This is a genomic window from Mesorhizobium sp. M1273, from assembly GCF_040318195.1.
In the GTDB taxonomy this organism is placed as follows: domain Bacteria; phylum Pseudomonadota; class Alphaproteobacteria; order Rhizobiales; family Rhizobiaceae; genus Mesorhizobium.
In genome coordinates this window covers 57,672-112,562 of record NZ_JAMYLV010000011.1, presented here as the reverse complement: position 1 = coordinate 112,562, position 54,891 = coordinate 57,672, and the positions used below count along the sequence as shown (strand labels likewise).

Annotated in this window: 56 protein-coding genes and 1 pseudogene (2 of these 57 running past the window's edge); 32 read left to right on the top strand and 25 right to left on the bottom strand. The window is 62.4% G+C overall.

All coding sequences use genetic code 11. The features are described from left to right. The 6 genes from hrcA to NKH30_RS14440 all read left to right on the top strand — a co-directional run. Window positions 1–957 carry the 3' portion of a heat-inducible transcriptional repressor HrcA gene (gene hrcA, locus NKH30_RS14465; RefSeq protein ID WP_502911469.1) on the top strand. 156 nt of this gene lie to the left of the window's left edge, so only the last 957 of its 1,113 coding nucleotides appear in the window; the start codon falls outside the window, past its left edge; its stop codon occupies window positions 955–957. 36 nt (window positions 958–993) lie between these two features. Next, a complete protein-coding gene (locus NKH30_RS14460; protein WP_023678983.1) occupies window positions 994–1,191 on the top strand; it encodes a hypothetical protein in 198 nt (65 codons plus the stop codon). Between the two features lie 100 nt (window positions 1,192–1,291). Beyond that, window positions 1,292–2,647: a PQQ-dependent sugar dehydrogenase gene (locus NKH30_RS14455; protein ID WP_352614744.1), complete on the top strand. Its 1,356-nt coding sequence runs from the start codon at window positions 1,292–1,294 to the stop codon at window positions 2,645–2,647. An 87-nt stretch (window positions 2,648–2,734) separates the two neighbouring features. Further along, the gene (locus NKH30_RS14450; protein ID WP_352614746.1) at window positions 2,735–3,352 is read left to right on the top strand and encodes a LysE family translocator; all 618 of its coding nucleotides are present in this window, start codon (window positions 2,735–2,737) and stop codon (window positions 3,350–3,352) included. A 165-nt stretch (window positions 3,353–3,517) separates the two neighbouring features. Further along, complete coding sequence (cysK, locus tag NKH30_RS14445; RefSeq protein WP_023718844.1) at window positions 3,518–4,498, top strand: cysteine synthase A; 981 nt, start codon at window positions 3,518–3,520, stop codon at window positions 4,496–4,498. Between the two features lie 174 nt (window positions 4,499–4,672). Further along, the gene (locus NKH30_RS14440; protein WP_352539792.1) at window positions 4,673–5,296 is read left to right on the top strand and encodes a glutathione S-transferase family protein; all 624 of its coding nucleotides are present in this window, start codon (window positions 4,673–4,675) and stop codon (window positions 5,294–5,296) included. Between the two features lie 15 nt (window positions 5,297–5,311). Here NKH30_RS14440 and NKH30_RS14435 read toward each other — a convergent pair whose 3' ends face one another. Further along, entirely contained in the window at window positions 5,312–6,568 is a 1,257-nt protein-coding gene (locus NKH30_RS14435) for an RNA polymerase sigma factor (RefSeq protein WP_352614792.1), read from the bottom strand. Continuing rightward, entirely contained in the window at window positions 6,568–6,921 is a 354-nt protein-coding gene (locus NKH30_RS14430; protein WP_352614750.1) for a YciI family protein, read from the bottom strand. The genes NKH30_RS14435 and NKH30_RS14430 overlap by 1 nt, the downstream gene beginning before the upstream one ends. Window positions 6,922–7,174: 253 nt before the next feature. On the opposite strand from NKH30_RS14430, the gene NKH30_RS14425 reads away from it, so the two are divergent. The 3 genes from NKH30_RS14425 (at window position 7,175) to NKH30_RS14415 (ending at window position 10,769) form a co-directional block, all read left to right on the top strand. Continuing rightward, on the top strand, window positions 7,175–8,134 hold the full coding sequence (locus NKH30_RS14425; protein WP_352539793.1) for a TAXI family TRAP transporter solute-binding subunit: 960 nt from the start codon (window positions 7,175–7,177) through the stop codon (window positions 8,132–8,134). A 158-nt stretch (window positions 8,135–8,292) separates the two neighbouring features. Continuing rightward, window positions 8,293–10,389: a TRAP transporter permease gene (locus NKH30_RS14420; RefSeq protein ID WP_352995931.1), complete on the top strand. Its 2,097-nt coding sequence runs from the start codon at window positions 8,293–8,295 to the stop codon at window positions 10,387–10,389. Beyond that, entirely contained in the window at window positions 10,386–10,769 is a 384-nt protein-coding gene (locus NKH30_RS14415; RefSeq protein ID WP_352451865.1) for a DUF1850 domain-containing protein, read from the top strand. Before NKH30_RS14420 ends, NKH30_RS14415 begins: the two co-directional genes overlap by 4 nt. Here the strand turns inward: NKH30_RS14415 and NKH30_RS14410 are convergent. From NKH30_RS14410 to NKH30_RS14395, 4 genes are all read right to left on the bottom strand, one after another. Further along, the gene (locus NKH30_RS14410; RefSeq protein WP_352995929.1) at window positions 10,658–12,409 is read right to left on the bottom strand and encodes a saccharopine dehydrogenase family protein; all 1,752 of its coding nucleotides are present in this window, start codon (window positions 12,407–12,409) and stop codon (window positions 10,658–10,660) included. The two genes, NKH30_RS14415 and NKH30_RS14410, sit on opposite strands and share 112 nt — an antisense overlap. A 61-nt stretch (window positions 12,410–12,470) precedes the next feature. Further along, window positions 12,471–12,914 carry a thiol-disulfide oxidoreductase DCC family protein gene (locus NKH30_RS14405; protein WP_352995927.1) on the bottom strand — a complete coding sequence of 148 codons (444 nt, stop codon included), beginning with the start codon at window positions 12,912–12,914 and terminating at the stop codon, window positions 12,471–12,473. A gap of 66 nt (window positions 12,915–12,980) precedes the next feature. Next, window positions 12,981–13,109 carry a hypothetical protein gene (locus NKH30_RS14400; protein WP_352836993.1) on the bottom strand — a complete coding sequence of 43 codons (129 nt, stop codon included), beginning with the start codon at window positions 13,107–13,109 and terminating at the stop codon, window positions 12,981–12,983. Further along, the gene (locus NKH30_RS14395; RefSeq protein WP_023718851.1) at window positions 13,109–13,255 is read right to left on the bottom strand and encodes a hypothetical protein; all 147 of its coding nucleotides are present in this window, start codon (window positions 13,253–13,255) and stop codon (window positions 13,109–13,111) included. Before NKH30_RS14395 ends, NKH30_RS14400 begins: the two co-directional genes overlap by 1 nt. 407 nt (window positions 13,256–13,662) lie before the next feature. On the opposite strand from NKH30_RS14395, the gene NKH30_RS14390 reads away from it, so the two are divergent. From NKH30_RS14390 to ligD, 3 genes are all read left to right on the top strand, one after another. Then, window positions 13,663–14,169: a YciE/YciF ferroxidase family protein gene (locus NKH30_RS14390; protein ID WP_352473615.1), complete on the top strand. Its 507-nt coding sequence runs from the start codon at window positions 13,663–13,665 to the stop codon at window positions 14,167–14,169. Window positions 14,170–14,288: 119 nt separating this feature from the next. Continuing rightward, window positions 14,289–15,140, top strand: a complete 852-nt coding sequence (ku, locus tag NKH30_RS14385; protein ID WP_352539795.1) for a non-homologous end joining protein Ku — start codon at window positions 14,289–14,291, stop codon at window positions 15,138–15,140. 9 nt (window positions 15,141–15,149) lie between these two features. Then, complete coding sequence (gene ligD / locus NKH30_RS14380; protein ID WP_352995925.1) at window positions 15,150–17,651, top strand: DNA ligase D; 2,502 nt, start codon at window positions 15,150–15,152, stop codon at window positions 17,649–17,651. A gap of 120 nt (window positions 17,652–17,771) precedes the next feature. Here the strand turns inward: ligD and NKH30_RS14375 are convergent, their stop codons facing one another. Next, a complete protein-coding gene (locus NKH30_RS14375; protein WP_352995923.1) occupies window positions 17,772–18,446 on the bottom strand; it encodes an ArsR/SmtB family transcription factor in 675 nt (224 codons plus the stop codon). Between the two features lie 68 nt (window positions 18,447–18,514). Here NKH30_RS14375 and NKH30_RS14370 point away from each other — a divergent pair, with 68 nt between their 5' ends. The 3 genes from NKH30_RS14370 (at window position 18,515) to NKH30_RS14360 (ending at window position 19,500) form a co-directional block, all read left to right on the top strand. Next, window positions 18,515–18,730 (top strand): DUF1127 domain-containing protein, encoded by a 216-nt coding sequence (locus tag NKH30_RS14370; protein ID WP_352683672.1) that lies wholly within the window; start codon window positions 18,515–18,517, stop codon window positions 18,728–18,730. A 96-nt stretch (window positions 18,731–18,826) separates the two neighbouring features. Beyond that, entirely contained in the window at window positions 18,827–19,159 is a 333-nt protein-coding gene (locus NKH30_RS14365) for an NIPSNAP family protein (protein ID WP_352684016.1), read from the top strand. After that, a complete protein-coding gene (locus NKH30_RS14360; protein ID WP_352539800.1) occupies window positions 19,156–19,500 on the top strand; it encodes an antibiotic biosynthesis monooxygenase family protein in 345 nt (114 codons plus the stop codon). Before NKH30_RS14365 ends, NKH30_RS14360 begins: the two co-directional genes overlap by 4 nt. Here NKH30_RS14360 and mbfA read toward each other — a convergent pair. Then, window positions 19,497–20,480: an iron exporter MbfA gene (mbfA, locus tag NKH30_RS14355; protein WP_352473594.1), complete on the bottom strand. Its 984-nt coding sequence runs from the start codon at window positions 20,478–20,480 to the stop codon at window positions 19,497–19,499. The genes NKH30_RS14360 and mbfA overlap by 4 nt on opposite strands. 179 nt (window positions 20,481–20,659) lie before the next feature. Here mbfA and NKH30_RS14350 point away from each other — a divergent pair, with 179 nt between their 5' ends. The 3 genes from NKH30_RS14350 to NKH30_RS14340 all read left to right on the top strand — a co-directional run bounded on the left by NKH30_RS14350 (window position 20,660) and on the right by NKH30_RS14340 (window position 22,891). Then, entirely contained in the window at window positions 20,660–20,977 is a 318-nt protein-coding gene (locus NKH30_RS14350) for a hypothetical protein (protein ID WP_352451855.1), read from the top strand. A 195-nt stretch (window positions 20,978–21,172) separates the two neighbouring features. Beyond that, on the top strand, window positions 21,173–22,150 hold the full coding sequence (locus tag NKH30_RS14345) for a threonine/serine dehydratase family protein (RefSeq protein WP_352817885.1): 978 nt from the start codon (window positions 21,173–21,175) through the stop codon (window positions 22,148–22,150). A gap of 87 nt (window positions 22,151–22,237) precedes the next feature. Beyond that, window positions 22,238–22,891: a glutathione S-transferase family protein gene (locus NKH30_RS14340; protein WP_352817888.1), complete on the top strand. Its 654-nt coding sequence runs from the start codon at window positions 22,238–22,240 to the stop codon at window positions 22,889–22,891. Window positions 22,892–22,927: 36 nt separating this feature from the next. Here the strand turns inward: NKH30_RS14340 and NKH30_RS14335 are convergent, their stop codons facing one another. From NKH30_RS14335 to NKH30_RS14320, 4 genes are read right to left on the bottom strand one after another with little or no spacing between them, the layout of a single operon-like run. Then, the gene (locus tag NKH30_RS14335) at window positions 22,928–24,064 is read right to left on the bottom strand and encodes an ABC transporter permease (RefSeq protein ID WP_352473617.1); all 1,137 of its coding nucleotides are present in this window, start codon (window positions 24,062–24,064) and stop codon (window positions 22,928–22,930) included. Between the two features lie 8 nt (window positions 24,065–24,072). Continuing rightward, window positions 24,073–24,993, bottom strand: coding sequence for an ABC transporter ATP-binding protein (locus NKH30_RS14330; protein ID WP_023679007.1), 921 nt, complete (start codon window positions 24,991–24,993; stop codon window positions 24,073–24,075). Next, window positions 24,990–25,943, bottom strand: a complete 954-nt coding sequence (locus tag NKH30_RS14325; RefSeq protein ID WP_352817890.1) for an HlyD family secretion protein — start codon at window positions 25,941–25,943, stop codon at window positions 24,990–24,992. Before NKH30_RS14325 ends, NKH30_RS14330 begins: the two co-directional genes overlap by 4 nt. Next, complete coding sequence (locus NKH30_RS14320; RefSeq protein ID WP_352817952.1) at window positions 25,940–26,656, bottom strand: CerR family C-terminal domain-containing protein; 717 nt, start codon at window positions 26,654–26,656, stop codon at window positions 25,940–25,942. The genes NKH30_RS14325 and NKH30_RS14320 overlap by 4 nt, the downstream gene beginning before the upstream one ends. An 88-nt stretch (window positions 26,657–26,744) precedes the next feature. Here NKH30_RS14320 and NKH30_RS14315 point away from each other — a divergent pair, with 88 nt between their 5' ends. Genes NKH30_RS14315 through NKH30_RS14305 form a run of 3 tightly spaced genes read left to right on the top strand, consistent with a single transcriptional unit; the run spans window position 26,745 to window position 28,995 of the window. Next, complete coding sequence (locus NKH30_RS14315) at window positions 26,745–27,218, top strand: CYTH domain-containing protein (RefSeq protein WP_352995920.1); 474 nt, start codon at window positions 26,745–26,747, stop codon at window positions 27,216–27,218. Next, on the top strand, window positions 27,215–28,156 hold the full coding sequence (locus NKH30_RS14310; protein ID WP_352995919.1) for a CHAD domain-containing protein: 942 nt from the start codon (window positions 27,215–27,217) through the stop codon (window positions 28,154–28,156). Before NKH30_RS14315 ends, NKH30_RS14310 begins: the two co-directional genes overlap by 4 nt. Window positions 28,157–28,197: 41 nt before the next feature. Continuing rightward, the gene (locus tag NKH30_RS14305; RefSeq protein WP_352539806.1) at window positions 28,198–28,995 is read left to right on the top strand and encodes a C40 family peptidase; all 798 of its coding nucleotides are present in this window, start codon (window positions 28,198–28,200) and stop codon (window positions 28,993–28,995) included. 126 nt (window positions 28,996–29,121) lie between these two features. Here the strand turns inward: NKH30_RS14305 and NKH30_RS14300 are convergent, their stop codons facing one another. Both NKH30_RS14300 and NKH30_RS14295 read right to left on the bottom strand, forming a co-directional pair. Then, the gene (locus tag NKH30_RS14300; RefSeq protein WP_352995917.1) at window positions 29,122–29,640 is read right to left on the bottom strand and encodes a hypothetical protein; all 519 of its coding nucleotides are present in this window, start codon (window positions 29,638–29,640) and stop codon (window positions 29,122–29,124) included. Continuing rightward, window positions 29,589–29,924 carry a helix-turn-helix domain-containing protein gene (locus NKH30_RS14295; RefSeq protein WP_352995915.1) on the bottom strand — a complete coding sequence of 112 codons (336 nt, stop codon included), beginning with the start codon at window positions 29,922–29,924 and terminating at the stop codon, window positions 29,589–29,591. Before NKH30_RS14295 ends, NKH30_RS14300 begins: the two co-directional genes overlap by 52 nt. Window positions 29,925–30,039: 115 nt before the next feature. On the opposite strand from NKH30_RS14295, the gene NKH30_RS14290 reads away from it, so the two are divergent. Further along, the gene (locus NKH30_RS14290; protein WP_352995913.1) at window positions 30,040–30,900 is read left to right on the top strand and encodes an SMP-30/gluconolactonase/LRE family protein; all 861 of its coding nucleotides are present in this window, start codon (window positions 30,040–30,042) and stop codon (window positions 30,898–30,900) included. A 15-nt stretch (window positions 30,901–30,915) separates the two neighbouring features. On the opposite strand, the pseudogene NKH30_RS14285 reads toward NKH30_RS14290, so the two are convergent. The 3 genes and pseudogenes from NKH30_RS14285 to NKH30_RS14275 all read right to left on the bottom strand — a co-directional run. Beyond that, window positions 30,916–31,164 (bottom strand): annotated as a pseudogene (locus tag NKH30_RS14285) (sodium-independent anion transporter); the annotation flags it as partial. Window positions 31,165–31,423: 259 nt separating this feature from the next. Next, window positions 31,424–32,125 (bottom strand): phosphatase PAP2 family protein, encoded by a 702-nt coding sequence (locus NKH30_RS14280; RefSeq protein ID WP_352995911.1) that lies wholly within the window; start codon window positions 32,123–32,125, stop codon window positions 31,424–31,426. A gap of 14 nt (window positions 32,126–32,139) precedes the next feature. Then, window positions 32,140–32,478 (bottom strand): hypothetical protein, encoded by a 339-nt coding sequence (locus NKH30_RS14275; protein WP_023679017.1) that lies wholly within the window; start codon window positions 32,476–32,478, stop codon window positions 32,140–32,142. Between the two features lie 201 nt (window positions 32,479–32,679). Here NKH30_RS14275 and NKH30_RS14270 point away from each other — a divergent pair, with 201 nt between their 5' ends. Beyond that, window positions 32,680–34,671, top strand: coding sequence for a PhoX family protein (locus NKH30_RS14270; protein WP_352995909.1), 1,992 nt, complete (start codon window positions 32,680–32,682; stop codon window positions 34,669–34,671). Between the two features lie 101 nt (window positions 34,672–34,772). On the opposite strand, the gene NKH30_RS14265 is transcribed toward NKH30_RS14270, so the two are convergent. From NKH30_RS14265 to NKH30_RS14250, 4 genes are all read right to left on the bottom strand, one after another. Next, window positions 34,773–35,453, bottom strand: coding sequence for a GNAT family N-acetyltransferase (locus NKH30_RS14265; protein ID WP_352995907.1), 681 nt, complete (start codon window positions 35,451–35,453; stop codon window positions 34,773–34,775). Beyond that, the gene (locus tag NKH30_RS14260; protein ID WP_352539811.1) at window positions 35,450–35,941 is read right to left on the bottom strand and encodes a MarR family winged helix-turn-helix transcriptional regulator; all 492 of its coding nucleotides are present in this window, start codon (window positions 35,939–35,941) and stop codon (window positions 35,450–35,452) included. Before NKH30_RS14260 ends, NKH30_RS14265 begins: the two co-directional genes overlap by 4 nt. A 154-nt stretch (window positions 35,942–36,095) precedes the next feature. Next, window positions 36,096–36,857: an ABC transporter permease gene (locus tag NKH30_RS14255; protein ID WP_352451914.1), complete on the bottom strand. Its 762-nt coding sequence runs from the start codon at window positions 36,855–36,857 to the stop codon at window positions 36,096–36,098. A gap of 14 nt (window positions 36,858–36,871) precedes the next feature. Further along, window positions 36,872–37,798 (bottom strand): ABC transporter ATP-binding protein, encoded by a 927-nt coding sequence (locus NKH30_RS14250; RefSeq protein WP_352539812.1) that lies wholly within the window; start codon window positions 37,796–37,798, stop codon window positions 36,872–36,874. A gap of 262 nt (window positions 37,799–38,060) precedes the next feature. Here NKH30_RS14250 and NKH30_RS14245 point away from each other — a divergent pair, with 262 nt between their 5' ends. From NKH30_RS14245 to NKH30_RS14235, 3 genes are all read left to right on the top strand, one after another. Continuing rightward, window positions 38,061–39,434, top strand: coding sequence for a cytochrome ubiquinol oxidase subunit I (locus tag NKH30_RS14245; RefSeq protein ID WP_352995905.1), 1,374 nt, complete (start codon window positions 38,061–38,063; stop codon window positions 39,432–39,434). After that, entirely contained in the window at window positions 39,431–40,435 is a 1,005-nt protein-coding gene (locus NKH30_RS14240) for a cytochrome d ubiquinol oxidase subunit II (protein ID WP_352995903.1), read from the top strand. The genes NKH30_RS14245 and NKH30_RS14240 overlap by 4 nt, the downstream gene beginning before the upstream one ends. A gap of 102 nt (window positions 40,436–40,537) precedes the next feature. After that, window positions 40,538–43,072, top strand: coding sequence for a mechanosensitive ion channel family protein (locus tag NKH30_RS14235; protein WP_352995901.1), 2,535 nt, complete (start codon window positions 40,538–40,540; stop codon window positions 43,070–43,072). A gap of 194 nt (window positions 43,073–43,266) precedes the next feature. Here the strand turns inward: NKH30_RS14235 and msrA are convergent, their stop codons facing one another. The 4 genes from msrA to NKH30_RS14215 form a co-directional block, all read right to left on the bottom strand. Then, window positions 43,267–43,995, bottom strand: a complete 729-nt coding sequence (gene msrA, locus NKH30_RS14230; RefSeq protein WP_352683643.1) for a peptide-methionine (S)-S-oxide reductase MsrA — start codon at window positions 43,993–43,995, stop codon at window positions 43,267–43,269. Window positions 43,996–44,072: 77 nt separating this feature from the next. After that, window positions 44,073–44,387, bottom strand: a complete 315-nt coding sequence (locus NKH30_RS14225; RefSeq protein WP_352995899.1) for a hypothetical protein — start codon at window positions 44,385–44,387, stop codon at window positions 44,073–44,075. Between the two features lie 78 nt (window positions 44,388–44,465). Continuing rightward, window positions 44,466–45,182 (bottom strand): DUF1223 domain-containing protein, encoded by a 717-nt coding sequence (locus tag NKH30_RS14220; protein ID WP_502898865.1) that lies wholly within the window; start codon window positions 45,180–45,182, stop codon window positions 44,466–44,468. Window positions 45,183–45,366: 184 nt separating this feature from the next. Beyond that, on the bottom strand, window positions 45,367–46,452 hold the full coding sequence (locus NKH30_RS14215; RefSeq protein ID WP_352472836.1) for a TadE/TadG family type IV pilus assembly protein: 1,086 nt from the start codon (window positions 46,450–46,452) through the stop codon (window positions 45,367–45,369). Between the two features lie 159 nt (window positions 46,453–46,611). On the opposite strand from NKH30_RS14215, the gene lepA reads away from it, so the two are divergent. The 6 genes from lepA to NKH30_RS14185 form a co-directional block, all read left to right on the top strand. Continuing rightward, a complete protein-coding gene (gene lepA / locus NKH30_RS14210) occupies window positions 46,612–48,417 on the top strand; it encodes a translation elongation factor 4 (protein ID WP_352836003.1) in 1,806 nt (601 codons plus the stop codon). A 255-nt stretch (window positions 48,418–48,672) separates the two neighbouring features. After that, window positions 48,673–51,489 carry an NACHT domain-containing protein gene (locus NKH30_RS14205; protein WP_352995896.1) on the top strand — a complete coding sequence of 939 codons (2,817 nt, stop codon included), beginning with the start codon at window positions 48,673–48,675 and terminating at the stop codon, window positions 51,487–51,489. 168 nt (window positions 51,490–51,657) lie between these two features. Beyond that, a complete protein-coding gene (locus NKH30_RS14200; protein ID WP_352995894.1) occupies window positions 51,658–52,170 on the top strand; it encodes a hypothetical protein in 513 nt (170 codons plus the stop codon). A gap of 271 nt (window positions 52,171–52,441) precedes the next feature. Continuing rightward, window positions 52,442–52,816, top strand: a complete 375-nt coding sequence (locus NKH30_RS14195) for a hypothetical protein (protein ID WP_352457282.1) — start codon at window positions 52,442–52,444, stop codon at window positions 52,814–52,816. A 666-nt stretch (window positions 52,817–53,482) separates the two neighbouring features. Continuing rightward, window positions 53,483–54,106, top strand: a complete 624-nt coding sequence (locus NKH30_RS14190; protein ID WP_352995892.1) for a CDGSH iron-sulfur domain-containing protein — start codon at window positions 53,483–53,485, stop codon at window positions 54,104–54,106. A gap of 242 nt (window positions 54,107–54,348) precedes the next feature. After that, window positions 54,349–54,891: the beginning of a hydantoinase/oxoprolinase N-terminal domain-containing protein gene (locus NKH30_RS14185; protein ID WP_352702080.1), read on the top strand. The gene runs 1,485 nt beyond the window's last position; only the first 543 of its 2,028 coding nucleotides appear in the window; it begins with the start codon at window positions 54,349–54,351; its stop codon lies beyond the right edge, outside the window.

The window sequence follows — 54,891 nt, the reverse complement described above, 5'->3', positions numbered from 1 at the left end:
AGCCTGTCGCGCATCCTGCCGTCGTCGCTGTCGCCGGCCACCATCCGCAACGTGATGAGCGACCTTGAGCATCTCGGCCTGATCTATGCGCCGCACATTTCGGCTGGCCGGCTGCCGACCCAGGCAGGCCTGCGCTTCTTCGTCGATGCTTTCATGGAACTTGGTGACCTCTCCGACGAGGAGCGCCGCACCATCGAGGCCCAGGTGCGCGCCTCCGGCTCGGGCGCGACGCTGGAGCATATGCTGACCGAGGCCAGCCAGATGCTGTCCGGCATGTCGCGCGGCGCCGGCCTCGTGCTCGCCGCCAAGAATGAGGCGGCGCTTAAGCACATCGAATTCATCCAGCTCGAGCCGACCAAGGCGCTGGCCGTGCTGGTCTCGCAGAACGGCGACGTCGAAAATCGCGTCATCGATCTGCCCGCCGGCATCACCATCTCGCAATTGCACGAAGCCTCTAACTTCCTCAACTCCCATATCCGCGGTCGCACCCTGGCCGAGGCGCGGGTCGAGATCGCCCGCATCAAGGAAGAGACCAGGGCGGCCCTCGACACGCTGTCGCAGGATCTGGTCGAGAAGGGCCTGGCGGTCTGGGCAGGCGCTGAAAGCGGCGTGCCTGGGCGGCTTATCGTGCGCGGTCGCGCCAATCTCCTGGAAAACGTCACTGCCCAGGCCGACATAGAATTGCTGCGGCATCTGTTTGAGGATCTGGAGACGCAGGATGGGCTGATCCAGCTTCTCGACCTCGCCGAGGCAGGCCCAGGCGTGCGCATATTCATCGGTTCGGAAAACAAGCTGTTTTCGCTGTCTGGCTCCTCGCTGGTGGTGGCACCCTATCGCGACAAGGACGCGCGTGTCGTCGGTGCGCTCGGCGTCATCGGGCCGACGCGGCTGAATTATGCGCGCATAGTACCGATGGTCGACTATACGGCGCAGCTGATTTCGCGCATGCTGAGCTAGGAGCCGCCGCGGGCCTGCCGCAAGGAGGAGAAAAGAATGGCGCTGGAATCGTTCAAGGCCCAGATCAGTCTGCTGCTCGAAGAAATGATCAACCAGCCAGAGGATCAGCACGAGGTACAAGAGCAGTTGCGCGAGAAGCTGCAAGAGATGCGGGCGATGGGTTTACCGCTGCCGGCCGATCTGGTCGCGCTGGAAAAGCGCCTCGACGACGACTTTTACGCCTCTGGCAACTGAACGGGTTCGGCTTCAAATCCTCGTGTGCTGGACGGCCGCTTGGAACGATCAATGCCTGATGCCGTTTGCCCCTGTTCGAGGCGTATCCCGGAGGACGTTGATGATCCGACCTGGCGGCTTTGCGGCCTTGGCCGCTGCCCTCCTTGTTGCGACACCGGCAGCCGCCCAGCAGGCGGACCAGAATGTGCTCAAAGGCGAAGCCGCGTTTGGCGATTGGCACGCCGACAGGCCTGGCGTCCGACGCCTGATTGGGCCGCGAGACATGCCGGCAGCCGACCCCGCCCAATCCGCTTCGAACGGCGCCGGCGTGGCGGAACGGCCCGAAAGCGCCAAGCCAGAATTGCCGTCGGGCTTTTCGGCTGAAATGATCGTATCCGGCATCGTCAATCCACGTGTCGTGCGCGTCGCTCCGAATGGCGACCTGTTTGTTGCCAACAGCCATGCCGACCAAATACGCGTCTATCGTCTCGCCGAGGGCAGCGCCAGGCCCATCGAGAAAGCGATCTTCGCCAAGGGGCTCAATTATCCCTACGGCATCGCCTTCTATCCGCCAGGAGACAAACCGCAATGGGTTTATGTCGCGAACAGCGACAGCATCGTCCGCTTCCCCTATCGCGATGGCGACCTGAAGACATCCGGCAAACCAGAAACCATTGTCGCCCAAATCCCGTCGGGTGGTCACACGACCCGCGACATCGCCTTCTCGCAGGACGGCAAAGCGCTTTATTTGTCGGTTGGCTCCGCCTCGAACGTAGCCGAGGATATAGGCAAGGAGCCGGATAGCGGCCTCGACGCCTGGGCCAAATCAAAGCCGCTCGGGGCGGCCTGGGGCTCCGAGGACGGCCGTGCCGATGTGCTCGCCTTTGACCCGGATGGGAAAAATCCGCGAACTGTCGCCACCGGCCTGCGCAACTGTACGGGCATGACCGTGCAGCCCGCCACCGGCGCATTGTGGTGCGTCGTCAATGAGCGCGACGAACTCGGCGACAATGTGCCGTTCGAATTTGCAACGGCGGTCAAGGACGGCGGATTCTATGGTTGGCCTTGGTACTACATCGGCAATAACGAGGATCCGCGCCATCAGGGCGAGCGGCCAGACCTCGCCGGCAAGGCCACTGTCCCCGATGTATTGATGCAGGCGCATTCGGCGCCGATGAATATAGCCTTCTACGACGGCAAGAACTTCCCGGCGGATTATCAGGGTGACGCCTTCGTCGCCATGCATGGTTCGTGGAACCGTGGCGCTAGGACCGGCTACAAGGTGGTGAGGCTCAAATTCAGGGATGGCAAGCCGACAGGCGAATATGAGGACTTCATGACCGGCTTCGTCATCTCGAACGACGCCGTCTGGGGCCGCCCGGTCGGTGTCGCGATGGCCAAGGACGGCTCCCTGATCGTCACAGAGGACGGTAACGGCACCATCTGGCGCGTTACCTACGAAGACGGCCGCTCCTGAACGGCGGTGTCGCCTGCTGCGCTGGCGCAATCGAATCCGGCCCGAGGGAATTCACCCAACTTCAACATTGTGCGACAAGCGCCAATCATGACACTCACCGGGTTCCTCGCCTATAGTGCTGCCCTCGGCATCGCCGCGGCCATCCCCGGCCCAGGCGTCACCGCGCTTGTTGCGCGTGCTCTGGGTTCCGGCTTCCACTCGTCGCTGGCCATGTCGTTCGGGCTGATGCTCGGTGACCTGACCTATCTCACTGCCGTGGTGCTCGGCCTGGCTTTCGTCGCACAGACTTTCGGCATGGTCTTCCTGGCCATCAAATGGCTGGGCGTCGCCTACCTCGCCTTTCTTGGCTGGCGTTTCTGGACGAGCGGCATCACGCCCGAAACGGTGGAGGCGAAGAAAGGCAAGGGCGGCTTGGCATCCAGCTTTGTAGCCGGCCTTGCCGTCACGCTCGGCAATCCGAAGACGATGATCTTCTATCTTGCCATCACCCCGACCATCGTCGATCTGAAGACGATCACGCTGGCCGATTACGGCATCCTCGTCGCGCTCACCATCGTCGTCCTGCTCGTCGTGCTGGTGCCCTATCTGGCGCTGGCGGCCAAGGCGCGCTGGTTCCTGAAGTCGCCGCGGGCGCTGAGGGCACTCAACCGCACCGCCGCCGGCTTTATGGTCGGCGCGGCGGCGGCAATTGCCGCCCGCCAATAGATCTCTTTCGCCAATCCGCCCAAGGATTGCCACCCCTTGCAAAGGCGGGGGTACTCAGCACGAACTTCACTCGGATATTTTTCGATCGACAGCCTATCTTGCGCGGTGGATGGCTCTATCCTATGCCCGCGCGACTCTTGCCGCTTTACCTCTGGGAGGAAATCAATGAACAAGCCCGCCACCCCCACACACGTGCCCGGCCGCGGCCGCATCTACAATTCGATCACCGAGACGATCGGTGACACGCCGCTGGTGCGGCTTGATAAATTCGCCAGGGAGAAGGGTGTCGTCGCCAATCTGCTGGCCAAGCTCGAATTCTTCAACCCGATCGCCTCGGTCAAGGACCGCATCGGCGTGTCGATGATCGAGGCACTGGAGGCTTCCGGCAGGATTACGCCCGGCAAGACCACCCTGATCGAGCCGACCTCGGGCAATACCGGCATCGCGCTCGCCTTTGCCGCCGCTGCCAAGGGCTACAAGCTGATCCTGACCATGCCGGAAACCATGTCCGTCGAACGCCGCAAGATGCTGGCTCTGCTCGGTGCCGAACTGGTGCTGACCGAAGGGCCGAAAGGCATGAAGGGCGCCATCGCCAAGGCGGACGAGCTGGCGGCAACGCTGCCCGACGCTGTCATTCCGCAGCAATTCGAAAACCCGGCCAATCCGGAAATCCATCGCCGCACCACGGCCGAGGAAATCTGGAACGACACCCATGGCGAAGTCGATATCTTCGTTGCCGGCATCGGGACCGGCGGCACCATCACCGGCGTCGGCCAGGTGCTGAAGAAGCGCAAGCCCTCGGTGCATGTCGTCGCCGTCGAACCGGAAGCCTCGCCGGTGCTGTCGGGCGGCCAGCCAGGCCCGCACAAGATCCAGGGCATTGGCGCCGGCTTCGCGCCAAAAATCCTCGACACGACGATCTATGACGAGATCGTCAAGGTCTCGAACGAGGATTCGGTTGCCAATGCACGGCTCGTCGCTCGGCTCGAAGGTGTGCCGGTCGGCATCTCGTCGGGGGCCGCCCTGCAAGCGGCGATCGTCGTCGGCTCGCGGCCCGAGAACAAGGGCAAGAACCTCGTCGTCGTCATCCCCTCCTTCGCCGAGCGCTATCTCTCGACGATCCTGTTCGAGGGATTGGGCGCTTAGACACGAGCGTTTTTGACCGGTCAGTAGCGATCCTTCGCGATGCCCTCCGACATCAAATACTCAGTATCACGCGTCGGCGTGGACCGCTGAAAAACCACCTGTGGCGGGCGTCGTTCGCTTGAGCGGCGGGTCACTTCCGTATCAATCGTCGCTGCCCGGCAGGTGGAGGACTTTATGTACAAGCTCTATACGCGTGCCAATACCGGCGGCTTTGTCGTCGAGGCGGCGCTCGCTTTGGCGGGCGTGCCTTTCGACCAGATCGACGTTCCGAAGGGCCGACCCGACCAGGCCTTTCTTGATATCAGCCCCTTGAACCAGGTGCCGGTCCTGATCTTGCCGGACGGACGCTCGATGACCGAATCGGCGGCGATCTGCATCCTGCTGGCCGAGCGCCACCCCGAAGCAGGACTGGCGCCCGCAGCAAGTTCGGCTGACCGCGCCGACTTCCTGCGCTGGATGTTTTTCATGTCCTCCGTCATCTATTCGGCTGACCTGCGGTTCTTCTACGCTCATCGCTACACGACCGATCCCCGGGGCGTGGACGCTGTCAAACAGGCGGCGGTCTCGGAAATGGATCGCAGCCTCGCCATTCTCGATGCCGCCCTCGACGGCCGCGACTGGCTGGCCGGCGACCAACTCTCGCTGGCCGACATCTATCTCGTCATGCTGGTGGCCTGGCATCCGGAGGTCGCGAAGGTTCCAACCGCTTGGCCGAACATCGAACGCCTGTGGGCCAATTTGCGGGAACATCGGGTGATGAAGAGGCTGAATGCTTCCCACGACATGTGGCCGGCCTAAGCACTCCGCCTTGTCTCAGTGTCTTTCCGCGCGGCCGAGCCCTGCCCGTCGTTCCTGCAGGAACCGGCGGACGGCCGGATCTCGTTCGAGGCCGATAGCCCGGTCATAGGCCTCGCTCGCTTGTGGAACTTTGCCGAGTCTGGCCAGCAGGCCCGCGCGGGCGGCCCAGTAAGGTTGATAGTCATACAGCCGCTTGTCGCCGCTGAGTTGATCAAGCGCGCCCAATCCTTGTGAAGCACCTTCGGCCTCGGCAATCGCCACCGCACGGTTGATCGACACCACCGGCGAGCCGGCAATCACCGACAGCGCGTCGTAGAGCTCCTTGATCGCGACCCAGTCGGTACAACCGGTCAGCCGCCGTGTCGTATGGGCGGATTGCACGGCGGCCTCGAGCTGGTAGCGGCCGACAACACCCTCGGCGGCCGCGCGCCCGAGCAGCGCCTCCGCTTCATCGATCAGGGTATCGTCCCACAATGCAAGATCCTGCTCGGCCAGCGGCACATAGTCACCCGCCGCATTGCGCCGGGCTGCACGCCGCGCCTCGGCGAACAGCATCAGCGCCAGCAGGCCGAGTGCTTCCGGCTCATCCGGCATCAGCGAGGCGATCAAACGGCCGAGCCAGATGCCTTCGGTCGCGAGATTGCGGCGCCGCGTTTCGGTGCCGGCCGGGTCGGACCAACCTTCGGCAAACGCCGCGTAGATCGCTTCCAGAACGGTGCCCAGCCGCTCGCCGAGCTCGGCCCGCTCCGGCACGCGGAACGGAATGCCTGTCTCGCGAATTCGCGTCTTGGCGCGCACCAGGCGCTGGCTCATCGTGGCTGGCGAGACAAGAAAAGCCGAGGCGATGGTCGCTGCGTCGAAGCCCAGGACCGTCTGCAGGATCAGCGGTGCTCGCACGCCGGCCTCAATCGCGGGATGGGCGCAGGCAAACATGAGCCTGAGCCGCTCGTCCGGCAGGTCTTCCTCGGCCATGCGCGCCTCCATCTCCTCGGCGATCAGTCTGAGGTGGTCGCGGCCCGCCTCGCGTGTCAGCCGCCGTCTGATCGCGTCGACGCGGCGCTTGCGTGCCACCGCCAGCAGCCAGGCTTCCGGCTTGTCGGGCACGCCCGCCTGTGGCCAACGCTCGAGCGCCGCTGCAAAGGCATCGGCCAATGCGTCCTCGGCAGCGGCCACGTCGCGCGTGCGTGCGGCGAGATAAGCGACCAGCTTGCCGTAGCTTTGCCGGGCGGCCGCTTCCGCCGCCGCCCGCGCAGTATCGGGCAATTCCGGCATCACATGGTGAGTTCCCAGATCGGCCGCACCTCTACCGTGCCGGTGCTGGCGCCCGGGCAGCGCGCCGCCCAGGCGATGGCGGCGTCGACGTCCTCCGCTTCGATCATATAGAAGCCGGCAAGCTGCTCCTTGGTGTCGGCATAGGGGCCGTCGAGCACGTTGGTCTTGCCATTGGCCATCCGCACCGAGGTAGCGGATTGCGTCGGCTTCAGCCGGTCGCCGGCGAGCCAGGCGCCGGATTTCTTCAGCGCTTCGGTGTAGGCGACGTACGCGCTCGACATCTGTGTCACCGCATCTGGTGGCGCGGCTGCCATCCCCGCTTCGTTTCCATAGATCAAAAGCATGTATCGCATGGTCTTCTCCCGTTTCTCGAAGGCCGCATCGTTGCGAGCCGGACTTATGTCGCGCGGCCCTGCCGGATTTCGACAAGCGCTGGAAAAATCTTTCTGCCGCAATGCGACCTCGCGCAAGCGCCAACGTGTTGCGGCACTGCTTAGCCGTTCGTCTAATCGCTGCTATTGCGGGTTGGCATTTCCCGCCCGCTGTCTAAACTCGCTTCGTGCCGCCGAGGAGGGCACGGCGGCGAATTTTCAGGGAGGAAATCGCATGCTCAATTTCAGAACGAAATTTGTTGCAGCCGGCGTGCTGGCGCTGTCGCTTGGCCTTGGCGCGGTATCGGTCAAGGCACAGGAATTCATCAACGTGCTGACCGGCGGCACGTCCGGCGTCTACTATCCGCTCGGCGTCGCGCTGTCGGAAATCTACGGCAAGGGCATCGAAGGCGCGCGTACTCAGGTGCAGGCGACGAAAGCGTCGGTCGAAAACCTCAACCTGCTTCAGCAGGGCAAGGGCGAGATCGCCTTTGCGCTCGGTGATTCCGTCAAGCTGGCCGCCGAAGGCAATACTGAAGCAGGCTTCCCAGGCAAGCTCGACAAGCTGCGCGGCATTGCCGCCATCTATCCCAACTACATCCAGATCGTCGCCAGCAAGGAATCCGGCATCAAGACGCTCGCCGATCTCAAGGGCAAGAGCCTTTCGGTCGGCGCGCCGGCCTCAGGCACCGAGCTCAACGCCCGCACGATATTTGCCGCTGCCGGGCTGAAATACGAAGACCTCGGGCGGATCGAATATCTGCCCTTCGCCGAATCGGTGGAGCTGATCAAGAACCGACAGCTCGACGCCACGCTTCAGTCGGCTGGCCTTGGGGTCGCGTCGATCCGTGACCTCGCCACCTCATTGCCGGTAAACATCGTTGCCGTGCCGGCGGAGGACGTCGCCAAGATCGGCTCGCCCTATCTTTCCGTGGTCATCCCCAAGGGCACCTACGAGGGCCAGACCGAGGATGTTGCGACCGCCGCCGTCGGCAATTTCCTGATCACCAGCGCCGATGTCTCCGACGAGACCGCCTACCAGATGACAAAACTGCTGTTCGAGCATCTCGACCAGCTCACCGCTGCCCACGCCGCCGCCAAGGCGATCGACCCGGCCAAGGCGCTCGACGGCATGCCAGTGCCGCTGCATCCAGGCGCCGAGAGGTATTACAAGGAAAAGGGATTGGTGAAGTAAGGAGCCATCCCTCCCCCTTGAGGAAAAGGTGAACAGCTGCCGAAGGCGAATGGACCGGTAGGGTCGGTTGAGGCCGTACACTGCCGCACCGACCCCACCCGCCTAGCTTCGCTCGCACCTCCCTCGGGGAGGGGAGCGCCCCGCCAGGAACCCCGCTAATGACCGCAACCCCGACCGTTCTTTCCCCCACAGCGGAAGCTCCTGTCGAAGGATTGCCGCCTGGCTTCGGCGAAGGCATCGCTGGCAAGGCGGCTTTTTTTATCGCCATCGCCTTCTCCATCTTCCAAATCTACATCGCCGCCTACGGCAGCCTACCGAGCCAGGTCATACGCGCCATGCATGTCGGCTTCCTGCTGCTGCTCGGCTTTGCCCTAATCGCCAATCTGCGCGCCAAAAGCGTCCCGGCGAAAGCAGTGTTCTGGACGCTCGGCCTGCTTGGTTTCGCCACCGGTCTGTACAATTGGGTGTTCTATGCCGACCTCATCCGCCGCTCCGGCTTTCTCACCACGCCTGACCTGATCGTCGGCGCGGTGCTGGTCGTGCTGGTCTTCGAGGCGGCGCGGCGGTTGATGGGGCTGCCGCTTGCCGTCATTGCCTTCATCTTTCTCGCCTACGCATTCGCCGGCAATCATCTGCCACCGCCGTTCATCCATCGCGGCTATGATTTCGCCCAGCTCGTCGACACCTTCGCCTACGGTACCGAAGGCATCTACGGCACGCCGATCTATGTCTCGGCCGCCTACATCTTCATCTTCGTCGTTTTCGCCGCCTTTCTTGAGCGCGCCGGCATGATCGCGCTGTTCAACGATTTTGCGCTTGGCCTGGTCGGCTCATGGCGCGGCGGCCCGGCGCAAGTCTGCGTGCTGTCCTCGGCGCTGATGGGCACCATTTCCGGCTCCGGCGTCGCCAATGTGGTGGCCAGCGGCCAGTTCACCATCCCGCTGATGAAGCGCTTCGGTTTCCGCTCGGCTTTCGCCGGCGCCGTCGAGGCGACCTCGTCGATGGGCGGTCAGATCATGCCGCCGGTGATGGGAGCGGTTGCCTTTATCATGGCCGAGACCCTGAACATCCCCTATGCCGCTGTGGTCAAGGCGGCGATCATTCCGGCGCTGCTCTATTTCGGCGCCTGTTTCTGGCAGGTGCACCTGGAAGCCGGCAAGGCCGGCCTGCACGGCATGGCCAAGGCCGACCTGCCCAACCCGTGGGATGCGGTGAGACAACATTGGCCGCTGGTACTGCCTCTCGCAGCACTGATCTACCTGCTGTTTGCCGGCTACACACCGGTGTTCGCCGGCACCATGGGCCTGGCGTTGAGCATTGTGCTTATCCTCGGCACGCCGCTGGCAGCATCGATCGGGCCGCTCGCCTTCCGCATCGTCTTCTGGCTGGCGCTCGGGCTTGCCGCGGCTTCCTTCATGAAATTCGGCGTCAACATCCTCAGCCTGGTCATCGCCGTGCTGGTCGCCGCCTGCCTCACCTTCAAGGGCGGGCGCGAGACGCTGCGCATATGCGTGGATTCGCTTGCCGAAGGAGCAAAGAACGCGCTGCCGGTCGGCATTGCCTGCGCCATTGTCGGCATCGTCATCGGCACGTTGACGCTTACCGGCATCGCCTCGACCTTCATCGGCTGGATCATCTCGATCGGCGAGAACAATCTGTTCCTGTCGCTGCTTTTGACCATGCTCACCTGCCTGGTGCTCGGCATGGGCATACCGACCATTCCCAACTACATCATCACTTCGTCGCTGGCCGGGCCAGCGCTGCTGTCGCTCGGCGTGCCGTTGGTGGTCAGCCATATGTTCGTCTTCTATTTCGGCATCATGGCCGATCTCACCCCGCCTGTGGCGCTGGCCGCCTTCGCCGCCGCGCCCATGGCCAAGGAAAGCGGCCTCAAGATCGGCGTCCAGGCCACCAAGCTTGCCATTGCCGGCTTCGTTGTGCCGTTCATGGCGGTCTATACCCCGGCGCTGATGCTGCAGGACCCCGGCCCGATCGCCGCCCAGTTCGGCTATCCCGTCGAGGTCGCCTATATCGTCATCAAAGCCTGCATGGGTATCGTCCTGTGGGGCGCCGCGGCCGTCGGATTTCTCGCGCGGCGCATGGCCTGGTGGGAACGCCTCGTCGCCTTCGCCGCCGGCGTGCTGCTGGTTGCGGCGCTGCCGCTCACCGACGAGGCGGGCTGGGCGCTATCCCTTGCCTGGATCGGCTGGCACTGCTGGCGCGCGCGGCAGGCTTCGCTGGCTAATTCAGCATGAGCCTCTGCATCGTCGCGGCCGGCAAGACGGTGACGCTCGCGGTCGCTGCCTTCACGCTCTCCTGGGTGCATTCGGTGGAGAAGACCCAGTGGCAGGAAGACTGGAAGGTGCTGCCGTCCGGCCTGCAATTGGTCGAGGCCCGCATCAAGGGATCGGGCGCCGGGATGGAGCCGCCGCAAGGCTCGGTGCTGAGAAACGGCTGGTGGGTCTATGCGCCCAAGGTCGGGCCACAGCGGCGCCTCGCGCTCGCCGCCTCGGGCGCAACGGGTCAGGGCTGGACGCTGTGCACGGCGCAGGACTGTCGCGAATTGGCCAAGCTGGCAGGCGGCACGATCTCGCTGGAGCCGTGCGGGCCGGAGGGCTCCAGCCAGCCGCGGTAGCGGACGATCATGCCGGCAAGCGGATGCGAGATCTCAACATGGAAGCGGAAGCGGCCATCCTTCACCGTTTCGTAGGAAGTCGAGCGTGGACCGAGCCACATCGGAAGCGGCAGGCCAAAAAAACTCCAGCGGCGCAAGACCAGCGCCAGCCGGCCGTCTGCTGCAACCAGCGCCATCGCGAAGGTCAGCGGGCCGAAGCGTTCGCACAGCAAGCGCTGCGATCGACCCCGGCCTGCGGACTGTAGGCTCGAAAAACTGTGCTTGCCGAATGTCCGGGTCCAGGTCTCGCCGTCCTTGTCGGTGTCGAAGCGGACATGAACCGGGATGTCCTCGCTTGCCCCGGGGAAGCCGACCGTCCAGGCCATTAGCCGGCCAAGAACATTGCGCCCGCGTTCGACGCGCGCGCGGCCTGCGGCCGTGATCGTACGGTCATGCATTGACCGAATTGCCTCGGGAAGGCCTTGCCAGGCGGCACCGAGCAGCTCGGCATAAAGCGGCTTGTCCTCGTCCGCCGCCCCGTTCCTGAAGCCGGTGTAGATTGTCCGCCCGGCGAACAGGGCTTCATAATCCCGGAGCTCCAAATCGCGCATCGCCGCCCGTGCGCCCGGCGCGGGCTGATGTCCGGCCAGCGCTTTGCGGACCAGCGCTTCGACCGCCATCGACGGGATCAGCGGCCCATCATTGCCCTCGGCCACGAGATGCCACGAGCGCTTGACGATGGCGCCCGCCCGGTCCGATCCCTCCACCTCGACGAACATGCCGCCGCGATGCTCGCCCCAGCGCAGCCGGTTCGTTGCCTGATGCATCAGCGGCGCCAGTGGCGAAAGCGAACCGATCAATCCGGCGCGTACAAGCCAGGCGAGGCCGATCAGGGCGCGGTGCAGCGTCTCGGGAACCGGCCCGGCGCCCATCCAGATGGTCTTCGTCTCCGGCCAAAGCTTGGCCAGAGCGCGCAGGTCCGGAACGTCGACCAGCGAGAACAGCGTGTTTCGAAGCGGCAGCCGGCCCGGCGGCGCGACGGAGTAGCGCAATTGCTCTGTGAACGGATGGCCTTGTTCGGGACGGCCATTACGAACAAGCCGCATCGGCTGACCGGCGTAACCGGCGATAGCCCGAATGACGTTCTCGCCGACTCCGGCAAAGGGCGACGGCGCGATGCCGCCGCGAATGCCGTCGACCCGCGTCAGGTCCGAAGACAGGCGACGCACCACTGCCGCCGTCAGCACCGGAAAGCTCGACACGCCGGACAGCACGAAGACGCCGGCGTTTCGCGCCGCCTCGTCGAGCGCAGAGACACCGGCGACGAAATCCGAGCCGTCGGCTAGATCGAGATAGTTGATGCGCCGGGCGATGCAGCCCTCGATCAGGCGATAGCGTCCCTCGCCATAGGCCTGGAACGGACCGCTCGCGTCGACTACAATATCAGGCTCTAATGCAGCGAGTTGCGCGGCGAGATCGCCGTCACGGTCGAACAGTGCCGGCACCAGCTGGGCTGCTGTCGGGGCGCGCTTCTTGCAATACGCGTCAGCCTTGGCGAGCGAGCGCCCGGCGACAAAGAGGATCAGATGCGGCTCGCCCTCCAAAAGCTCGACAGTGCAACCGCCAAAGGTGCCATAGCCGCCGACGACAAGAACCTTCATCCGCAGTTCCCCCAACAGTTCCCCCAAAATGCCCCGCCCGCTCCCGGCCACGGCAACGAATCTAGCCGATCAATCTTGCCCTCACCTCGGCGGAAGGGATTTCGCAATTGTCTTTCTTGCCGAACAGGGCGTAGCGGTTCTTTGCGATGCGGCCGTAGAGCCAGTCGCGAAGCGGGCGCGGCAACAGCAGCAGGATCCGCGCCGACCGACACGGCCAGCCGAGTTCGGCCATGACGGCAACGAAACTGTCCAGGCGGGTGAAAGCGGCGCCATCGACGATGACGAGATTGGTCTCGTAGCGATCCGTCCGCAGCCCGTATTTCTTGAACAGCACCTCGCCGAACGGTGACTGCGCCGTTACGAAATGGAAGTGGCCCTTGCGGTCGAGCTTCACCACCATGCGCACGAAGCCCGAGCACAACACGCAAACACCGTCGAACACGATCAACGGGCGACTTGCACCGAATTCCGGCGGCTCAGGAGAATGGTTCGGCTTGACGGTCACGTGACGCCCGGCAGCTGGTGTCAGGCGACACTAGGCCTGCCGGCGGCTGGATCAAAGCCCGGAATGCTAGAGGCCGGGCGTTGTCGCACGCCGTCTGTCGGTCAGCGCAGGGCGCTCGGCGCGATAGGTCGTTGACCGGTTGTCGGCGTCGGGCCGGCAGATACGGCTGTCGTGACGGCTCTCCGTGGTCATCATCAGTGCACGCTGATCCCAAGCGTGTTGCCACGGCGCGCGCAGGCGGGACCTGGGCCGCGCATATAATAGCGCTCAGGCCGATAGGTCGGAGCGACGAATTCGCGGATGGCGGCGGCATAGCCGGCGATTTGATTCCAGAAGCTCATTTTACTCGGTCCCTGTCCCGCTTCGGATGTCCCTTCCGAATTGCGGGGATCATAGCGTCCAGGCGTGAATAGTCGGTGAACGCGATGTTAATCTCTGGTCGAAAATGCCTTTGTTCATGGCTGGAATGCGGCTGATTCGCGGTGTTTCCATGCAGTCCGTCGGCATTTCGTCCAGTGTGACTTTTGCATCACATATGTTTCGCCTGAATGTCGCAGAGGCGCGGTTTTGTTTCAGGTTTTGCCGGACCGCGAAATTTCCGTGCACGCGGCCGGAAAACCAGGAACCGGCCCGTCAGCCGCACGTTGATTTCCCAGTGCCGGGACGAACCGGCTCCGCAGGCTGTGGTGCTCGGGTGGGCCGCAGCCAAAAAATCCGAAACCGCAAGAGCAATGGAAAGGCAAAGGCCATGGGTTTCTTTTCGAAGGATATCAAAACCCTCGACGACCTCTTCGTGCACACGCTGCGCGACATCTATTACGCTGAAAAACAGATCGAGAAATCGCTGCCGAAGATGATCGACAAGGCGAGTGATCCGCAGCTGAAAGCCGGCTTTGAGAAACATCTCGCTCAGACCAAGGGTCATATCCAGCGTGTCGAGCAGGTGTTCGAACTGCACGGCGTGAAGGCCAAGCAGGTCGACTGCCCAGCCATCGACGGCATTCTCGAAGAAGCCGACGACGTCAGCGGCGACATCGCCGACAAGGAGGTCCTCGACGCTGCGCTGATCGCCTCCGCCCAGGCGGTCGAGCATTATGAGATGACCCGTTACGGCACCCTGATTGCTTGGGCCAAGCAACTGGGCCGCAGCGACTGCGCCAATGTGTTGGCCAACAACCTCAAGGAGGAGCAGGCAACCGACCGCAAGCTTACCGAGATAGCGGAAAGCAAGGTCAACCTGCAAGCCGCCGAGTAGCGCAGTGAGCGAGAACAAGGCAAGGCTGGGTTGAAAGCCCGGACTTGCCTTTTGCGCCGCCGGAACCGGAACGGACTTTGCCCGTTCTCGGTTGAACATTGTCGTGCAGGGAGTTTGTCATGGCGCCGCGCCCGGCCTGGAGAGGGTATCTCAAGCTTTCGCTGGTCACTTGCGCCGTCGAACTGACCAATGTCGTCACCCAGGCGGAGAAAGTCTCATTCCGCGTGCTCAACCGCAAGACCGGCAATACCGTCAAGCGCGTCTATGTCGATTCGGCAAGCGGCAAGCCGCTCGATGAAGGCGACGAGATCAAGGGCTACGAAATCGGCGACGGCGACTTCGTCCAAATCGAGGAGGAGGAGATCGAAGCCGTGCAGATCGAATCCTCGCACACGATGAGCCTCGATGGTTTCATCGAAAAATCCTCGATCCAACAGATCTATCTCGACGCGCCCTATTATGTGACGCCTGCGGACGAGGTCTCGGAAGAGGCCTTCGCCGTCATCCGCGACGCCATGGCCGCCAAGAAGACGGCGGGGCTAGCCCGCATTGTGCTCTATCGCCGCGAACGTCCGGTGGTCATCGAGCCGTTGGGCAAGGGTCTGCTGCTGACGACCTTGCGCTATGGCGATACGGTTCGCAGGCCCGAGATAGTGTTCGGCGACATCAAGACGGTGAAGACCGACGCCGAGATGATCAGGCTGGCCGAACACATCGTCGATGAGAAACAGGCGGCGTTCGATCCTTCCGAATTCGAGGACAAATACGAAAATGCCCTGATCGAGCTGGTCCGCGCCAAGAAGGCCGGCAAGAAGGCACCGAAGGCCAAGGCGGAACCACGGCCCTCCAACGTCGTCAACCTCTTCGATGCGCTGAAGAAGAGCCTTTCGTCGGAAGCCGGTGCGCCGGCAAAGACCGGACGCCCGGGAAAAGGCGCCAAGTCCAAAGCCGCCCGGCGCAAATCTGCTTAGGATCCGCCCATGGCCAGCCTCGAGCAGTATCACGCCAAGCGCAATTTCAAGAAGACGGCCGAACCAGCCGGCAAGGTTTCGCGCGGCAAGAAAGCCGTGGCGGGTGGCATCTTCGTCATCCACAAGCATGCCGCCACCAGGCTCCACTACGACCTTCGTCTCGAGCATGGTGGCGTGCTGTGGAGCTGGGCCGTGACGCGAGGCCCGAGCCTCGACCCGCACGAAAAGCGGCTCGCCGTGCACGTCGAGGACCACCCGATCGACTATGCGCCGTTTGAAGGCACTATCCCGAAGGACCAATATGGCGGCGGCTCGGTCATTGTCTGGGACGAGGGAACTTGGGTCCCCGATGGCGAACCGGCAAGGGCGATGAAGAAAGGCCATATCAGTTTCGAACTGTATGGCCGCAAATTGCATGGCGCCTGGCATCTGGTGCGGCTGAAGCCGCGTCCGGGCGAAAAGCGTGACAACTGGTTGCTGATCAAATCCGACGATGCCGCCGCGCGTCCGGGCGAGGACATTTTGCAGGAGGCGCCGCAATCGGTGAAATCCGGCCTGACCATCGAAGAGGTCGGCGAAGGCAAGACCGCCGACGGCAAGAAGCCAAGCGTCTGGCAGTCCGACAGGCCGGCCGCCAGCAAAGCGAAGGCCGTCGCGGCAAGGCGGCTGGAATTCATCGAACCGGCGCTCGCAACGCTGGAGCGGGACGCCCCGCCCGGCAAGGACTGGCTACATGAGGTGAAGTTCGACGGCTATCGCATGCAGGCGCAGCTTGCCGGCACCGAGGTGCGGCTTTTGACACGCGCCGGCCTCGACTGGACCGACAAATTCGGTGGCGCAATTGTCGCGGCACTTGGCGGCCTGAAATGCACCGATGCTATCATCGACGGCGAAATCGTCGTGCTGGCGCATAATGGCGTGTCGTCATTCTCGCTGCTGCAGCAAGATCTGTCGGCGGGCCGTACGGATCGTTTCATCTACTACGTTTTCGACCTGTTGCGTCTCAACGGTGAGGATATCCGTTCAGAGCCGCTGGTCGAGCGCAAGGAAAGGCTGCGCACTTTGCTCGCCGGACAGGCCGAGGATCAGGCCGTGCGCTTCAGCGACCACTTTGCCGAGCCCGGCAAGATCATGCTGGAGCATGCTTGCCGGCTGGGGCTCGAAGGCGTCGTCTCCAAGCGCGCCGATGCGCCCTATCGCAGCGGCCGTGTCCCGTCCTGGGTGAAGTCGAAATGTACGGCGCGCCAGGAATTCGTCATCGGCGGCTACATGCCGTCGGACAAGACCGGGCGGGGCCTGCGCTCGCTGCTGGTCGGCTATCACGAGGGCGGCAAGCTGCGCTATGCCGGCCGCGTCGGCACCGGCTTCACGGCCAAAAGCACCAACGAGCTGAAGAGGAGGCTTGATGCGCTGAAGACGACAACCTCGCCCTTCGACAGGGCGGTGCCAAGGGGCAAGGGGCTGGTCTGGGTCAAGCCCGAACTTGTTGGCGAAGTGGAGTTTCGCAGTTGGACGTCGGACCGTATAATACGCCACGCGTCGTTCCAGGGATTGCGCGAGGACAAGCCGGCGGAGGAAGTCGTGCAGGAGAAACCGAAAGCACGCTCAGCCACGGCCGAGCCGAGGCCAAAGCCCGCCGAACCCGCCGGCGCGGCGAAAACCTCGGTTACGCTGTCCCGCCCCGACAAGCTTCTGTGGCCGCAGGAGAACGTATCGAAGCAGGATCTGGTCGATCACTACGCGCTGGTCTGGCCGCGCATGAAGCAATTCGTCATCAACCGGCCGCTCAGCCTCGTGCGGGCGCCGGACGGTGTTGGCGGCCAACGGTTCTTCCAGAAGCATGCCTCGGCCGGCATGCACGACAAGATCGCCGTGATGAAGGACCCCACCGACGGCGAGGAGATATTGTTCATCCGCGATTTCGACGGTGTCGTGGCCCTCGTTCAACTCGGCGTCGTCGAGATCCACATCTGGGGCTCGACCACGGACGAGCTGGAAAAACCAGACCAGATCATCTTCGATCTCGATCCCGACGAGGGTGTCGACGTGAAGGCGGTGCGTGCCGCGGCGCTCGATATCCGCAGCCGGCTCGACGAACTGTCCCTGCCTAATTTCGTCAAGACCTCGGGCGGCAAGGGCTATCATGTCCTCGTCCCGCTGAAGCCGTCGGCGGACTGGGACGAGGTCAAAGGCTTCGCCCATGAGTTCGCCCGAGCGCTCGAGCAAGCCGCACCCGACCGCTACACGGCGACGCTGTCTAAGAAGGCGCGCACCGGCAGGATATTCGTCGATTATCTGCGCAATGGCCGTGGCGCGACCACGGTCGCGCCCTATTCGTCGCGCGCCAAAAAAGGCGCCACGGTATCAATGCCGGTGACCTGGGCGGAAATCGAGGCCGGATTGCCGCCGAACGCCTTTCCGATCGGCGACAAGACGACGCTGAAGCGGCTTGGGCAAGCCGATCCCTGGGAGGATTTTTTCAAGCAGGCCAAGCCGCTCAAGCGCGGCTAGAGCAATTCCAGGAAAAGTGTGGAACGGTTTTCCGTCTGGGATTGCGTCAAAACAAAAAAGATAGAGCGGTTCGGTGTTTCCGTGAAACGACGAGCCGTTCTAGTGCGTCGAAGCGAGCCGTCAGGCGAGAAACGTCTTCTCGAACGCCTGCTTGCCTGTCGGCGAGAAAATCACCGCACGGCTGTCCTTCTCGCGCCGCGCCCATTTCTCGGCGAGGATCTTGTCGAGAATGGCGGCGCCCAGCGTGCCGGCGAGGTGCGAACGCCGCACGCTCCAGTCGAGGCAGGCCCGGCACACCGGTCGCCGCGCCTTGCCCTCGACATCGATGCCGATCGCGGCGAAATGCGAGGCGGCCGACGGCCCAAGGTGAATCTCCTCATCATCTCGCAGGAGCACTTGTCGAGCGACGAGACGGTCCAGCATCGCCACCGCCTGCTCGCCGGCGAGGTGGTCGTAGCAGACCCGCGCCACGCGCATGGCCGCGTCGCGTGGGCCAGGCCGCACTCGTTGCGGCCCGGCCGCAGCGGCAACACCTGTGATCGCCTCGATCATGCCTGCTACCTGCGGGCCGGCGAGGCCGTAGTAGCGATGCCGTCCCTGGCTTGCCAGCGTCAGCAGCCCGCCTTCCATCAGCTTCGACAGATGGGAGCTCGCTGTCGGAAGCGACACCCCGGCCTCGAGTGCCAGTTCACTCGCCGTCAGTGCCGTGCCGCCCATCAGTGCGGACAGCATGTTTGCCCGCGCTGGATCGCCCACCAGGCTGGCAATGCGGGCTATGTCAGGTCCTTCGCGCATGGTTCGTTCCTCATCGAAGCATCCTCGTCAGAAAAGCATTAGTCTCGATGCAAATCAAGGAGACAACGATGCCTGCAAGGACCATTCTCGGCGCCGCGCCTGCTCGCCGGCCGTTCCCGTTCATTGTCTTGCGCCGCTTGCGGCTGCGGCTCCTGAAGCGGTGGTACGACCGTCATCTGCAGCGTCTCGACCTCGCCGAGATCGACGATCATCTGCTGCGGGACCTTGGCCTGACACCTGAAGACGTCCGCCGCGAATGCGCGAAATCGTTCTGGCAGGCATGATCAGCGAAGGATTTGCCTAGCATATCGATCTTCGGAACGTTTCGATCCGGCTCGAACTGTGACCGCAAGAAAACATCCACCGCCAAGGAGGCGAAAATGACCATCACCTGCTTCATCCGCTACGAGATCGATCCGTTCGGCAAGGCGGCGTTCGAGGAATATGCACGCAATTGGGGGCAGGCGATCCCGCGCTGCGGCGCCGATCTGATCGGCTATTTCGCGCCGCACGAAGGCTCGGCCACCACGGCTTATGCCGCCTACAACATCGACAGTCTTGCGGCCTACGAAGCCTACCGCGCCCGGCTCGCCGCCGATCCCGCCGGTAAGGCGAATTACGAGTTCGCCCGGCGGGAAAAATTCATCCTGAAGGAGGACCGCACCTTCCTCAAGCTCGCCTCCGGGCCACATGCTCCTTTGGTAAAACCATGATCACCGTCATCTTCGAGGTCGAGCCGGCGGCGGGCATGCGCGATGCCTATCTCGGCATCGCCGCCGATCTGCGCCCACTGCTCGACGGCATCGACGGTTTCCTGTCGATCGAGCGCTTCCAGAGCCTTGCCGATCCGAACCGCATCCTGTCGCTGTCCTTCTGGCGCGACGAGGATGCGGTGAAGGCCTGGCGCAACACGCAGGAACATCGGCAGGCGCAGAAGGCCGGGCGCGGCGGTATCTTTGCGGACTATCGTTTGCGTATCGCTCATGTCGTGCGCGATTACGGCCTGACCGAACGCGCCGAGGCGCCTCAGGACAGCCAGGCGGTGAATGGTTAAGCATTCCCGATCAGCACCCCTGCCGCAAACACCAGCGCGCCACCCAGCACCACCTGGAAGGCGGCGCGCCAGAATGGGGTCTGCATGTAGCGGTTCTGCACGAAGGCGATCGCCCACAGCTCGAAGAAAACCACCACGGCGGCGACAATGGTCGCCGTCCAAAAAAGCGGGATGAGATAGGGCAGCGCATGGCCGAGCCCGCCCAGCGTCGTCATGACGCCGACGGTCAGCCCGCGTTTTGCCGGCGAGCCGCGGCCAGATAATTTGCCGTCGTCGGAAGCCACCTCGGTGAAACCCATCGAGATGCCAGCGCCGATCGAGGCGGCAAGCCCGACCAGAAAGGTCTGGAACGTATCATGCGTGGCAAAGGCGGCGGCAAAGATCGGCGCCAGCGTCGACACCGAGCCATCCATCAGCCCGGCCAGCCCCGGTTGGACATAGGTCAGGATGAACTGGCGCTGCTCGGCCGCCGCCTCTTCGTCCTTGACCGCGCCCGGCACATGCTTTTGCTCCAGCCGCTGCGCCAGTGTCTCGTGGCCCTGTTCTGCGATCGCCAGGTCGTCGAGCAGCTTTCGCGTCGACGCATCGCCTGTGCGTTTGGCCGCCTCAATATAGAACAGATAGGCCTGGCGCTCCATGGCCTCGGCCTGGCTGCGCACATGGTCGATGCCGAGCGGCCTCACCAGCCAGTCCGGCTTGCGCTCGTAATAGCCCTTCACATGTTCGCGCCGGATCAGCGGTATGCGCTCGCCGAAGCGCTTGCGGTAAAGCTCGATCAGCGAATCGCGATGGCCGTCCTCCTCCTCCGCCATCTCCTCGAACACCTTGGCCGATTGCGGAAAGCTCTCCGCCAGCCCGTCGGCATAGGCGCGATAGATGCGCCCGTCATCCTCCTCAGAGGAGATGGCGAGCGCCAGGATCTCCTGTTCCGAGAGCGATTCAAAGGGACGGCGGCCGAAGCCGAAAACGCGGGAAAGCATGAGAAATTCACCCTAGTTTAGAACGGTTCTAAACTAGAGCTTCGCACATCCTCGGTCAATCGTGCCCGCTCCACTCATGCTCAAAGGTACAGGCTTCAAAATCCCGAACACATTGCCGTTGCTATCGGCAAACGTTCACCTATATAACCGAATCTCAACCAAGAGAAAGGAACCCGCAGATGCTGGAAAAACAGCAGCCGTTTGACCCCAAGCCGGTTCTCGACCTGATCGCTAACATCGAGGCGGACTTGCAGCGCCTGAAAGGGCTGGTCGAGCAGCAGGTCGAAAAATTTGATCCCGCCAATCCGCATAACAAGGCTCCCGACGGCAAGTTGACCGAGGAGGGCGTCGAGTGCTGCTATCGCCTGTTCGACGAGGGAAAGTCGCGCTATTCGGTTGCTCAGCAGATGAAGATCTCCTTCGCCGCTGCCACCCATCGCTTCAACACCTGGCGCAAGATCGGCGGCCCCAAACGGCAAAAGACGCTGTTGGGGTGAGGGGCGGCCGGCAATGCCGGTAAATCGGCAGCGATTTGTCGAAATGACGAAGCATGGCGGAGGGCGGAGGAGAGGTGGGTGACAGTCACGCCCACTCCTGCTTCCAAGTCGAATTGTAACGGTCACATTTTTTCATTGGTGCGCGGCTTCCCTTTCCGTGCACATAGGCAGTCTCATCTCTTGCAGGACCCAGCCATGATCACCCCTCCCGGCATCGCCGATATTCACAGTGCAGCAGCGCGATTGTCCGGACTGATCGTCGAAACGCCGCTGATCGAATCGCCGGAGTTGAACAATCGCTTCGGCGCCAGGATCCTGTTCAAGCCGGAGACGTTGCAGCGCACCGGCTCGTTCAAGTTCCGCGGTGCATACAACAAGCTCTCCTCGCTCTCGGCGGAAGAACGCGCCCGCGGCGTCGTCGCCTTCTCGTCGGGTAATCACGCGCAAGGCGTTGCCGCCGCAGCGGCGATGTTCGGCGTCAAGGCCGTCATCGCCATGCCCGCCGATGCGCCGGCGATGAAAGTCGGCAATGTCAGGAAGATGGGCGCGGAAGTGATCACCTTCGACCGGGTCCGCGACGATCGCACTGCCGTCGTCCGTTCTTACGTGGAAAAGGGCATGGTCCTAGTGCCGCCCTACGACGATCCGGCCATCATCGCCGGCCAGGGCACGATCGGCCTCGAATTGATGCGCCAAGCAAGAGCGCTTGGCGTCAGCCTCGATGCAGTAGTGGTTCCCTGCGGCGGCGGCGGGTTGAGCAGCGGCATTTCGATCGCGGTCAAGGACGCCTCGCCGGGCACCGCCGTCTGGGCCGTGGAACCCGAGCATTTCGACGACACACGCCGCTCGCTGATCAAAGGCGCCAGGATGTCGAACACGCCCGGCCACACCTCGATCTGCGATGCCCTTCTCGTCGCCGAGCCGGGCGCCATCACTTTCGAAATCAACCGCAAGAATCTCGCCGGCGCCATCGCCGTTTCCGACAAGGCGGTGGCACAGGCGATGCGCGATGCGATGGCTTGTCTGAAGCTGGTCGTCGAACCCGGCGGTTGCGTCGGCTTGGCCGCGCTGTCGTCAGGCGAGATCGACCTTGCCGGGAAATGCATTGCCGTGGTGCTCTCCGGCGGCAATGTCGATCTCAGCACCTATGCCGAGATCATTGCTGCCAGCTAATATAGTAACCAATTCCAGGTGCCGGTTCGAGGCGCTCGAGCCTCCGTTGCACCCGGTCGAACCGGTACCCTTCAAAGACTGAGATCAATGAAACTGTTCTTCAGCCGCAATCCCAATCCTCGCCTCGCGGTCGCGGTGGCACGGTATCTCAACGCCAAGGTCGAGTTTGAATTCGCCTCTCCCTTCGCTCCGGGCCAGGCCGAGCGATTTCGGCCGCTCAATCCAAATCTTTCATTGCCCATCCTTATAGGTTCGGGAAAAAGCCTCTGGGAGGCCGACGCCATAGCCTGTCGGCTTTCGCGCGATATGCATTCGGATTTCTGGCGCGCTGGCGACGACGAGCCCGAGATGATCCGATGGCTGAGTTGGGGGAAAGAGAACTTCGCAAGAGCCTGCGATGTCGTGCATTTCGAACGCGGGACCAAACAGCGCTATGGGCTCGGCCCGATCGATCAGGCGCGGGTTGAGGAGGGCCTGAGCGACTTCCGCACGGCCGCTGCCATACTTGATGCCGAGCTTTCTGAGCGAGAATGGCTGGTCGGCGCTTCGGTTTCCTATGCCGACTTTCGAATGGCGACGTTTCTGCCCTTCAACGATGTCGCCCGATTGCCGCTCGATGACTATCCCTCTGTCAGTCGCTGGTATCTTAAACTCGAAGAAATCGACGCCTGGCGCGATCCCTTCGAAGGGCTCAATGCGCCTGAATTGACACCGGTCCCGGGCCAGGCCAAGTCCGTGTAAATCTCGATCATTTGCACAAGCGGATCGAGTTCGACCCTAATCCAGCGTCCGGCGGAACCGCACCAGCGCAATACCGGCGAACAGCGCCACGAACACCACCAGCCAGCCGATTTCCGTTGCCACCGCCGGCAGCTCGGCGCCCTTCAGCATCACCGCGCGGATGATGCGCAGGAAATGCGTCAGCGGCAGCACCTCGCCGAAAATCTGCGCCCAGTCCGGCATGCCGCGATAGGGAAACATGAAGCCGGACAGCATGATCGACGGCAAGAAGAAGAAGAAAGTGAGCTGCAGGGCCTGCATTTGCGTGCGGGCGATCGTCGAGATCGTGTAGCCGAGCAGCACCAGCGCCAAGACGAAGATAAGGACCGCCGTCAACAGCAGCGACATCGACCCGGTGAAGGGGATGGCAAACAGAAGCTTCGAGGCTGCCAGCACCACCAGTACCTGCACGGCGCCGACCGCCAGATAGGGCAGCACCTTGCCCAGCATTATCTCGAGCGGGCTGGACGGCATCGCCAGAAGGTTCTCCATCGTGCCGCGCTCGGTCTCGCGCGTCAGCGCGATCGAGGTCATCATCACCATCGTCATCTGCAGGATGACGCCGAGCAGGCCGGGCACGATGTTGTATTGTGAGACGGCTTCCGGATTGTAGCGCCGGTGCACCACCACCTGGAGCTGGCCCCGGGCAGCTTCGGCCGCCGTCTCCTGCATACCGCGTGCCCTGAGCAGCGCCTGATTGGCGACGGTGCCGAGCGTCGAGATGGCGCCGCTGGCGACGGCCGGGTCGGTCGCATCCGCCTCGATCAGAATCTGCGGGCTGTCGCCGCGCTCGACCCGTCGGGCAAAATCGGCGGGAATGGTGACGACGAAGGCGACGTCGCCGCGCGCCATCAGGAATTCGGCTTCGGCGGCACTTTGCGCAACATGGTCGAAGCGGTAATAGCCGGTGGTCTGCAGCGCCGAAACCATGGCCCGCGTGTAAGGATCGCTGCTCATCGTCACCAGCGCTGCCGGCAGGCTCTTCGGATCGTTGTTGATGGCATAGCCGAACAGCACCAGCTGCATCAGCGGTACGCCGAGCATCATGGCGAAGGTGATGCGGTCGCGCCGCATCTGGATGAACTCCTTGATCAGCAGCGCGCCTAGCCTGGCGAACGAAAAGATGCTGTCTATCCCATTTTTCATCCCATGTTGTCCTTCGAACCGGACATGAACTGGATGAACACATCTTCCAGGCTGGTCTCGCCGGGCGTCACCGTAACGCCCTCGTGCTCTTTCTCGACATCGGCGAGCGCTGCCTGAAGTGCCGTCCTGTCGGAGCCGACGACATGCAGCGTCGCGCCGAACGGCGCCACCTGGTCGACGCCGGGGCGGCCATGAAGTGCGGCAGCGACCTGATCGAGCCGCGGCCCTTGCAGGACGAAGGTGGTCAGCCCGGCATTCCTCACCACGTCCTCGACCGTGCCGGTGGCCAGCATCTTGCCGTAGGAGATGTAGCTGATGCGGTGGCAGCGCTCGGCTTCGTCCATGTAGTGGGTGGAGACCAGCACGGTCAGGCCGCCGCTCGCCAGCCGGTGGATCTCGTCCCAGAATTCGCGTCGCGCTTTCGGGTCGACGCCCGCCGTCGGTTCATCGAGCAGCAGCAGTTTCGGCTTGTGCATGATGCAGGCGGCCAGCGCCAGCCGCTGCTTCCAGCCGCCGGACAGGGTGCCGGCCAACTGGTTCCTGCGCGATGTCAGGCCGAGCTCCTCAAGCGTCTTAGCAACGTGCTCGTCGAGCGGCTTCAGCCGGTAGAGCCGTGCCACGAATTCGAGATTCTCCCCGATCGTGAGATCTTCGTAGAACGAGAATCTCTGCGTCATGTAGCCGACTTCGCGTTTGATCCGCAGGCTGTCGGTGCGGATGTCGAAGCCCAGAACGGTGCCTTCGCCCTCATCCGGCGTCAGCAAGCCGCACATGATGCGGATGGTCGTCGTCTTGCCCGAGCCGTTCGGCCCGAGGAAGCCGACGATCTCGCCCTCGGCCACAGCCATAGTCACATGATCGACGACGGTCTTGTCGCCGAAGCGTTTGACCAGGCCGTGCACGTCGATGACGTTCATTTTCCGATGTCCGCCAGATCGACGTCGACGATCTGCCCGGGCTGCAATGCGCTGGCGTCGCCCTCCGGCCGCGCTTCGACCAGATAGACCAGCTTTTGCCGGGTCTCGAGCGAGTAGATCACCGGCGGCGTGAATTCCGGATCCGGCGACACGTAGCTGACGCGAGCCTTCACGCCCGATCCGCAGCCGTCGCAATGGACGTTGAGCAGCGTGCCGACGTCGACCGAGGAGAACGCGCTTTCCGGCACATAGACGCTGAGCTTCACCGCGCCATCCGGCAGCATGGAGATGACCGGCGCGGTCGGCCCGGCCGTGTCGCCAGGATAGCGGATGACATCGTTGACCCGGCCGGGCGAGGGCGCCGTCAGCACGCGCTTCGACAGCCGCCATTGCGCTTGCTCCAGCGCCGACTGCGCCTGCCTGACCTGATTGTCGGCGGCCTTGATCGTCTCCGGCCGTGCCGGCAGGCCGCCGACGGCGAGATTGGCCTCCGCCTGGCCGACCTGCGCGTTGGCCGTCTCCAGCGTCGCGGAAGCCGTGTCGTAGTCGGCCTGTGTGCCGGTGCCGCGTTTGAACAGATCGCTGGCGCGGATGTAACGGCGTTTGGCGTCGGCGGCTTGCGCCTTGGCCATGTCGAGCTGCGCCTTGAGCACCGCAATCTCTTCAGGCCGCTTGCCGACCTGCAGGTCGGCAAGTTGCGCCTGGGCCTGCGCAAGGGCCGCCTCGGCTTGTGCGATGGCGATCTTGGCGTCGGCGTTTTCCAGCGTCACCACCGGCGTGCCGGGCGCGACGCGGTCGCCGCGCTTGACCGCAATCGTCTCGACCTGCGCCACCTCGATCGGCGCGAGCAGGACGTAGTCGCCCTCGACGTAGCCGACGGCGAGCGGTGCTCCCGGCGCGCAGGCGCTGAAAAGCTGGGCGGCAAGCGGCAAAGAACAGAGCAGGCTCATGATCCACGATCCTTCCGGACAGCCAAATCGCGCCGAGCCAAAATCGCGCTGAGATTATCCGTCACCACCGCCGCGATCTTTCCGGCCTCGTCATTGCCGATCTCGCGCCAGCCCATGCGGCGCATAACCGCCTCGCGGCCGATGCGGAAATAGACGACCTGGCCAATCAGCGTGAACACGGTGAGTTTTGTGCGCTCGCTCTCGGCCGGCTCGCCCGTCGCCTGTTCCCAGATCAGGCAGAGCCGGTTATGCGCCGGTTCGAACACGCCGTCATAGATACGGTCGAGCGCCGCGGTAGGATGCGACAGCTCGCGCAGGACGAACTGTACAATCTCGCCGGCTTCCGGCCTTGCCGCGATGAAGGCGACCATCCGCTCCAGTGCGACGGCTAAATGTGCCCGCGCGGCCTCGGTGTCGGCCAATGCCGCGACCGGCGCCTGCAGATTGCCGATCGCCTGGCCGGCAACGGTCTGGATGGTGTCGACGATGTAGTCGGCCGCCGCGTTGCGGAGCCCTTCCTTGCCGCCGAAATGATAGGCGATCGAGCCGATATTGGCCTTGGCCTCCGCCGCGATCTGGCGCGTCGAGGTGCCGTCGAAACCTTGCCGTCCGAACAGTTTCAACGCCGCGCGGACAAGTGCCGCCCGCGTCATATCGGCGGCGGTCTTGGGCGCCTCATGAGGAAGGCCGCTGGCGCTGGGCGATTTGATCATGGCCAACAATTTAATCAATCGAATGATTAAAGTCAAGTGCGGTCAAGCGGCTTGCCAACTCTGGCCGTGCGCGCTTTAGTGCCTGGCCATGGGCAAGGAAATCGAGCGTAAATTCCTGGTCTCAGGTGAGGAATGGCGGGCAATGGTCGAGGCGGACATTCATATCCGTCAATTCTATCTTGTCGCCGAACCCAGCCGTACGGTTCGTGTTCGCATCAGCAACGATGCGGCCGCCAAGCTGACGCTCAAGTTCGGCAGCCAGGCACGCGAGCGCGATGAATTCGAATATCCGGTACCTTTGGCGGAGGCGCAAGAGATGCAGGCTTTTGCCATCGGACATGTCATCGAGAAGACACGCCACCATGTTAAACATCGCGGCTATCGCTACCAAGTCGATGTCTTCGGCGGGACGCTTGCGGGGTTGGTGATCGCCGAGCTCGAGACGCCGGATGATATACAGGACGAAATGCTGCCAGATTGGCTCGGCCGTGAAGTCACCGGCGAGCCGAGATTTTACAACGCGTCGCTCGCCCTTGGGGGGATTCCGGAGATCGTCGCATGAGCTTTCGTATCGATCCGCGCATGTCGCTGACCGGAGAGGTCAGGCGCATCCTCGCCGAGGAGATCGGCAAGGTGATCGACCATCTGAACGCGGCGCGTGACAGGCCCGAACCGGGGGTGCACAAATGCCGCAAACGGCTGAAGAACGTCCGCGCCTTGCTGCGCCTTGTCCGTTCCGGAGACGAAACATTCTGCGTGACGGAGAATCAGTGCTACCGCCAGGTGGCGGCCCTGCTTGCCGGCCCGCGCGAGGCGACCGCGCTGGTCGAAACAATCGACCGGCTGGCGGCAAGCTTTCCCGAGCAAAGTGCCGGCGATGGTCTCGGTGCCGTGCGTGACAGGCTCGTCGCGCGCCAGCATGAACTGCATGGCGGAGCAGGCCTCGATGCTGCGATAGGCGCGGCGATTTCCGCTTGCGAGGAAGGTGTCGCCCGGATCGACAAGCTCGCTCTGCCCGACAAGCCGGAGCAGGCTGCCGACGTGCTCGCCGAAGGCGCGCGCACCACTTTGCGCCGTGCCAGGAAAGCGCTGGACAGGGCGGCTTCGCGCGGCGAAGCCGATGACTTTCACGACCTGCGCAAGGCGGCCAAGACGCATGGCATGCACCTGTCGCTGCTCGGCCGGCTGTGGCCGACGCCGATCAAAACGCGGCGCAGGGCCGTCGACGAATTGGGCGAGCGGCTCGGCGAGCTGCACGATGTGTTCGTCATGCGCGCGCTTCTCGATGCCGAGGACCAGCCACTCGGTCCTGCTGAAGAGACGCGGTTGCTTGCCAAGCTGCTGAAGCGTTCGGAAAAGAGCCTGAAAAAGACCTGCCTCGCCGAGGCGGCCGAGCTTTTCGGCGACAGCCCGAAGCGCTCGACGAGGAAGTTCGCCCGTAAGGCGCGCGAAGATCTCACAGTTGCGCACGAAGACGCCGGCACGCCTGGCGTGGGCTGATCATGGTCTAACTTGCCGCCCTGTGGTAATCGCCGTCTGGCATGACCGAGCCCGGCGACACGCTTCTGGACCGACTTGGCCGCTGGCTTGCCGGCCGGCTGCAGGAGGAATCGTCCGGCTACGAGCCTTACACGCCGTCGGACGCCGAAACGTTGCGCCGCACGCTCGAGCCCGGCGACATCCTGCTCATCGAAGGCAACCAGAAGATCTCGGCGGCGATCAAATACCTCACCCAGTCGACCTGGTCGCATGCCGCCTTCTATATCGGCGATGCATTACCGGAGCCGGAGGACGGATCGGAGCGGCGGCGCCTGATCGAGGTCACGCTCGGCGATGGCTGCATCGCCGTGCCGCTGTCGCGCTATCGCAGCTACAACACCCGCATCTGCCGGGCGAGTGGCCTGGCTCCGGACGATCGCGAAGCGGTCGTCGCGTTCATGATCGGCAGGCTCGGTCTCAGATACGATCTCAGGAACATATTCGACATGCTGCGCTACTTCTTGCCGACGCCGCCGGTGCCGGTGCGCTGGCGCCGCCGCATGCTGGCTTTCGGTTCCGGCGACCCGACGCGCGCCATCTGCTCGTCGCTGATCGCCGAGGCGTATGGCCTGATCCGCTACCCGATCCTGCCGGAGATTACCCGGGCGCCTGGCCGTGCCTCGGCCCAGTCGAGCTATTCGCGCAGGGAAATCCTGCACATCCGCCATCACTCGCTCTACACGCCGCGCGATTTCGACCTGTCGCCCTATTTCCGTATTGTCAAGCCGACGCTGGAATACGGCTTCGACTACCGGCAGATGGTCTGGGATGACAAGGTGGCGAACAAGACCGCCGAATAGCCGCTCGATCTTGTGTTTGAGCAGGGGACCTTCTGAGAACCGGTTTGCGGCCGATACTCAGGGGTAAGAAGCTCAGTCAGACTGGCTGCCGCCAACAGCCCGGACTCGGTCGTTCTGCATTTTGACCTAGGCCGGCAGACGTCGTCCGTTTGCGGCAGCCGCAACTCGATCGTCCGTCCGTGCGCCTGCGTCGCGCGGATGCGGCCCGATCGGCATGATCACCGGGAACGGCGTTGCGCCGAACGCAAACGTCCATTTGTAGCCGACCAGTCGGTCTTCAGGCGTCGTGTGCTGGTCGTGATGAGCAAGCAATTTGGCGCGCTCCGCCAATTCCTCCGCCTCGCGCCTGACCATTTCCGCCGTTTCCGGCCGCATCCGCCTGGAGAAGCTGACGAACGTCGACTCGCGCTCAAGATGGGTGATGGCCCAGCCGATGAAATTCTTGTTGGTCGTCTCGAACAGCGGCCGCAATGGCCCCTCGAAATTCCACTGGATCGGCGCCTCGATCAGCAGCCTTGCCGACAGGCCGCGACCGAGCGCGATCAGGCCGAGTTCCTCGAGCTCGCGCAGATAGAGGAACATCGAAGCCTCGCTCAGCCCTTGTGAGCGCATGATGCCTTCGGGCGTGAATTTCTCGGAAAGCATGACAAAGACGAACAGCAGTGCCGGCCGCCCGGCGAGCGTGCGCTCGATCTCCGGCGCGATCTGGTTGGCGGGTCCTGGTCCTCTGTTATAGAGCCGAGCACGTTCTCCAACTCTACGCCGGCGGCAGTGCAGATCTCCATCAGCCGGTCGAGCTTGCAGTTGCGCTCGTGGAAAATGCGCTTCACCGTCGGCTCGGAAACACCCATCCGCTCGGCAAGGACGCGATAGGTGATGCCCTTTGCCTTAAGCGTCCGCTTCAGCGCTTCGAAGATCAGGCCGTTCATGGGATGCACCTCTTTTGCACGATTTGGTATCAGCCTTCGGTACTAGTCCTGATAGCTCTTCCCGAAAAGTATCGAAAGGCCTAGCTCTCCGCCAGTCCATTACAGGAGACTAGCCATGAAGAGCCTCTTCACCTCGATGCTTCTCGCCCTGGTCGGCATCGCCGCCGCGCCGGCAGTTCAGGCCGCTGAACTCTGGCGCACCGGCGGCCTCGAGCAGCCTGAATCGGCGCTGTTCGACGCCGCCGGCCAGCGCGTTATCGTCTCGAACATCGTCGGCAATCCCGGCGAAGCCGACGGCAACGGCTATCTGTCGATCCTGTCGATGGACGGCAAGCTCGTCACGCAACACTGGACCGACGGCATGGACGCGCCCAAGGGCATGGCGATTGTCGGCGGCAAACTCTACGTCGCCGACCTCACCCATGTGCGCGTCGTCGACCTCGCAAGCGGCAAGCTAACATCGACGATCGACGTGCCGAACGCGGTCTTTCTCAACGACATGACCGCCGACGCATCCGGCAAGGTCTACGTCACGGATATGCTTGCCGATACGATCTATCGCATCGACCGCGACCGGCCCGAACTGTTCGTCAGGGATGCGGCGCTTGCTTCGCCGAATGGCATCTTCGCCGATGGCGGCCGGCTGATCGTCGCTTCCTGGGGCAAGGGCATCAAGCCCGACTTCAGCACCGCGGAGCCGGGCGGCCTGCTCTCGGTCGATCTTGCTACCAAGGCCGTTTCGCCACTGACTGGCGCGGAAAAGTTTGCCAACCTCGATGGCGTCGTTGCCATCGGCGGCAGCATCTACGCCACTGCCTATATGACCGGCACGCTCTACCGCTACAAAACCGGCGGTACGCCGCAAGCGGTTGCGACGTTCAAACCGGGCAGCGCCGACATCGGCACCGACGGCAGGTCGACAATCTTCGTGCCGCTGATGAACGAGGGCGAGGTCTCAGCGTTGGGCCTCGACTAAGCCGGCGTTGCCAGCTCAGGCGGCGGGCGCGGCTCTCCTCAGCTGCGCCCGCGCATCCGTGATCGAGGCGCGTAAGTCACCAGCGGCCGCTTGACGCCGTGGTTGATCAGCATGCGGCGTATCCTGCGCTGAAGCGCCTGATATAATGAAGCGAACGCCGGCGCGGCTCGCCTTGTGGGCCGCGCCCTCGATGACATTGGCTGCCGTCGAATCGAAGAACGGCACCGCCGAACAATCGAGGATGAAGTTCCTGCGCTGGCGTGGTCGGCGACGTCTTCCTGCACCAAGGATTGATGATCTGCCTCCAAACATGCAGCACTCTTTGCCAGCCGATGCGCTGTCATGCTACAAACCTCGGCATCGTTTGGCGGGACATCCGCTGCGATCCCGACTTCACAGGAACGACTTCAAAAGGATGAGCGGGTGAAGATATTCAAAGCGTTGGCAACCTCGACAGCCTTGCTGTCGATGGTTTTCCTGCTGGCAGGCTGCGGTCATGGCCTGATCAACAGGCTGATTTGAGTCAGGTGCCGTCGGCCCGCCCAAGCCATCGCTGCAGGAACCGTGCCGCAAGCCAGCACAGCATCGCCCAGGCAAAGCCGGCGCACCAGCCGGCCAATACGTCGGACGGCCAGTGGACGCCGAGATAGATGCGGCTGATGCCGACCACCACTGTCGTCAGCACCGCCAGCCCGAGTACATAGATCTTCGTTGTGCGCCCGGGCAAAACCCGCGCCGCCATGCTGCCCAGCGTCAAATACGTCACCGCCGACAGCATGGCGTGGCCGCTCGGAAACGAAAGCGATGCCACATCGGCGAGATGCGAGACCAGATCGGGGCGCGGCCGGTCGATGTCGAATTTCAGCACGCTTGACAGGAGCTGGCCGCCCGCTACCGCGACGAACATGAGAAGCGCCGCGCCTGGCCTGCGGATAAGAAGCAGATAGACGATCATTGCTGCCGTGATCAGCAGCAGTACGCTGGCGCTGCCGAGGCTGGTGATGTCGCGCATCGCTCCTTCCAGCCACGCCGGTCCGATCGGATTGTCGGGCTGGCCGGCCTTGCGGAAGGCAAGCAGGATTTCGGTGTCGAAGGTATGCGGCGTGGTGGCCCGCGCCAGCTCCATCAGCTCCTCGAACCCCCACAGCCCGCAGGCAATGACCAGCCCGGCCAGCAGAACCGGGAACTCCAGCCAGTTGGGCAGTCTGCTTGCAATCTTCTTCATCGGCCCGATCGCAGTTACAGCCTTTGCAGATAGGGCCCGAGCGTGATCAGCGCCACAGCTGCGATGGCAAGCACGATGCCGGTTGCCTGCAAGGCATTGACGCGCTCGCCGAAGAAGACCAGCGCCACCACATTCACCGACACCAGCTGGATCACCGCCGACAGGCTGAACGACACCGACATGCCGAATTCACGGATCAGCCTCAGCATGATCAGATTGCCCAGCGAGTAGAGCGCCAACGTCAGCACGATCTTGCCGAGGCTCGGCGCCAGCCCCCACTGTTTTGCGGCCATCGCCGCCAGCAGGAAGATCACCGTCGAGACGCAGAGCTGCCCAAGTCCCCAGAAACTCACTTTTGTTCCTCCCGATGCGGTCCCTACCGCCTGCCGCAGCTCTTGTTTCCGAAGCGCCGGTCGCGGTCAAGCAGGGCCGATGTTGGAGACGAAATCGCAGGTGGCAATTTAGCCGGCATGTCATCAAACTGTGACCTGCCGGTAATACCGGATTGGCAAGGCAACACGCTCCAGCAATCCATCCAGCCAGAGGCAGGCCCTATGACCGAACATCGCACCCCTGACGCCCATTTCCGCACCAGCCTGCTCGAGGAAAACGATGGGCCAGGAGCCAATCCCACCGACAACCGCACCATGGGTGAGATCATCGCCGCGCGGTTCTCGCGCCGCGGCTTCCTCAAGGGTTCGCTTGCCGTCTCGGCCATAGCCGCTACCGTCAGCCCGCTGGCGCTGATCACCGCCGACAACGCCCGCGCCGCCGATGGCTCCGCCTTCGCTTTCGACGAGCTCGAGGCCGGCATCGACGACAAGCATCACGTCGCACCTGGCTATGACGCCGACGTGCTGCTGCGCTGGGGCGATCCGCTGTTCGCCGATTCGCCGGGATTCGATCCGACAAAACAGTCGGCGGAAGCCCAGGCCAGACAATTCGGCTACAACAACGACTATGTCGGTTATATCCCGATCGACGGCTCGGCCGAGCACGGCCTGCTGGTCGTCAATCACGAATACACCAATCCGCACCTGATGTTTCCGGGTCTCGTCACCATCGTCGATGGCAAAGCCAAGCAGGCGCCCCTCAGCAAGGAGCAAGTCGATGTCGAGATGGCCGCGCATGGCGGCACTATCGTCGAGATACGCAAGGTATCAGGCAAATGGCAGGTCGTTCGCGACGGCAAGCTCAACCGCCGCATCACCTCCAACACCGAGATCGCGCTCTCCGGCCCGGTCGCCGGCCACGACCGCGTCAAGACCAGCGCCGATCCGACCGGCACGAAGGTCATCGGCACCATCAACAATTGCGCCGGCGGCGTCACGCCGTGGGGCACCTATGTCATGGCCGAGGAGAACATCCACGGCTATTTCTCGGGCGAGCTGCCGCAGGGGCATAAGGAAGCCGCCAATTACAAGCGCCTCGGCATTCCCGAAGGTGCCTATGAATGGGCAGCGCATTACGACCGTTTCGACATCGGCAAGGAGCCGAACGAGCCGAACCGCTTCGGCTGGATCGTCGAGGTCGACGTCCAGGATCCGACTTCGGCGCCGAGGAAGCGCACCGCGATGGGCCGCTTCAAGCATGAGGGCGCCGAATCGATCGTCGCCAAGGATGGCCGTGTCGTCTTCTATCTCGGCGACGACGAGCGCTTCGATTATGTCTATAAGTTCGTCACGGCAGGCAAGTTCGACCCGGACGACCGCGCCGCCAACATGAATTTGCTCGACGACGGCACCTTGCATGTCGCCAAGTTTGCCGAGGACGGTTCGGTCGAGTGGCTGCCGATCGTCTTCGGCCAGGGGCCGCTGACGGCGGAGAACGGCTTTGCCAGCCAGGCCGATGTGCTGATCGAGACGCGCCGCGCCGCCGACCTGCTCGGCGCCACCAAGATGGACCGCCCGGAAGACATCCAGCCCAATGCCGCCAACGGCAGGGTCTACGTCATGCTGACCAACAATTCGAAACGAAAAGCCGACCAGGTTGACGCCGCCAACCCGCGTGCCGAGAACGCCTTTGGCCATATCATCGAGATCGTCGAGGACGGCGGCGATTTCAATGCGACAAAGGGCAGGTGGGAAATCCTGCTGAAATGCGGCGACCCCGCTGTGGCCGAAGTCGGCGCCACCTTCTCGACCGCAACCACCGCCAATGGCTGGTTCGGCATGCCGGATAATTGCGCGGTCGATTCGGCCGGCCGCCTCTGGGTCGCCACCGACGGCCAGGGCCCGAAAGCCACCGGCCGCACCGATGGTCTGTGGGCTGTCGATACGGAGGGGACGGCACGGGCGACATCAAAGCTGTTCTTCCGCGTGCCGATCGGCGCCGAAATGTGCGGTCCCCTGTTTGCGCCGGACGACCAGACCGCTTTCGTTGCCGTCCAGCATCCGGGCGACGGCGGCGAGGACTGGGACGCTTTCGGCCGTCCGTCCTACTATGAGGATTTGTCGACGCGCTGGCCCGACTTCAAGCCGGACATGCCGGTGCGCCCGGCGGTCGTTGCCATCACCAGGCAAGGCGGCGGCAAGATCGCGGTCTGACACGCAGCAAGGTCTTGCAGTCTCAAGGAAGGATTTCGGCGGTACGAAATCCTTCCTTCCGATACGGGATGCATCCATGCTGCGCATCATGCGCCGACTAATCATTCGGTGCGCTGAACCACGGCCACATTCATTGTGCTTCGCAACCTGAAGCCGATGGACTCGTATAACGCTATGGCCGCGGCGTTGCTGGCATAGGCGTGGAGATAGGGAACTTCGCCGCGCGCCACTATCCGGTTTGCCACTAACAGGGACAGCAGCTTTCCTAGGCCACCGCCGCGAAATTCCGGATGTGAGCACACCCCGCTGAGTTCAGTATAGCCAGGTTGCTTCATGCGCTCGCCGGCCATTGCCGCAAGCCTGCCCTCGATCTTCACACCCCAAAAATCGCCCAGGCTCAAGGCTTCGAGCGTGAATGGGCCAGGCTTGGTGAGCAATGCCAGGGCGAGCATCTCAGCAGCATCGTCTCGGGTCAGACGATGCACGCGCGGGTCGGAGACGATCTGCAATGACTGCTCGGCGATCATCTGAACCCCGGCTGCGGTCGAAGTCGCGGAAAGCCCCGTGGGCAGAGCAATCGCGTCCGCTTGAAGCAGGATCACACTCTCGCCCGGGGAGACAAGCTTTTCGAGCGCCAGCAGGCTTTCCGGGTCGTCCGCGCCAGTGGCGGCGAAAGGGACGATCGACGGCCGATATCGCATGGCGAGGTTGTCACCCTCCGCGAACGCCCGATGTCGCGTCTGAAGCGCGCTCCAGATAGGGCGGTCGAGCAAATGTCTCATTGCGCGGCACCCTCAGGCTTATTTACACGACGGTCGAGAGGGGCAGCGGCGAGGCCGTCCTCGATGGCAGCCAGCTGCTCAAGAAGCGGCCCCGAAAAACCCGCGCACAAATCCGCGACCACGTTCTCGATGCAAGGCCAGACGTCGCGCTTTGCGACATCGACCAGCCGCCGCCCGTCCCGAGTAAGCGAGACGATCCTGCGCCGCTGGTCATCGGTCGACGGACTGACTTCGAGCAGTCCCAATTCGGCCAGAAGCGAGACGCTTCGCGTTACGCCTGGCTGCGCGATGCCAAGGGATTGCGCCAGTTCCCCGACCGACAGCGGACCCAGCCTGTCGAGCGCGGCCAGCAGCGGGTACTGGCTCGCCTGAACCGGGACATCCAGCCTGTCGAGCAGGCGCTGCGCCTCCGCTTGCAGTTGCTCGCCTATACGCTTCAGCCTGCTGCCCAGGCACAGGAAGCCAAGCGATCGTATGACGTCTTCCATAGGCCAATTCATCCCCATGAACATCGATAACATGATATATAACAATGCATGAAAAGCAACATCGAGGCATTCAAGCGCCGGGTTCCAGGCCTATCGCCTTCGGCAAGGAAAGGTCGATCGATCAGGCTGCTTCGCCTGGACGAGGCCCGTTCGATCAGTTGCGCAGCCGGTAGCCGGTCCTGAAGATCCAGGCGACGATCGCTATGCAGATGAGCAGGAAGACCACCGTCATGCCGAGGCTGACGCCGACCGAAACGTCGGACTTGCCGTAGAAGCTCCAGCGGAACCCACTGACCAGGTAGACCACCGGGTTGAACAGCGTCACCGTGCGCCAGATGCCGGGCAGCATGTTGATCGAATAGAAGCTGCCGCCGAGGAAGGTCAGCGGCGTGATGATCAGCAGCGGCACCAGCTGCAGCTGCTCGAAGCTCTTCGCCCAGATGCCGATGATAAAGCCGAACAGGCTGAAGGTCACCGCCGTCAGCACCAGGAAGGCGAGCATCCAGAACGGATGCTCGATCGTCAGCGGCACGAACAGCGAGGCCGTCGCCAGGATGATCAGGCCAAGCACGATCGACTTTGTCGCCGCGCCCCCGACATAGGCGATGACGATCTCCAGATAGGACACCGGCGCGGACAGCAATTCGTAGATCGAGCCGACGAATTTCGGAAAATAGATGGCGAAAGAGGCGTTGGAGATCGATTGCGTCAGCAGCGACAGCATGATCAGCCCCGGTACGATGAAGGCGCCGTAGCTGATGCCGTCGATCTCGGTGATGCGCGAGCCGATGGCCGAACCGAAGACGACGAAATAGAGCGACGTCGAAATCACCGGCGAAACGATGCTCTGCAGCACAGTGCGAAGGGCGCGCGCCATCTCCACCCGATAGATCGCCCATACCGCATGAAGATTCATGGCCGCGCGCAGGTTCATGCCGGTTTCCTCACCAGATTGACGAAGATCTCCTCGAGCGAGCTGTTTTCGGTATCGATGTCGCGGAACTGGATGCCGGCCGCCTCGAGCTCGCGGATCAGCGAGGCGACGCCCGGCCGTTCGCTCTGGTTGTCATAAGTATAGGTCAGCTGTCCGCCATCCGGCGAAAGCTCCAGCGCGTAGTGCGAAAAAGCATCGGGAACGGTGGCCAGGGGACTGCGCAGTTCCAGCACAAGCCGTTTGCGGCCAAGCTTGCGCATCAGCTCGGCCTTGTCCTCCACCAGCACGATCTCGCCGCGGTTGATGACGCCGACGCGGTCGGCCATCGCCTCGGCTTCTTCGATGTAATGCGTGGTCAGGATGATGGTGACGCCGTCTTCGCGCAGCCGGCGCACCATCGCCCACATGTCCTGGCGCAGCTCGACATCGACGCCTGCCGTCGGTTCGTCGAGGAACAGGATGCGCGGCTCGTGCGACAGCGCCTTGGCAATCATCAGCCGGCGCTTCATGCCGCCGGACAGCGTGATCGCCTTGGCGTCCTTCTTGTCCCAGAGCGACAGGTCGCGCAGCACTTTTTCGACGAACGCCTTGTCCGCCGGCTTGCCGAACAGGCCGCGGCTGTAGTTAACCGTCGCCCACACGCTCTCGAAGGCGTCGATGGTCAGTTCCTGCGGCACCAGCCCGATCAGACTGCGCGCGGCGCGGTAGTCGCGGTTGATGTCATGGCCGTCGACGGTGACGGAACCCGACGAGCGGTTGACGATGCCGCAGACGATCGAGATCAGCGTTGTCTTGCCGGCGCCATTCGGCCCGAGCAGCGCAAAGATCTCGCCGCGCACGATGTCGAGATTGATCTCCTTCAGCGCCTTGAAGCCGGTGGCGTAGGTCTTGGAGACCCCGGAAATCGAGATGATCGGCTGCATGGCTGAAAACGACTGCTTGAAACAGAGTTGTTGGTTTAATCCGCTGAATGTCGGTTCGCAAATCCGGATGTCAATGGCGCTTCTGACAGTTCTGGACATCGAGGTTCGCCGGAATAGGCAACACCTGCCCGGTCGTCCAGCCAAATTCCACGCAACAGCAGATTAACCGCACTGCGGCGTTCCGCCTCGCGGCGGGACGCCGCTTTGACCGTCCGGTGCATCAAGCCTATCCTTCAACAAACAAGCAGCAGCCGGAGCCGCCATGGACCCGCTCATCCTGTCGCGCATACAGTTCGGCGCGAACATCTCGTTCCACATCCTGTTCCCGGCGATCACCATCGCGCTCGGCTGGGTGCTGCTGTTCTTCAAGCTCCGCTACAACGCGACAAACGATTCCGCCTGGATGCGCGCTTATTTCACCTGGGTTAAGGTATTCGCGCTGTCCTTCGCCATGGGCGTAGTTTCCGGCGTCACCATGAATTTTCAGTTCGGCACTAACTGGCCGGGCTATATGGAGACGGTCGGCAACATTGCCGGCCCGCTGCTGGCCTACGAAATCCTGACCGCCTTCTTCCTCGAGGCGGCGTTCCTCGGCATCATGCTGTTCGGCTTCCGCCGCGTCTCGAACCGTGTCCATACACTGGCGACGGTGCTGGTGGCCGGCGGCACCACCTTGTCCGCCTTCTGGATCATCGCGCTCAATTCGTGGATGCAGACACCGGCCGGTTTCGAGATGCGCGATGGTGTTGCGCATGCCACCGACTGGTGGGCCGTTGTCTTCAATCCGTCCATGCCCTACCGGCTCGTCCATATGCTGCTTGCTTCGGGGCTGACCGTCTCGTTCCTGATCGCCGGCCTGTCGGCGCTGCGCTATCTCTACGGCGATCGCTCGGAATCGATGTGGAAGGCCCTGCGCACCGGCGTCTTCACCGCCGCTATCCTGATTCCCATCCAGATCTTTGCCGGCGACCAGCACGGCCTCAACACGCTGGAACACCAGCCGCAGAAGATCGCCGCCATGGAAGCCAACTGGAACACCGGTCCCAACGTGCCGTTGGTGCTGTTTGCTCTTCCCGATGAAGCGGCCAAGCAGAACAGGTTCGAGCTCACCATTCCGGATGGCGCCAGCCTCATCCTCAGGCACAGCGCCGGCGGCATCGTGCCGGGTCTGAACGATTATGCCGGCAACCATCCGCCGGTATTTCCGGTGTTCTGGGGCTTTCGCATCATGGTCGGCACCGGCCTCCTGATGCTCGCCGTCTCCTGGTCGGCGGCCTTCTTCCTCAAGCGCCGCCACGGCCTGCCCAAGCCGCTGGCGCTTGTCATGGTGCCGATGGCGCTGTCCGGCTGGCTGGCGACGCTGGCCGGCTGGTACACCACCGAGATCGGCCGCCAGCCCTGGCTGGTCACCGGCGTGCTGCGTACCGCCGATGCTGTCGGGCCGGTCGCCGGCAGCCATGTCGCGCTGTCGCTCGCGGTCTATCTCATCCTCTATGTGCTGCTCTTGATCGCCTATCTCGGCGTGTTGGTGCATCTGGCATTGAAGGCGGCGAAGGATGGTGACACCTCGCCGCTGCCGGGCGTCATGAACAGGCCGCTGTCGCAGCCGGTTGCGCAACCGGGAGAAACATCATGAGCTTCGACTGGCCGACCCTGCTGCCTCTGATCTTCGCCGGCCTGATGGGCCTCGCTATCCTGATCTACGTCATCCTCGACGGCTTCGATCTCGGCATCGGCATCCTGTTCGCCGCAGCCGAAGACACCGAGCAGGATACGATGATCGCCGCCATCGGCCCGTTCTGGGACGCCAACGAGACCTGGCTGGTGCTGGCGGTCGGCCTGCTGCTGGTCGCCTTCCCATTGGCGCACGGCACCATTCTGACGGCGCTCTACATTCCGGTCTTCGTGCTGCTGGTGGGTTTGATCCTGCGCGGCGTCGCATTTGATTTCCGCGCCAAGGTGCCGGCCGGCAGGAAGCACCGCTGGAACCGCATCTTTTTCCTCGGCTCGGTCATCGCGTCGCTGGCGCAAGGTTATATGCTCGGCGTCTATGTGCTCGGCCTCGACGTCGGCCCTGGCGGCGTCGCTTTCGGCGCGCTGGTGGCGCTCTGCCTTGCCGCGGCCTACGCGGCGATGGGCGCGGCCTGGGTCATCTATAAGACCGAAGGCGATCTGCAGAAGAAGGCGGTGCTGTGGCTGCGGACGGCGCTGGTGCTGACCGCGCTCGGCATGGTCGCGGTATCGCTGGCCACGCCTTTTGCCAGCGCGCGCATCTTCGACAAATGGTTCGTCTGGCCGGCCATGCTCTATTTGTCGCCGTTGCCGACCCTGTCGGCAGTGCTGTTCCTGTGGTTGTGGCGCCAGACCTTCCATCTGCCGAAACCCGGCGACCGCCACGCGCTGCTCCCGTTCCTGACATTGGCCGCGATCTTCACGCTCGGCTTTGCCGGCCTCGCCTGGTCGTTCTACCCCTTCGTGGTGCCCGACCGGCTGACCATCTGGCAGGCTGCTTCGGCACCCGAAAGCCTGGCCGTCATCCTGGTCGGGACGGTCGTCGTGCTGCCGATCATCATCTTCTATTCGTTCTTTGCCTACCGGGTGTTCGCCGGCAAGGCGACGGATCTGACCTATGACTGACCGGCATAGCAGTCGCAGCCTGAAACAGAATATTCATCTTCAAGCGGAATAACCTTCTCTGGCCGGACCAGCAGAATCGCCGGCAAGAAGAAGGGCAACAGAATGAACCCCTTTTTTGCGGCGGGACAGGATCGGCTGCTGCTTTTGCTGATCCGGACGGTCGCGCTGATCGGCGCACTCGCGCTTGCCGGCCTGCTGCCGGCCATGCCGCAGGCGCATGCCCAGGACGCGGCCAACTGGACGGGCGTGTGGGACACGAAGTGGCGCGGCGGCGGCGCCCAGATCAAGTTCGAGCAGACCGGCACTGACGTAAACGGCGTGTACCCGCTTTATAACGGCCGTATCGAGGCCAAGGCCGAAGGCGACAAGCTTGTCGGCCACTGGTTCGAAGGCGACCGCCAGGGCGCCTTCACCTTCGTCCAATCGCCTGACGGCGGCAGCTTCATGGGCCGCTTCGATGCCGCCACCGCCGAATGGTGGACAGGTGTGCGCGTCAGCGCCGTCGAGGACGTCCGTGTCGACCAGTCGAGCCCGATGAGCACCATGCGCTCGTTCCTGCAGACGATGAACGAGAGCGGCGCCGACAATGTGCCGCGCGCCACCGGCGGCGGCATGGGTCTTGCCGGTCTGGCAGCGGGTCTCGTCGACGTCACCGAGGCCGACCGCGGCGGCCTCAACATGCCCGATTACACCAAGCTTCTGTTCACCGTCATCGACAACGCGACGTTCCGTCTGTGGAGCCTGCCGCATGATGCGATTTCCGGCGACGAGGTGACGGCGACGCTGCCGCAATACGGCACCAGGGTCTCCTTCGCCGTCACTTTTCGCCGCAAGAATGGCGACTGGTTCATCGTCGGGCCGCCACTTGGCCAGCTCCAGGCCAAGCTCGCCGAATTCCAGGAAGCGCGTGGCGAAGCCGTCGACATGGTCGACGATCCGAGCAGGCTCGCCTCGCCGCGCGACACGTTCAAGGTGCTGTTGAGCGGCCTCACCGAAGCCGGCGACCCGGCCCAGGCGGCGCTCGACCTGCGCAACTACAGTCAGGCGGTGCGTGGCGACGAGGCGTTCCTGCTCGAGCGCTATCTCAAAAAGGTCATCGACCGCATCGGCTACGTCTATTGGCAGGAGATCCCCGACGATCCGAAGAGCAACACCCCCTTCGTCTATTTCGAGCATGCCGCCGGCAACATCGTCATCGGGCCGGTCGAGACTGAGAAGGGCAAGATCTGGCAGTTCACGCCCGAGACGCTCGCCCACATCCGCGCGCTCTACGCCGATGTCGAAGACGTGCCGGTGGCGCCGGAATTCGCCGCTTTCGCCAGCACCGACCCGTTCTTCATCGCCCGTGGCCTCGCCCGCGAGATCAGCCCCGGCCTGCTCACCCGCGCCGGCCCGATGGAGCGCTGGCAATGGTCGATGCTCGGCCTTGCCGCACTGGCCGGCATCATCTTCGGCTTCATCGCCAATGCGCTGATTTACTTGTTTGTGCGAAGGACGGACAGCCCGGCCTTCTTCCGCATTGTCGAATGGGCGGTGCGCTCGATCGTGCTTGGCTTCTTCCTGCTGTTGACGCTGCGCCCGCTCGGTCTGCCGCAAGTGGTCGCCGCCCCGGTCAAGGCAATCGCCTGGAGCCTGGTCGTGATTGGCGCCGTGCCGGTGGTCTGGCACCTGATCGGCAAGGTCGCCGACCATTACCGTGGACTGTGGCAGGTGCCCGGCTATCACGACACGCTGATTTCGCTGTCCACCGGCGTGGCGCGCGTCGCCGTGCTGGTCGTCGCCTTCCTGCTGCTGGCCGAAGTGCTCGCCATCCCCTACGAAGGCGTCATTGCCGGTCTCGGCATCGGCGGTCTGGCGGTGGCGCTGGCGGCGCAGCCGACGCTGCAGAACTTCCTCTCCGGCCTGACGCTCTATGCCGATCGGCCGGTCAGCGTCGGCGACTTCTGCAAGTTCGGCGACCAGTCCGGCACGATCGAGCATATCGGCATGCGCTCCACCCGCATCCGGTCGCTCGACCGCACGATCATCTCGGTGCCAAACTCGGATTTCGCCGGCATGCAGATCGAGAACTACGCGCATCGCGATCGCACCCGGTTCGCGACGACGCTGCAGCTGCGCTACGAAACGACGCCCGATCAGCTACGTTACGTCCTGGCCGAGCTGCGCAAGCTGCTGATTGCCCATCCGCGCGTCATCGATGAGCCGTGCCGCGTGCGCTTTGCCGGCTTCGGCGCCTATTCGCTCGACATCGACGTGTTCACCTACGTCAAAACCGCCGACGTGGCCGAGTTCCAAGCCATCCGCGAGGACATCCTGCTGTCCATGATCAACATCATGGATGATGCCGGCGCGCAGTTCGCCTTCCCTTCGTCACTGGAATACAGAGCCACCGACCTTCCGGTCGACGACGAAAAACGCATCGCCGCGGAGAAAAGGGTCAGCGCTTGGCGCGAGGCGCAAAACCTGCCTTTCCCCGACTTCAGCCAGATCGACAAATTCGCCCTCAACAACACACTTGCCTACCCGCCTGAGGGCTCGGCGCTTTATCGCGAGACAGAACCCGACCCGGACTCGGCCGAGGCAAAGGCGACGCTGGAGAAGGTGCGATGGAGCCTGCCCTGGAAAAAGGGGGATTAGTGCGAAGCGCAGAAACTGCTGATCTCCTCCCTTGAGGGGGAGATGTCGCTGAAAGCGACAGAGGGGTCGCCGCGCGTGGAGTGCCAATTTCGTCTTCCTCGATATGCCGGACCGCGTCGCGCCAACCGAACCGACCCCCTCTGGCCTGCCGGCCATCTCCCCCTCAAGGGGGGAGATCAGCAGGCCCCAAAAGCTCAGCTCTTGTTGGCGGCCAGCACCAGCACCGGCTTTTCGCGGTAGAGGTTGGGGAACAGCCGCTTCAGGTTCTCGACCTTGGGCAAATCGTTGTAGACGATATAGGGGTAGGTCGGGTTGAGCGTCAGAAAGTCCTGGTGATAGTCCTCGGCCGGATAGAAGGTCTTGCCGGTCTCCAGCGTCGTCACGATCGGCTTGGGAAACACCTTGGCCTTGTCGAGCTGGGCGATGTAGCTTTCGGCGATCTTTTTCTGCGTGTCGTTTTCGGCAAAGATCGTCGAACGGTACTGGGTGCCGCTGTCCGGACCCTGGTAGTTCAATTGCGTCGGGTTGTGCGCCACCGAGAAATACACCTGCAGCAGATGGCCGTAGGTCACCTTGGACGGCTCGTAGGTGATCTCGACGGATTCGGCATGGCCCGTCCGGCTGGTGCCGACCATTTCATAGACGGCCGTGTCCTTGTCGCCGCCGGCATAGCCGGAAACGGCGCTGGTGACGCCCTTGACGTGCTGGTACACGCCTTGCACACCCCAGAAGCAGCCGCCGGCGAAGACCGCCTTTTCGGTGCCGGCGGTGGCCTTCTCGTCCATTGCCGGCGGCGGGATCACCACCGCGTCTTCGGCCGAGACTGCCGGCGTCTGCCAGAATACGGCCGCGGCGGCCGTGAGGATGAGCGCGGCAAGTGCTGCTTTTGCGAAAATCGACGATCGTTTCACGACTCCGGTCATGTCTGATCTCCCATGATGCTGGTTTGGATTATACGACGGATAGGTCCGCCGGGCTCTCACATTGCTGTGCGCATCGCCTATTTGGCCGGAGCCATGGCATCGCAGGCCTTGGTCGCCTCTGTCTTCTTCATGGCGTCCGTCTCGGCGGCGGCCTTGTTCATGCAGTCGACCTTCATCGGATCTGTCGCCTTCATCGCGGTCGTGGCCATCGCGTCAGCCGCCATGGCGCCGGCCGGCTTCATGGCGTCCGTTGCCGGCTTCATGGCGTTTGTCGCCATCGCCGGCTTCATCGCATCTTCGGCCCGCGCCGGGCCTCCGGCGAACAGCGCCGTCGAGCAAAGTGCGAAGGCGAGTGCCGCCAGGGTCGGGCGATTGGTCAAACGATTGGTCATGATGATCTCCTAGGGTTCTGGCAGGGTTGATCGCATGCGGCGGCGCCGCTGCGCGTTGTGAAAATTTCGGCAGGGTTTCTAGTTGGTAGCGGCAGCAAGGATCGGCCCGCCGCCCGGCACCTGCACCAGCACCGCTGTGCTGAGGCCGCCCGTCGCCGCCGGCAGCGGCAGTGCGGTGGCGTCGCCGGTCCAACTGCCCAGCCTGGTCAGCGAATGCACGACATTGGCGTGCGGCAGCGTGCGGCCGGTGTTTTCGCCGCGCGCCACCGGCACCTCGACGATGCCCTTGCCGTAACGCACCAGCCAGACGTCGGCCTTGCCGCCGGGCACCGGACCGGCGCCGATGCTGACCTTTCCGCCGGCGAGCGACAGCGAAGGTCCGTCACCGTGGCCGCCGCTCGAAATCAGCTGCTCGATCTCGCCCGGCCTGGCGCCGACGGCATCGGCCCTGCCATTGACCACCACTTGCGGCGTGAACGGGCCGGAACGGCCGAGCGACGGTTCATAGCGGACCTGGCGCTGCGTGAATTCTTCTTTGCCGAATGTGTCCTTCCAGCCGAGATAGTCCCAGTAGGTGACGTTGAAGGACAGCGCCAGCACGCCGGGCCGGTCCTTGACCTTGATCAGATTGGCGTTGGCCGGCGGGCAGGACGAGCAGCCCTGGCTGGTGAACAGCTCTACGACGGTCAGCGTCTGTCCGGCGGCCGCGCTGGTTGCCGACAGCACAGTCGCGGAAAACAGTGCCGCGGCGAGCCCCATCAGGGCTGTGCTGCGTTTCGCTGTCGATCCGGGCATCGCATTTCTCCTGCGCAGACATCGTGTCATGTCCACACTTCGCCGCCGACGCACGCTTCGTTACAGCATCACCGCTTCGTGATTGAGGAGAAGTCCGAGTTCCTAGAGCATTGGCGAGGGCCGAGGCGATGTCCGATCTCCCCCTTGAGGACCCACAAGGGGGAGGTAGGCACTCAAGTCGCCCCTATTGTGTGAGCACGGTTTCCGAAGGCCGCTTGTTGAACGCGCACTTGCCGGTCACAAAATAGGAAAAATCGGCATCGTCTATGGTGTTGTTGGTAAGTGATCCGCCATCTTCCCACGCTTGACTGCTGGTGATGCCGCACGGCACGGCCTCAAAGATGTCGACAGTCGTATTGGCCAGTGTCTTGACCTTGTCGATGAACAATCGGTCGGACGTGGCCGGATCGTCCGATCGCAGGGTTTCTTTCGTGCCCGAGGCCAGATAGCCGCCGCCAAGACCAGGATTGGGATTCGGAATCTTCATCTCCAGAGACAGGTTATCCATGTCCTTCACATCGATCACCGCACCGGCGCCGGTCGCGGGATACATCGTGTTGACGCAGGTGGTTGCGTATTTCCTGGTGCCGCTGATCTGAGTGATTGTGCCGGTGGGCAAGCCATAGAAGCTGGTCACCGTGACGGTCGTGCATACTTGTTTCTGGACCAGCGTCTCCGTCGTTCCGTTGATCGTGTAAACAGAGGACGTCCCGTAGCCTTTGGGATCGCCAAACCTGTTGTACGCGTAGGAGATCCTCATCAGCTTGTTGGCCACCGTGTCCCCGAATTTGGTGCCGTAGAGCGTCACCGTCTTGTCCCACCAGCCAGAGATCTTGTCGACCTTGAACGTGGCCTCCACCAATGCCGGCCGCTTTGTCACTGCCGACGCAACGCCGACCTGCACCGTGTTGATCCTCGCGATCTGCATGAAATTCGTCGGCATGGCAAAGCCGGCCGAAGCCTTGATGCTGGCGGCGCCGTCGGTGGCGACGACGAAGCTGTCGAGCTTGGCCGTGCCTTGCCCGCCATTGGCCAGATATGAGTCCTGCAGGCTTACCTGGCGGTCCGCCAACGTCGTGGTCGTCGCAAGCGTCGTGATCGACAGCGACGCTGCATCGAGGGCGTTCTGCATCGATGCCCTGGTTGAAACCGCGGAGGTATAGTCGATGGAAAAACCCAATGCGGCAACCATCGGGATAAGCAAGATGGCGAGCAATGGCGCGAACGAGCCGCTCACCGATCTGAGAAATTTGCGTGCTGACGGCGGCATTCCGATCCCCCCGAAACGGCGATAGACCGGTGGGCTACCACGCCGGGCGCAAACTATGCTCTAATCTCATGGATCAAAGTTTAACGACTTTGCCGCCCCGCCGCCGCACCCGCGTCCCGCCGCTTGCCGATGTACCGTGCCCCTGCTAAAGCGCGCCGCATGACCACGCCGATCAAGAACATCCGCAACTTCTCCATCGTTGCCCATATCGACCATGGCAAATCCACGCTTGCCGACCGGCTGATCCAGTCGACCGGCGGGCTGGAGCTGCGCGACATGAAGGAGCAGGTGCTGGACTCGATGGACATCGAGCGCGAGCGCGGCATCACCATCAAGGCGCAGACGGTGCGGCTGAAATACCGCGCCAACAATGGACAGGACTATATCCTCAACCTGATCGACACGCCCGGCCATGTCGACTTCGCCTATGAAGTGTCGCGCTCGCTCGCCGCCTGCGAAGGTTCGCTGCTGGTCGTCGACGCCTCGCAAGGCGTCGAGGCGCAGACGCTGGCCAATGTCTACCAGGCGATCGACAACAACCACGAAATCGTCGTGGTGCTGAACAAGGTCGACCTGCCCGCCGCCGAGCCCGAGCGCATCCGCGAACAGGTCGAGGAGGTGATCGGCATCGACGCCTCCAACGCCGTACTGATCTCGGCCAAGACCGGGCTCGGCATTCCCGACGTGCTGGAAGCGATCGTCAACGATCTGCCGCCGCCGCGCGAGGGCGACATCGCGGCCCCGCTGAAGGCGATGCTGGTCGATAGCTGGTACGATGCCTATCTCGGCGTCATCGTGCTGGTCCGCATCATCGACGGCGTCTTGAAAAAGGGCCAGACCATCCGCATGATGGGTACCGGCGCCAGGTACCTGGTCGAGCGCACCGGCGTCTTTACGCCAGCCCGCATCAATGTCGACGAGCTCGGCCCCGGCGAGTTCGGTTTCTTCACCGGCTCGATCAAGGAGGTTGCCGACACCCGCGTCGGCGACACCATCACCGAGGACAAGCGGCCGACGGCACAGGCCCTGCCCGGCTTCAAGCCGGCACAGCCGGTGGTGTTCTGCGGCCTGTTCCCGGTCGACGCCGCCGATTTCGAGGATCTGCGCGCCGCTGTCGGCAAGCTGCGCCTCAACGACGCGTCCTTCTCCTTTGAAATGGAAACCAGCGCCGCGCTCGGCTTCGGCTATCGCTGCGGCTTCCTCGGCCTGCTGCATCTCGAAATCATCCAGGAGCGGCTGGAGCGCGAGTTCAATCTCGACCTCATCGCCACCGCGCCTAGCGTCGTCTACCGCCTGCTGTTGAACGACGGCTCGGTCAAGGAACTGCACAACCCGGCCGACATGCCCGACGTGGTCAAGATATCGGCCATCGAGGAGCCATGGATCCGCGCCACCATCCTCACCCCGGACGACTATCTCGGCGGCATCCTGAAGCTCTGCCAGGACCGGCGCGGCATTCAGGCCGACCTCTCCTATGTCGGCAAACGCGCCATGCTGATCTACGACCTGCCGCTCAACGAGGTGGTCTTCGACTTCTACGACCGGCTGAAGTCGATCTCCAAGGGCTACGCCTCGTTCGACTATCATTTGACCGACTACAAGGAAGGCGACCTGGTCAAAATGTCGATCCTGGTCAACGAAGAGCCGGTCGACGCGCTGTCGATGCTGGTCCACCGCACCGCGGCGGAAAAGCGCGGCCGCCAGATGTGCGAGAAGCTGAAGGAGCTGATCCCGCATCATCTGTTCAAGATCCCGATCCAGGCGGCGATCGGCGGCAAGGTCATCGCCCGCGAGACCATCTCGGCGCTGCGCAAGGACGTCACCGCCAAATGCTACGGCGGCGACGTATCACGCAAGCGCAAGCTGCTCGACAAGCAGAAAGAGGGCAAGAAGCGGATGCGCCAGTTCGGCAAGGTGGACATCCCGCAGGAGGCGTTTATCCAGGCCTTGAAGATGGGGGATTGAGGGCCGGTGCTTGGCCCGTAACACATCGAACCGTTATTGATATGAACTTGAAAGGCGTCGGCTGGAAGGTCAACGCGATAGCGTTTGAACGCTAGGTCAAACGACAGGCGTTCTCTCCAAGCCCTGCCGACGCTGGGCATCTACAGAAGAGCAATCATACGCTTACGCACGAGGCTCACTTTTCGACTCTGTGCGCTTGTCATGCACGTCTCAGAAAAATAAAATAAGTACTTTCGGTGTGGGAGCGCCAGAAACATGGCAGATACAATAATCAATCACTTGTTTTCTTTTCTGCTTGCTTTTTTGCTTGCGGCATCGATCGCCTACATAATATATTCAAAAATCCGCATGGCTGCTTCAAAGGCCAGGTTTGCCCTTCTCGTGGTTACTTCGATTACTATATGCTTTTTGTCTTTGTTAAATTTTCTATCAGGATCAGTATTCCTAGAAATAATATCAACGATATTGGTAGTGACAAACCAAGTAGCTGGGCGACAAGTCGTGACGACCATACCTCCGGGGCCGCCGTATCTTTATGGCGTACTTGGCGTAGCTGTGGCTTTTCTGGTTGTTGGCGCGATATGGCGGTTTGGCGAAAGGGCGATACTATCTTGGGATACTAGACCCACAATTACGGTTAGCGAACTAGCTAAACAAAATCGCGACAACAGTTTAATCTTTCTGGCCTTTGCTGAGGCGACTCGAATTGTGAGGCGGCATCCAGATCTCATTGCGAGCGATGCCGCGCTAAATTGGAAGCAGCAGACCGCCGAAGCGCCACTTCCACCGAAATGGAACGTCCTCGCGAGAAGCCTGTTCTGTAGCGCTTTTTCCGAGGTCTTAATTGAAGACGGTGGATGGCGAGATAGAATAGCGTCATGGGTAGGATTTATTGACTTTTCAAGAGTCGATGAACGTAGAACTCTATACCTGATGATCTTTTCCGGCGAATACAATAGCACGTCTATATCAGATAGAATAAGTATCATGATTGATGAAGGGTACGATTTAACGGGAGTTAGGTTGTTCGCCGCGTTTGACAGTAGGTTTTACGTAGAAAAGCGAGAAAACATACAGGAGTGTAGCGTTGAGGTTTGGAGCAAGGATTCCCTGTTAAGAAAGGGATTAAGCTTCGATGCATACGCAGGCGATCTGATCCGCAGATTCGACTACGAAACATTGGGGGGAACATCGGCTACTCTCTCATCCACTTATGTGAACGCTCATGTGATTCGCGAAAGGCATGGTGAAGAGCGTTATGATCTCGCAAGACTATATGACGGCTGGATACGCGAAAGTTCTCGCAGACACTTAGCTATCGTAGGCGAGTACGGACAGGGAAAGAGCACTGCCATGCTCGCGTTGTGTGTAAAATGGGCGCGTACCTATTTAAAGCATGGTCCGACCAACAGCTTGGTGCCTCTATTGATAGAGCTTAGAAGCCAAAGCCCGTCGGAGACAGACCCATCTTCGTTTCTGGCGCCATGGGCCAGCCGCTTCGGTCTAGATCCCCGTCGAATTTACAATTTAATACAAGCCGGCGAGGCAGTACTGATTTTTGAGGGTTTTGACGAACTTCGAAATGCTGGGCGAGCCTACGATCGGCATGAACACTTCAACGCGCTTTGGCGACTGGCGTACCCGGGAACCAAGTTGATTTTTACCGGCCGCCCCAACTTTTTTATCGATGAGGTAGAGAAGAACACAACGCTGCGTGTTGACCGATCAAAGGGGGCGGCAGGGAACGCCTATACAGATCTTTGGGAGATTGATCGGCTAGAGCCAGATGAGGTTATGAAGGCGCTCTCGGGCTTCGATGCGGAAATGGCCAAATCAGTTCTTGTCGCGGCGGAAGAGCACACCAGTTTCCGTGACATAGTATCGAGGCCATCGATGTTGCCAGTGGTAGCAACCATCTGGCCAGAGATCGAAGAACTTCAGCGTAGGGGGCAAAAACTTACCGACGCTATTCTCATAGAGCGTTATCTAGATGCCGTCTACCAAAGAAAAGAGGCGGAAATTGAGTCTTACCAGCGTGTTACTGGAGCTTCTCCAGGAGCGACTTACCTTGTGCTGCCGCGAGAGCTCAGAGAGGTTTTGACAAGCTTACTGGTTTGGGACATGATCAATAATGATGCAAGAAACACTATAACAAGAACCAGATTTGATAGGGTGATATCTGATAGCTATAGGAACGTGTTTCGGGTATTCCAGTCATTAGGAACCTCTTCGGCCACGGTTGAAGCGATCCGGCGAATAGAGGTGAAATTTAAAGATATCACGGATGCCGAGTTCTCTGAGATAATTTCCAACGAGATTGCCAGTGCTGGACTATTTGTTAGCGACCCTGTTGGTGGTGTCAATAATCTTCGGTTGCCGCACAAACAATACTATGAATATATAATAGCTAAGACAGCATACGAGGCAACAATACCTGGATCGCGAATGCGAGTACTTGTGCTCGGTCCCGATAGGAATGACTCGATCATCGCGAGGAACGTTTTGCGCGAGCCAAATGCTATCGTCTACTTTTCTGAGGTGTGCGGATCAGATTTTCGTTGGTTCAACAATGTCATTGTAAAGACGATAATTATTCTTGATCTTACAGTTTTGTCAACAGTAATTGAGGCGAATAGATTGTCGCGCTGGCTTAAAGAGCGGCTAAATGTTCGGATAGGTATTAGTTTTATAGTAATTGATGACCTACTTGACGTCATATACTCGTCTGCTAATAGTGTGGGCGGGAGATCGGGTGGAGCGATATTTGTGGCTGTATTGGGGTTAGGTAGTGCTGTAGGAGTAGCCGCTGCACTTACTGTTGCGATCCCATCAATAGGTATTGATAAGGCGGCAAAAACCGGTTTGCTATTGGTCGCAACGACTGCTGGTGTTATAGTAACGTCATTGTACCTTTCCCGATATTTGCCGAAGGTACGATTGTTGGAATATGTGGTAAGAGTTCAAAGGGGTCGACGCGGTCTGCGATCGTTGTTTGTGGATGGTTTGCCGCGTCGAAGAATAGCGCTTCGGGAGGCTTTGGATAAGCTTGGCTGGCTGCCCCTTACGAAATAAGATCTTTCGCAATTCACGTTTGGATTGCCTAACGCGGTTGGGCGCCACGTCTAAGGATGGACCCTTCGCGTGGGCGGCCAGCCTGTCACGACCCCATTGTCGGTCAATGGAGAACGTCAGAACTGTTCGCATGTCTCATCTTCGAGAAGCACTTTGGAGCCAAAATAGATGCGTTCCACTTTGGACATCGTCGCAGCGATTGGCCTCGCCATCGGTGGGGCCTTCGGCTTGGCAGGCACTTTCGTTGACAGCGCCCCGCTCCGTGAAACGCTCTGGGCGATCGATGGCGTGGCGCTCGTGGTGGCGACGGCGCTGCTGACGATGAAATATCAGCGCCAGGGCAATGACTGCGTGGCGGCTGGATTTTTGACCTTTCTCGCCGGCGAAAGCCTGCTGCTCTCCGGCAATGCGGCGGGGCTTGAGGCCAGCGTGCCCTCCTATGTCGGCGGTATCTCGCTTTGGGCGGCGGCGCTGGTCATGGTCAGCGCGCCGAAAACCTTCGCTCTATGGATGCGGCTTACCGCTGTCGTGGCGGCTGTGCTGTTCGTCGTGTCGGCCGGCCTGATCCTGTGGGGTGCGCCTTTGCTGCCGACCTCGGCGCCGCTGCCCGCTGCCGGATATCCCTTCCTGGTGCTCACATTCATCGGCTGGATCTGGACGCTGCTGAAGCCCAGCCGGTGAGGCCAGTCGGACCGCCCCCTCTCCGGCCGCTTCGCGGCTCCCCACTTTGTGGGGGCGAGGAACCCAGGTCTTGTGAGGCTTCGGTGATTGGCATTCCTCGCCCCACGAAGTGGGGAGAGGTGGTTTGCGAAGCAAACCGGAGAGGGGTCTTCCTTGGCAACGCTGCGCTTTCGCGATGTGCAACTGGCGCACCCCCTTCCACCCATCCCGCCGCCATGCCATGTTCTCGCTCGCGGCCGGGCAGGCCGCTTCATTCCGGGGGGAAATCATCATGTCGTCCTACGCTTTCGGGCGCCGCGTCGCCGCGTCGCTGTTCATTGTCACGCTGTTTGCGCCCGTCGCGCATGCCGGCGATGTCACCTTCGAGATCAAGAACAGCCATCCGAACGCCATGCGCGTCGAGCTCTACAGCCAGGACCGCGATCATGTCTGGCCGGGCAACAATCAGGATTATTATCTCAACGACGGCGAGACCAAGGCGATCCCGCTGTCCTGCAGTGACGGCGAATCGATCTGCTACGGCGCCTGGGTCGATGGCGACGAGAATACCTATTGGGGCGTCGGCCCCGGCAATACGGAAAAGTGCGACGATTGCTGCTACACCTGCAGTGGCGGCGAGACCGAAGAAATCGATCTGGTTCCGTGACGTGGCAGATCTCCCCCCTTTAGGGGGAGATGTCGCCAAAGGCGACAGAGGGGGTCGCCGCGCATAGAGCGCCAACCTGTTCTGCAGCAGCAGGCCGAGTCCGGTCGTGCCGACCCCCTCTGGCCGCTGCGCGGCCATCTCCCCCTCGAGGGCAGGGCTATTGCAGATGGAAAGCCGAGGCTTTCGCTCTACGATGTACCCCCACCCCTAACCCCTCCCCACAAGGGGGAGGGAGACTTCCGTTGGCGCTGACCTCGGTAAATTGCCTGCCTTTCGGCGCCAAAAAGGGGAAGTAAGGGCGCGCGGCAGCATTCCCTCCCCCTTGTGGGGAGGGTTAGGGTGGGGGTCCATCTTCGTAAGAATCCAAATGCGATTGCCCTGCCCTCGAGGGGGGAGAGGGCCGTCCCGCGAGTGCAGGCTGGCGACGGAATTTCAAAGCTGAAACAAAAAACCCGCCTCGGCAGGCGGGTCGTTGGAGCCAATTGGCACCATACCCAAATTAGTAGCATAGCTGCCGGCACAAAGCAAGAACAAAATGTGGTGCTGCGAGCAAAAAATGGGAATTCCCTTCCCGCCGCGCCCGAGGTCGGCCCTCACGAGGGGGAGAATGCTGCCTTGACGTCGTCCTGACTGTCGCCATAGCGTAGTCCGACAGGAGACCCACCCATGGCAGTGGTCGAAGGCGAGAAGATCGACATCGGCTTTTCGGGAAAACGTTGCATCCATTCGCGCAACTGCGTGCTTGGCGATCCGCATGTTTTCGTGCCCAACGCGCCCGGCCAGTGGATCCACCCCGAGGCGGCCAGCGTCGAGAAGATCGTGGCGCTCGCCGAAGCCTGCCCGTCCGGCGCCATCACCTATGTCCGCAAGGATGGCGGGCCGCAGGAACAGCCGCCGGTGGTCAACATTGTGCGCATCCGCGAAAACGGCCCGCTTGCCGTCCATGCCGAGATCGTGTTGGGCGGCGAAACGTTTTACCGCGCCACGCTCTGCCGCTGCGGCGCCTCGGAAAACAAGCCGTTCTGCGACGGCAGCCACACCAAATCGGGCTTCACCGCCACCGGCGAGCCGGCGCTGAAGGACGCGCCGGCGCTGGAGGTGCGGAATGGCCCGCTGACCGTCACACCGACGACCGACGGCCCGCTCAAGCTCGAAGGCAATGTCGAAATCGTCACCGGCACCGGCCACACGGTCGACCGCACGCAACGCACCTTCCTCTGCCGCTGTGGCCACTCCGCCAACAAGCCGTTCTGCGATGGCTCGCACAAGCGCGTGGGGTTTGTCGGCTAGCCTAGCGATCTCCCCCCTCGAGGGGGAGATGTCGCCGAAGGCGACAGAGGGGGTCGGTACGTCCCGACGCCAACGCCATCGCGGCCAGAGAATGCCGGCGCTCCACGCGAGACGACCCCCTCTGGCCTGCCGGCCATCTCCCCCTCGAGGGGGGAGATTACGCTGCCTTGGCCCAGCGCTCGTGCCTTTATCGGCCCGTTCATATCCGCTAAGGGGCGGAGACGAATTCTCCGGACCCGCCAATGACCGCCAAGCCCAAACCCTCACCCCTGTTCCTCGGCATCGACACCGGCGGCACCTATACCGACGCCGTGCTGTGGTCGGAGGCCGGCGGGCCAAGCGGCAAGGTGCTGGCCAAGGCCAAGGCGCTGACCACGCGGCATGATCTGGCGGTCGGCATCTCCGGCGCGGTCGATGCGGTGCTCGAAATGGCCGGCACCGACCCGGCAGCGATCAAACTGGTATCTATGTCGACGACGCTAGCCACCAACGCGCTGGTCGAGGGCCAGGGCGGCCGCGTGGCGCTGGTGATGATCGGCTTTGCCGAGGGCGACCTTGCCCGCGACGGGCTGAAGGCGGCGCTTGGCACCGACCCGGTGGTGTTCTGCCCCGGCGGCCACGATGTCCACGGCAATGCGGCAAAGCTCGATCTGTCCGGGCTGGAGGCAGCTTTGCCGGAACTGGAAAAGTCGGTGTCCGGCTTTGCCGTCTGCGCCTATTTCGCCACCCGCAACCCGGCGCATGAGCTAAGCGCGCGGAACCTGATCCGCGACAGGACCGGCCTG

Bases quoted from the DNA above. Each gene is read 5' to 3' on its own strand.
- NKH30_RS14460 (WP_023678983.1), top strand. From the start codon at position 994: ATGGCGCTGGAATCGTTCAAGGCCCAGATCAGTCTGCTGCTCGAAGAA.
- NKH30_RS14455 (WP_352614744.1), top strand. From the start codon at position 1,292: ATGATCCGACCTGGCGGCTTTGCGGCCTTGGCCGCTGCCCTCCTTGTT.
- NKH30_RS14450 (WP_352614746.1), top strand. From the start codon at position 2,735: ATGACACTCACCGGGTTCCTCGCCTATAGTGCTGCCCTCGGCATCGCC.
- cysK (WP_023718844.1), top strand. From the start codon at position 3,518: ATGAACAAGCCCGCCACCCCCACACACGTGCCCGGCCGCGGCCGCATC.
- NKH30_RS14440 (WP_352539792.1), top strand. From the start codon at position 4,673: ATGTACAAGCTCTATACGCGTGCCAATACCGGCGGCTTTGTCGTCGAG.
- NKH30_RS14435 (WP_352614792.1), bottom strand. From the start codon at position 6,568: ATGCCGGAATTGCCCGATACTGCGCGGGCGGCGGCGGAAGCGGCCGCC.
- NKH30_RS14430 (WP_352614750.1), bottom strand. From the start codon at position 6,921: ATGCGATACATGCTTTTGATCTATGGAAACGAAGCGGGGATGGCAGCC.
- NKH30_RS14425 (WP_352539793.1), top strand. From the start codon at position 7,175: ATGCTCAATTTCAGAACGAAATTTGTTGCAGCCGGCGTGCTGGCGCTG.
- NKH30_RS14420 (WP_352995931.1), top strand. From the start codon at position 8,293: ATGACCGCAACCCCGACCGTTCTTTCCCCCACAGCGGAAGCTCCTGTC.
- NKH30_RS14415 (WP_352451865.1), top strand. From the start codon at position 10,386: ATGAGCCTCTGCATCGTCGCGGCCGGCAAGACGGTGACGCTCGCGGTC.
- NKH30_RS14410 (WP_352995929.1), bottom strand. From the start codon at position 12,409: ATGAAGGTTCTTGTCGTCGGCGGCTATGGCACCTTTGGCGGTTGCACT.
- NKH30_RS14400 (WP_352836993.1), bottom strand. From the start codon at position 13,109: ATGATGACCACGGAGAGCCGTCACGACAGCCGTATCTGCCGGCCCGAC.
- NKH30_RS14395 (WP_023718851.1), bottom strand. From the start codon at position 13,255: ATGAGCTTCTGGAATCAAATCGCCGGCTATGCCGCCGCCATCCGCGAA.
- NKH30_RS14390 (WP_352473615.1), top strand. From the start codon at position 13,663: ATGGGTTTCTTTTCGAAGGATATCAAAACCCTCGACGACCTCTTCGTG.
- ku (WP_352539795.1), top strand. From the start codon at position 14,289: ATGGCGCCGCGCCCGGCCTGGAGAGGGTATCTCAAGCTTTCGCTGGTC.
- ligD (WP_352995925.1), top strand. From the start codon at position 15,150: ATGGCCAGCCTCGAGCAGTATCACGCCAAGCGCAATTTCAAGAAGACG.
- NKH30_RS14375 (WP_352995923.1), bottom strand. From the start codon at position 18,446: ATGCGCGAAGGACCTGACATAGCCCGCATTGCCAGCCTGGTGGGCGAT.
- NKH30_RS14370 (WP_352683672.1), top strand. From the start codon at position 18,515: ATGCCTGCAAGGACCATTCTCGGCGCCGCGCCTGCTCGCCGGCCGTTC.
- NKH30_RS14365 (WP_352684016.1), top strand. From the start codon at position 18,827: ATGACCATCACCTGCTTCATCCGCTACGAGATCGATCCGTTCGGCAAG.
- NKH30_RS14360 (WP_352539800.1), top strand. From the start codon at position 19,156: ATGATCACCGTCATCTTCGAGGTCGAGCCGGCGGCGGGCATGCGCGAT.
- mbfA (WP_352473594.1), bottom strand. From the start codon at position 20,480: ATGCTTTCCCGCGTTTTCGGCTTCGGCCGCCGTCCCTTTGAATCGCTC.
- NKH30_RS14350 (WP_352451855.1), top strand. From the start codon at position 20,660: ATGCTGGAAAAACAGCAGCCGTTTGACCCCAAGCCGGTTCTCGACCTG.
- NKH30_RS14345 (WP_352817885.1), top strand. From the start codon at position 21,173: ATGATCACCCCTCCCGGCATCGCCGATATTCACAGTGCAGCAGCGCGA.
- NKH30_RS14340 (WP_352817888.1), top strand. From the start codon at position 22,238: ATGAAACTGTTCTTCAGCCGCAATCCCAATCCTCGCCTCGCGGTCGCG.
- NKH30_RS14330 (WP_023679007.1), bottom strand. From the start codon at position 24,993: ATGAACGTCATCGACGTGCACGGCCTGGTCAAACGCTTCGGCGACAAG.
- NKH30_RS14325 (WP_352817890.1), bottom strand. From the start codon at position 25,943: ATGAGCCTGCTCTGTTCTTTGCCGCTTGCCGCCCAGCTTTTCAGCGCC.
- NKH30_RS14320 (WP_352817952.1), bottom strand. From the start codon at position 26,656: ATGATCAAATCGCCCAGCGCCAGCGGCCTTCCTCATGAGGCGCCCAAG.
- NKH30_RS14315 (WP_352995920.1), top strand. From the start codon at position 26,745: ATGGGCAAGGAAATCGAGCGTAAATTCCTGGTCTCAGGTGAGGAATGG.
- NKH30_RS14310 (WP_352995919.1), top strand. From the start codon at position 27,215: ATGAGCTTTCGTATCGATCCGCGCATGTCGCTGACCGGAGAGGTCAGG.
- NKH30_RS14305 (WP_352539806.1), top strand. From the start codon at position 28,198: ATGACCGAGCCCGGCGACACGCTTCTGGACCGACTTGGCCGCTGGCTT.
- NKH30_RS14300 (WP_352995917.1), bottom strand. From the start codon at position 29,640: ATGCTTTCCGAGAAATTCACGCCCGAAGGCATCATGCGCTCACAAGGG.
- NKH30_RS14295 (WP_352995915.1), bottom strand. From the start codon at position 29,924: ATGAACGGCCTGATCTTCGAAGCGCTGAAGCGGACGCTTAAGGCAAAG.
- NKH30_RS14290 (WP_352995913.1), top strand. From the start codon at position 30,040: ATGAAGAGCCTCTTCACCTCGATGCTTCTCGCCCTGGTCGGCATCGCC.
- NKH30_RS14280 (WP_352995911.1), bottom strand. From the start codon at position 32,125: ATGAAGAAGATTGCAAGCAGACTGCCCAACTGGCTGGAGTTCCCGGTT.
- NKH30_RS14270 (WP_352995909.1), top strand. From the start codon at position 32,680: ATGACCGAACATCGCACCCCTGACGCCCATTTCCGCACCAGCCTGCTC.
- NKH30_RS14265 (WP_352995907.1), bottom strand. From the start codon at position 35,453: ATGAGACATTTGCTCGACCGCCCTATCTGGAGCGCGCTTCAGACGCGA.
- NKH30_RS14260 (WP_352539811.1), bottom strand. From the start codon at position 35,941: ATGGAAGACGTCATACGATCGCTTGGCTTCCTGTGCCTGGGCAGCAGG.
- NKH30_RS14255 (WP_352451914.1), bottom strand. From the start codon at position 36,857: ATGAATCTTCATGCGGTATGGGCGATCTATCGGGTGGAGATGGCGCGC.
- NKH30_RS14250 (WP_352539812.1), bottom strand. From the start codon at position 37,798: ATGCAGCCGATCATCTCGATTTCCGGGGTCTCCAAGACCTACGCCACC.
- NKH30_RS14245 (WP_352995905.1), top strand. From the start codon at position 38,061: ATGGACCCGCTCATCCTGTCGCGCATACAGTTCGGCGCGAACATCTCG.
- NKH30_RS14240 (WP_352995903.1), top strand. From the start codon at position 39,431: ATGAGCTTCGACTGGCCGACCCTGCTGCCTCTGATCTTCGCCGGCCTG.
- NKH30_RS14235 (WP_352995901.1), top strand. From the start codon at position 40,538: ATGAACCCCTTTTTTGCGGCGGGACAGGATCGGCTGCTGCTTTTGCTG.
- msrA (WP_352683643.1), bottom strand. From the start codon at position 43,995: ATGACCGGAGTCGTGAAACGATCGTCGATTTTCGCAAAAGCAGCACTT.
- NKH30_RS14225 (WP_352995899.1), bottom strand. From the start codon at position 44,387: ATGACCAATCGTTTGACCAATCGCCCGACCCTGGCGGCACTCGCCTTC.
- NKH30_RS14220 (WP_502898865.1), bottom strand. From the start codon at position 45,182: ATGCCCGGATCGACAGCGAAACGCAGCACAGCCCTGATGGGGCTCGCC.
- NKH30_RS14215 (WP_352472836.1), bottom strand. From the start codon at position 46,452: ATGCCGCCGTCAGCACGCAAATTTCTCAGATCGGTGAGCGGCTCGTTC.
- lepA (WP_352836003.1), top strand. From the start codon at position 46,612: ATGACCACGCCGATCAAGAACATCCGCAACTTCTCCATCGTTGCCCAT.
- NKH30_RS14205 (WP_352995896.1), top strand. From the start codon at position 48,673: ATGGCAGATACAATAATCAATCACTTGTTTTCTTTTCTGCTTGCTTTT.
- NKH30_RS14200 (WP_352995894.1), top strand. From the start codon at position 51,658: ATGCGTTCCACTTTGGACATCGTCGCAGCGATTGGCCTCGCCATCGGT.
- NKH30_RS14195 (WP_352457282.1), top strand. From the start codon at position 52,442: ATGTCGTCCTACGCTTTCGGGCGCCGCGTCGCCGCGTCGCTGTTCATT.
- NKH30_RS14190 (WP_352995892.1), top strand. From the start codon at position 53,483: ATGGCAGTGGTCGAAGGCGAGAAGATCGACATCGGCTTTTCGGGAAAA.